Origin of the sequence: Xanthomonas hortorum (genome assembly GCF_040279205.1) — a bacterium.
Taxonomy (GTDB): Bacteria; Pseudomonadota; Gammaproteobacteria; order Xanthomonadales; family Xanthomonadaceae; genus Xanthomonas; species Xanthomonas hortorum_F.
Genome location: NZ_JBEOLS010000028.1, coordinates 1 through 57671, shown reverse-complemented (window position 1 = coordinate 57671; position 57671 = coordinate 1). Strand labels below are relative to the sequence as shown.

The window sequence follows — 57671 nt, the reverse complement described above, 5'->3', positions numbered from 1 at the left end:
GCTGGACGCGCATGGACGACAGCACGCTGCAACGGGCAGGTATCGACCCCAGCTTGCTGCACGATGCTAAAAGCGGTTTCGATGCCGCGTTCTACCGCAACGATCAAGGCAACGTGGTGCTTGGCTTTTGCGGCACCGACGAAGGCAAGGACTGGAAGCACAACATCGGCCAGGGCCTGGGCTTCGACGATGCGCAGTACGCCTCCGCAATTCAACTCGGCAGCCAGGCCCGGCAGGCCTTCGGCGACCAGGTAGTGATCACCGGGCACTCGCTCGGCGGCGGTCTGGCGGCGGCATCGGCGATGGTCAACGACATTCCAGCCGTGACCTACAACGCCGCAGGCGTCAACGACCGCACGCTGGAGCGGCAAGGTCTGGATGCATCGGCGGCCAAGGAGTACGCCAGCAGCGAATTGATCCGCGGCTATCACGTCAAGAACGAGATTCTCACCCATCTGCAGGAAGACAGCATCCCGCTGAAGTGGGCGATGCCCAATGCGGCCGGTCATCAGATCGAGCTGCCGGAGCCGGACCCGTTGTCGTTCGGGCGACGCCTGGTGCCGGGCATGATGTTGATGCACCGCATGGACCTGCACGGCATGGACTCGGTGATCAAGGCGCAGGACATGCAGTCGCCGAGGCAGGCGCAGGGCACGACCCTGCACACGGGTAGCCAGCTGTTCAACGATGCAGTGGTGCAGCTGGACAGCCAGCGCGAGCGACTGGGGCTGCGCGACGACACCGCGTTTCTCAACACGGCCGCCAGCGTGGCCGCGCGCGCAAGCAGCGATGGCCTGCAGCGGATCGATCACTTGGTCCCCAGCCGTGAGGGCGACAGCCTGTTCGCGGTGCAAGGCCGCATGGACGACCCGACCCATCTGCGCAGTCAGGTGCAGACCGCGGCGGCGGCCAACGAACCGGCGCAAGGCAATGTCGGCCAGCTGCAGCAACACAACCAGCAGCAGGCGCAATTTCAATCGCAGCCGGCTTCCCAGCAGCAGGAAGAGCATCGCCGCCTGATCCAGTAGTCGTCGTTGCCCGTCTCCGGGCACTGGCGCGCGCCAGTGCCCGGCTCAGCCCGCGCCCGCCATCGCGCGCAAGGTGATGCCGACCAGATAGGCCAGATAGGTGCCGGTGGCATAGCCCATCGTGCCGAGCAGCACACCGACCGGCGCCAGTGCCGGATGGAAGGCCGCAGCGACCACCGGCGCCGAGGCCGGGCCGCCGATGTTGGATTGCGAGCCGATCGCGAAATAGAAGAACGGCACCCGCAAAAGACGGCCCAGACCCCACAGCAGCGCGATGTGCACGGCGATCCAGATCAGCCCGAGCAGGAACAGCCATGGCCGGTCCAGCAGCGCCAGCAGATCCATCTGCATGCCGATGCAGGCGATCAGAAAGTACAGCAGCAGCGTGCCGATTTTGGAGGCGCCAGCCCCTTCCAGCGTACGGGCGCGGGTGAAGCTCAGCAGCAAGCCCAGACTGGTCGCCAGCACCACCACCCAGACGAACGGGGTGTCCAGACTGAACTGGCTGGCCCAGCTCAGGTTGGCCTTGCACCATGCCGCGAGCGGATTGGCCAGCGCATGCGCCAGGCCGACGCCACCGAACGCCACCGCCACGATCACCATCAAATCGGCCAACGTGGGAATGCGCGCGTGTTCGGCCTGGAAGCGCGCCATGCGCTCCTGCAAGGCATCCAGCGCCCGGGTATCGGCGCCGCTACGTGCATCGATGTTGCGCGCCCGCCCGGCCAGGAAGATCAGCACCGCCATCCACACATACCCGACACCGACATCGACCACCGCAAACTGGCCGAAGGTGGTGGCATCCACATCGAAGACTTCGCGCATTGCCAGCATGTTGGCGCCGCCACCGATCCAGCTGCCGGCCAGCGCCGCCATGCCGGCCCAGGTATCGCCCGCCACGGTGGCCGGATGCAGCCAGCGCATCACCCAGAACGCGACAACCGCACCCAGCATGATGCTCAGCGAAGCGCCCAGGTACATGGCGACCAACTTGGGCCCCAGCCCCAGGATCGCGCGCAGGTCGATACTCAGCGTCAGTAAGATCAGCGCCGCCGGCAGCAGCACGTCGCGGGCGATCGGGTTGTACAGACGGGTGTTGGCACCGTCGATCAGGCCGACGGTGTTGTAGATGCCCGGCAGCAGGTAGCACAGCAACAAGGCCGGCACCACGGCATAGAAACTCCGCCACGGGCCGCGCTCGCGCGAGGAGGTCCAGAACACCGCCCCCAAGGTGGCGGCGATCAAGCCGAAGACGACGATATCGTTTTGGATCAGCGCAGAACCGGCGACATTCACTACGGGCGGACATCCAGAAAGTGGCCGCCAATGCGCGGATCGACCAACAGCGGCCGATGGCATGAATCTAGCCGACCCGAGCCTCTACGCACACCCTGGTATCGATGTTGACATCAGCATCGTCACTACGAGCTTGCCGCCGAGATGATTCGTGGGCTGTGCGGGAAAGCCAATCGCCGATGTCGCAGATATAAAGCGAACAGAGGTAGTTCTAGATGTTTGTCAGACGCTCTCAGCCGTAACGCCGCACTACGCGTTCGCCCTCGGCGGTCTTCAACACCACGCCGCTGGGCTGGCCAGTGGTCAGGCAATGCAGCCTGGCCATCACTTCGGCGTTTTCCAACGCGCCCTGCTCGCGCAGATAACGCAGCGGCGACCACTGCGGCCGGGTGACCCACCAGCCGCCCTGTTCGGGATGGATGCGTACAACGTAGCGGGACTCGTCCATCAGGCCTCCGGCCAGTGCGTGCAGCGATCGAACGATGGTGCGTGATGCGTGCGGGCTATCGCAGCGCACTGCGCGTGGGGACGCGTTCCCTCCAGCATGCCGACGTGCCCTTACTCAAGGGGCCGCGGGAGAGTGGCCAAGGGCCCCGCGTCCGGCATAGCCAGAATGTTCTTTCGATTATGGGAATACCGTCGGGTGGACACTGGCAGTGCGGTAGGAAAATTCTTACATGACACCGGTCAGGCGCAGCGCTACAGTCGATCCCGAGCGGCGAACAGACGTCGCGAGCGGCCGTCAGGTAGCGCGGACGGTGGCAGCGGGGAGGTCAATCGCGCTTGGGAAGTGCCTCGGGGGAGGAGTTGCATGCATCTGCTCAGGAAGTTCCAGTTTCCGGTCAAGTCCGCGATGGTGGTGGGTTATGTCCTGGTGATCCGGGAAGCGATCGTCTTGTGGTCGTGAGTACGTCAGGCCTCTGACGCTCAGGCTGCCGCATCGCGCGGACCAAGACCCGTCATGGCGTCTCAGTCCGCGTCCACCCAGCCACGCTGTTGTGCGGCTGCCAGGTCGGCGGGCGTGTCCACGTCCAGGGCGAGTGCCGGTGCGCTCACGCAGCCCAGCGTCTGCACGTCCAGGCTGGCGAACAGGCCGCGCAGGCCGCTATCGGCCTGCAACGGCACATCTGCCCACGCGGCATGCGTCACTACTGCGGGGATGCCGCGTACCCCGGCGTAGCCGCTGGTGGCGCACCCCGAGGCTGCATGACCGGCCTCTTCGAGTAGCGCACGCAGATGCGGTGCGTCCAGCGCGGGTTGGTCGCAGCCCAGGATCAGACTGCGCCGCAGCGTTGTGTCGTCCTGCACGTAGTGCCGTAGCGCGGCCAGGCTGGAGCCCATGCCTGCAGACCAGTCGCCGTGCCGCAGCACTTCCACCTCCAGACCTTGCAGGACATCGGTCAGTGCATCGGCCTCTGCGCCCAGCACCACCACGCAGCGGCGCGGCGAGGTCTGCAGCGCGAGACGCGCGAAGCGACGCAACAGCGGCTCGCCATCGCGCATCAGCAATTGTTTTGCCCGGCCCAGACGACGGCCGGCGCCTGCGGCGAGTATCAGTGCAGCATGATCGCTGCTCATGCGCTCGATGCCGTGTGGCGTGGCGACGAATTTCGCGGTGTCGGCTGTGACTCGCGCTGTGGACTGCTGACCTGCACAGTGCAGGCGGGAACTGTGCTTGCAAGCGACGGACCTTGGTCAGCGTCGCGAGATGCGTCGTCATAGTGATCAGAAAATACGGTCATGGCGACGTCGCGCATAGTGGAGATCCGCTCAGCGTAGAGATCCGACTGTGCGTGCGGGGTGACTACGTGTTGCGTGTCAGCGAAACTTGTTCGCGAGGAATACGCACGTCCGCAGCTACGCCGCCAACCAATGCATACTCAATAATGCATATTAGAAATAATTAAAATTAAAGCAGCCTTGCCCAGCAGAAACTCGGTGTTTCTGCTTTTTTCAAGCAACCGTCAATGTTGAGCATCCGTGCATTGAACTAGCGCAGCGGCCTATCGCCTTATGCGCTTCGCGCTGCAATACCACTAGCCAACCCACCACTTCCCACCGCAGCAGCTTGCAGATCGGCGACCGCCTGCGTGGCCTCGGCGACGATGCCGAGCGCGATAGTGTGCGGCGACGAGCGCCCCATGCGCCAACCAGCGGGCAGTCGTAACCGGGCCAACGCTGCATCCTCGTGGCCGAGCGCACGCAGTGCCTGCAGACGCGCTTCGCGTTTGTGCCGGTTACCCAGAATGCCGATACAGGCGACGTTGGATGCGAGCCCACGATGCGCGACCTGCAGATCGATATCGCTGTCGTGGGCCAGGCTGTACAACGCGCTGTCTGCATCCAGCACCAGGTCCTGCAACGCCTCGCTCAACGCGCGGCGATCGTAGTGTTCCGGGGCCAGGCCAGGCGGTGGTTCGCTGGGGCCATGCGGTCGCAGCACGCGCAGCTCGATGCCCATCTGGCTGGCCAGGGTCACCAGCACCAGCAGCGCAGGATCGGCGCCGACCAATATCAATCGCAATGGCGGCCGATGCGTGCGCAGGAATTCGCTGGCGCGTACATCCTGCGTATTCGCCGGGTAGCGCACTGCGCCGGACTCTCGATCCAGCGCGACGTGGAACGCGCGGCGATGCTGACGCGCATTGCGCCAGCGTGCCAGATGCTCGGCCAGATCCGGCACCGGCCAGACCAGCACGCCGATGCGTCCGCCACAGCTGAGCTGGATGTCGAGCACCTCGCTGCCCTCGCCGTAATCGAGCAAACGCGGCTGGCCGTCGCGCAGTGCCGCGATGGCTTCGTGCGCCACCGCCGCTTCCACGCACCCGCCGGAGACGTAACCGGCCACCCGGCCGTCTGCGCTGATCGCCATCTCGCTGCCCAATGGGCGCGGCGACGAGCCTTGCACATTGATCAGCGTGGCGATCGCCACCCGCTGCCCTGCCCGATGCCAGGCGGTGAGCGTGGGCAGCAAATCGTCGTGCAACGCATAGCTCGGCCATGCCGGCCATGCCGGCTCGGCCGGCGGCGCATGCGCGACCGGGGCCACCAACGCACTCACGCGCGCAGCAACTCGGGCATGTGCGGCAGCAGCTTGTCGAGCGTGACCGGATAATCGCGCACGCGCACGCCAGTGGCGTTGTAGACCGCATTGGCGATGGCCGCAGCGACGCCACAAATGCCCAACTCGCCCACGCCCTTGGCCTTCATCGGCGAGGACATCGGGTCGCTTTCTTCGAGAAAAATCACTTCCTGATGCGGGATGTCCGCATGCACCGGCACTTCGTAACCGGCCAGGTCGTGATTGACGAAAAAGCCCAGCCGCTTGTCGACCGCCAGCTCTTCCATCAAGGCGGCGCCTGCGCCCATGGTCATGCCGCCGATCACCTGGCTCCGCGCCGATTTGGGGTTGAGGATGCGTCCGGCCGCGCACACCGCGAGCATGCGCCGGATGCGTACCTCTGCGGTGGCGATATCCACGCCGACTTCGACAAAGTGCGCGCCGAACGTGGAGAGCTGATGCGTCTTGGACAGATCACCGAACTCGATCTTGTCTTCCACCACCAACGCACCGTTGGCCGCCGCATCACCCAGCGCGATGCGCTTGCCGCCTGCGCGTACATGGCCGTCGGCGAATTCGGCCTTGGCCGGGTCCAGACCGAGTTGCTTGGCAACGGCTTCGCGCAGCTTCACCGACGCTGCATACACGCCGGCCGTCGAGCTATTGGCGCCCCACTGACCGCCGGAACCGGCCGATGCCGGGAAGCTGGAATCGCCCAGGCGCACATCCACCCAATCCAGCGGAACGCCCATCATTTCCGCAGCGGTCTGCGCAATGATGGTGTAGGAGCCGGTGCCGATATCGGTCATGTCGGTTTCCACCACCACGCGCCCACCCTGCTCCAGGCGCATGCGCGCGCCGGAGGTCATCGCCGGTGAATTACGGAATGCGGCTGCCACACCCATGCCAACCAACCAGCGACCATCACGGGTGCTGGCCGGCTTGGACTTGCGCTTGGACCACTCGAACCGCTTGGCGCCGTCTTCCAGACACTTGACCAACTGCCGCTGCGAGAACGGACGCTGCGGATTTTCCGGATCCACCTGGGTGTCGTTGACGACGCGGAACGTGACCGGATCCATGTCAAGCTTTTCCGCCATTTCGTCCATCGCCACTTCCAGCGCCATCAAGCCCGGTGCTTCGCCGGGCGCACGCATCGCATTACCTTCCGGCAGATCCAGTACCGCCAAACGCGTGGCGATCAACCGATTGGCACCGGCATAGAGCAGCTGGGTCTGCGCGGCCGCGATCTCGGGGCCGCCCTCGGGCAAGTCGCCGGACCAGCTTTCATGTGCAATCGCGGTGATCTTGCCATCGCGCTGCGCACCGATGCGGATGTGCTGCAGGGTGGCCGGGCGATGCGTGGTGTTGTTGAAGATCAGCGGCCGCGGCAACATCACCTTGACCGGGCGCCCCACCTGGCGTGCAGCCAACGAGGCCAGCACTGCATCGGCGCGCAGGAACAATTTTCCACCGAAGCCACCACCGATATACGGCGACATCAGGCGGACGTTTTCGCGCGGAATATTCAGCGTTTTCGCCAGATCGCCGGCGCTCCAGTTGATCATCTGATTGGAGGTCCAGACGCTGAGCTTGTCGCCTTCCCACTGTGCGATCGAAGCATGCGGCTCCATCATCGCGTGCGAATGGTCGGGCGTGGTGTATTCGGCATCCAGCTGCACCGGTGCGGCTGCGAAGGCGCCGGCGAAGTTACCGACTGCACTATTCGGCGCGCCGCCTTCCTTGGTGACCTTGGCGCCATCGCGTGCTTTTTCCAGATCGTAGGCGCCAACATGGCGACCGTAGTCGACCTTGATCAGCTGGCCTGCGGCACGCGCCTGTTCGAAAGTCTCGGCAACCACCACGGCAATGGCCTGGTGATAGTGCTGAATCTCGGGCCCGCCCAGCAATTTGGCCGTGTTGTATTTGCCTTTGTCCAGCTTGCCGGCGTTCTGCGCAGTGACAATCCCGAGCACGCCAGGCGCATTGCGTGCAGCGCTCAGATCGATACTGCGGATGGTGCCTTTGGAGATGCCTGCACCGATGACATGGCCGTAGGCCGCGCGAGCAGGCAGGTCGTGGTGTTCGTACGCATACGGCGCCTGGCCGGCGGTTTTGAGCGGACCATCGATGCGATCGACAGGCTTGCCGACAACCTTGAGTTGATCGATGGGATTGGTACCGGCGGGAGTGTCGAATTTCATATCAGGCCCTCGTGTCGGCCAGGATCGCGGTCAAGGTGCGCTCCACCAGCGGCAGCTTGAATGCATTGTGTTCGGTCGGCTGTGCGCCATCGAGCAGCACAGAGGCGATGGCACGCGCACCTTGGCGCGACTGCGCTTCGGCGGCTTCGCTGCGCCAGGGTTTGTGCGCAACGCCACCCACACCCACACGTGCGCTGCCATCGCGCTGCACGACTGCTGCAACCGACACCAACGCAAACGCATATGACGCGCGGTCGCGCACCTTGCGATAGACATGCGTCCCGCCAATCGGCTTGGGCAAGCTCACCGCAGTGATCAGCTCACCGCGTTCCAGGACGGTTTCCAGATGCGGTGTCTTGCCAGGCGCGCGATAGAACTCGGACAACGGCACGGCACGCGTCTGCCCATCGGGGCGTACTGTCTCCACCACCGCATCCAGCACGCGCATCGCAATCGCCATGTCGCTTGGATGGGTGGCGATGCAGTCTTCGCTGACACCGATCACTGCAAGCTGCCGGTTGAAACCGCCGATCGCCGCGCAGCCGCTGCCAGGCAGGCGCTTGTTGCAGGGCTGATTGGTATCGTAAAAATAGGGGCAACGCGTACGCTGCAGCAGATTGCCGGCGGTGGTCGCACGATTGCGCAACTGCCCCGAGGCACCTGCCAACAATGCGCGCGACAACAGTGCGTAATCGCGGCGCACGCGCGCATCTGCGGCCAGATCGGTGTTGCGCACCAGCGCACCGATCCGCAGGCCACCCTCCGGCGTTGCCTCGATGGTGTCCAGGCTCAGGCCATTGACATCGATCAGGTGCGAAGGCGTTTCGATCTGCAGCTTCATCAGATCCAGCAGGTTCGTACCGCCTGCGATGAACTTGGCACCCGGCTGACGCGCAGCCTTGGCTGCTGCATCGGCCGGCGAAGTGGCGCGCTCGTAGCTAAAGGCCTTCATGCGCGGTCTCCGGCGACATCGTTGATCGCGTCGACAATGTTGGAATACGCACCACAGCGGCAGATATTGCCGCTCATGCGTTCCTGCAGTTCGGGAGTGGTGAGCCTGGTCTTGCCGGTGAGATCTTCAGTGACGTGGCTGGGAATGCCGCGCTTGACTTCGTCCAGCACCGCCACCGCCGAACAGATCTGGCCCGGCGTGCAATAGCCGCACTGATAGCCATCGTGTTTGACGAACGCGGCCTGCATCGGATGCAGCTTGTCGGGCGTTCCCAGTCCTTCGATGGTGGTGATCTTGCCGCCCTGATGCATGACGGCCAGCGACAAGCAGGAGTTCATGCGCTGCCCATCGACGATGACCGTACACGCACCGCATTGGCCGTGATCGCAGCCCTTCTTGGTGCCGGTCAGGTGCAAGTGCTCGCGCAAGGCGTCCAGCAACGTGGTGCGATTATCCAACGTCAATGTCACCGGCTTGCCGTTGACCTCGAATGCAACCTGGCTCGACGCATTGGCCGGTTCGACCGCTTGACGCTGCGACATCGCAGTGGCGGCAGTCGCCGCCATCGACTGGGTTGCGGCAACGCTGGCTGCCGACGCCGTGCCAGCGATCAGTACCTCGCGACGGGTCATCTTGATGTCTCTCATGGCTGGCATCTCCAACAATGCTGGCTTATTCAGTTCTTAAATAATGTGAAGCGTGGCCGGTCACAAGCGCGTGAGTAAGTGCCATCGGCGCGGACTGGAACACGGAGGTGAAACACAGGGATGGACCGAGTTTAGTGCCGGTCTATGCGCGCATTGGCGGCATGGGGTGCATGCACCTATGAACCCCGCTCATCATTGCGGCCAGGGATTTCACGACGTGTTCGCATACGCGCGCGAGGCGTGTTTCTCGTCATCCAGCCACACGCATGGTCGCTCGCAAGCAAGCCGGACAATGCAACCGTCGGCAATCAAATGACGGCTGCCGAGCACATGCGGAGACAATCACAGATTGGTGCAGTGCTCTTGAATGCCGTACAGCTGCGGTCCAGGGCAACGCGTACGCTGGCACACCCATTGCAGGGTCTTGGTGTCCAGACAGGTAGCCACCGTGACATCAGTCAGCAAGCAACGGCGACAACGTGCACAGCGCATTGCGCTGCACTTCGTGCTGATCGCCTCGTGGCTGCTACTGCTGGGTTCGGAGTACTGGTCGATCCACGAGGAACGCGCCACCGCGTTGCGCACCGCCGAAGCGCAGTCCTTGAATCTGGCCAACTCGCTTGCGCAGCATGCCGGCGACACCATGGCGATCGCCGATGCGGTGTTGTCGGGTCTGGTTGCGCGGGTAGAACACGATCAGGCCTCGGCAGCCGCGCGATCAGCGATGCATGGATTTCTGGTGCGCGAGGCACGCCGCTCGGATCGGCTGCATGGCATTTTCATCTACGCCGCAGACGGCAGTTGGGTGAGTTCGTCGTTGAACAGCGCACCTAGAAAGCAGAACAATGCCGACCGCGCCTACTTCAAATATCACCGCGATCATCGCGATGCCTTGTCGCTGGTCGGCCCGCCCGTGCAAAGCCGTTCCGATGGCAGCTGGGTGCTTACCCTGAGCCGGCGACTCAACACGCCCGGTGGCGAGTTTGCAGGGGTGGTATTGGTCACACTGCAACTGAAGTATTTCCAGAACTACTACAGCACTTTCGAAGTGGGCCCCAATGGCACGATCGGCATTATCAACGACGATGGCATCGTGCTGGTACGCCGCCCCGACAAACAGGGCGTGATCGGCACATCGATCGCCGGCACCGCGATCTACGTCAACATCCGCGCGCACAAACATGGCACTGCGACCTATCGCTCACCGATCGACGGTGTGAAGCGCATTTCCAGCTTCGCTCCCGCACGCCCGTATCCGTTGACCGTGCTGACCGGTGTGTCGGTGGACGATGCATTGGCAACCTGGCGGCAATCCGCACGCCAGCGGATCGTGATCGCCACGCTGGGGTTTGCACTGTTGCTGGCGGTCGGCCTCTGGCTGGATCTGCAATTGCGCCGCATGCATCGCAACGAAGCCAAACTCAGCTCCGAAGCCTGGGTGGACGCGCTGACCGGCATCGCAAACCGGCGCGCATTCGACTACCGGCTGTCGCGCGCGCTGCAGGACGCGGTGCGTCTGCAGGCACCGTTGTCGGTGCTGATGATCGATGTGGACCATTTCAAGCTCTACAACGACACCTATGGTCATGTGAACGGCGATGCCTGCCTGCGTTTGATCGCGCGTGCGATCGCCGAGTGTTCGCGGCGCAGCGACGACATTGCCGCGCGCTATGGCGGCGAAGAGTTCGGCATGATCCTGCCGCATACCGACGCTGCTGGCGCGCTGCGCTTGGCCGATGCCGTGCGCAGCGCGGTCGCCGGGCTCGGCCTGATGCACCTGTCCAGCCCCACCAGCGCGCACGTCACCGTGAGCGTGGGCGCGGCGACGTTCGAACCGGGCGAAGCGCCACTGACACCCGACGCGTTCGTGCACGACGCCGATTCGGCACTGTATCGCGCCAAACAGAACGGGCGGGATCGGACGTCGGCATGAGCGAGCAATCGCACGTGTCAGATGCCAACAGGTGCGGCAATTGGTGCACAGTTTTTTCATCCCTTTTCGACGCGGTGATCCGCGAAGCAGGCACCAACAAGGCCACGTCTAAAGCAGCGTCCGGCCGACTCTCACCGCAGAGATTGGCAACGCCATCGTGGGATTCGTCCCGGCCAGAAATAGTTGGCCTGCCAAGCTAAACCTAGTGCAATGCGTCGCCGTGATGCCAGAGCGCGGGAATTCTATTTTCTCGAGGCCAGAGTTCATCCAGTGTCGGCACCTCGCGCAAACGGCCGCCCAGCATCACTGCGTCGATCTTTTGCGCGTTGCGGATATCCAGGCGCGGGTCGGCCTGCAGGATCACCAGATCGGCCAGCTTGCCCGCCTCCAGGCTGCCCAGTTCCGCAACGCGGCCGATGCTGCGCGCACCACCTAGCGTGGCGGCCTGCAATACCTCGACCGGGGTCATGCCACCCTCCACATGCGCCTGCATTTCCCAGTGCAGCCCGGGCCCGGCGATCTCGCCATGCGAGCCCATCGCCACCAGCCCGCCCGCACGCTGGATACGCGCCACATCGCCAGCAATGCGCGGATAAAGCATCAGCGATGGATCGATCCAGCGCTGCGACTGCACCTGCTGCATGGCCACCTCGTACGGCCGCGTAGCGCGGAACGTGGCATCGCCCAGCGGCCGATCGCGGATGACGTAGTTGTTCTGCGCCGCAGGGCCACCGTTGGCGATCATCAGCGTTGCGTCATAACTTGTGCCACTGCGTGCCATCAGCTCGATCACGTCGCGGTACAGCGGTGTTGGCAGTGCGTGTTCGTGCCCGGCATAGCCGTCCATGACCTGATTGAGGTCGAGTTTCAGCGCCAGCGAGCCCTCGCTGGTGGGGCGCATGCCCAGCTCGTGCGCGGCCTGCACCAGCCACTGGCGCTGGCGGCGATTACCGACCAGATACTGTTTGACGGTGCGTGTGCGGTAGTGGTCGCGATAACGACGAAGCAAGGCGCGCGCCTCATCCAGTGAGGCGATGCGGTTGAACGAGAACATCGCCATGCCGGTGGTCGGCGCGCGTGCGCCCACTACCCTCCCGGCATCGACCAGATCCTGGTAGGCCAGCATGTCGATGCTCAGCGACGACGGATCGAAGGCGGTGGTGATCCCGTAGGCCAGTCGCGCGCGCAGGCCCCAAGGCCGCATGTCGAGCAGGTCGCGGCGAAAATCGGCGACGTGGTCATGCACATCGATCAGACCCGGAATGATGAAGCGCCCGCTGACATCGCGCAGTTGCGCGCCGGCCGGCACTTCCACGCTGCCGCGCCGACCGATCGCGGCAATGCGTCCATCGCGCACCAGCAGGTCGGCATCGGCAATGACCTCATCGCCACGCTGCGTGAGCGCAGTGGCGCCACGCAGCAGCAGCGTGCCGTGGGCCACATCGCGCGGCACTTCCACCCTGGCTTGCACCATTTGCGTGTTGCGCCCTGGCGTTGGCACGTCTGCATCCCAGCCCGGCGCATCGGCAGCATGCAGGGCGATGTCGGCGCGTGCACGGCGGTAGACGCTCGAACCGATCGACCAGGTCATCGTGCGGCCGTCCGCACTCCACCCGAAATAATCGGCGCCGACATCGGTGATGCGCCGATGGCGCATGCCCGGCGCCAGCAGATCGACCGTTGTTCCCTTCGCCGGCACCGGCAGCAGGTGCAACTGCTGGGCGACCTGGGCCAGCAGCCACTGGCCGTCGGGACTGATCCGCAGGTCGTCCACCGGGACGCTGCCGTCCTGGAAGTACCAACCCGGCCCCTTCACCACGATGGGTGCATCGGCAAGGCCGCTGCGCAGATCAATGCCGAGCAGGCCGCCGCTGCCCATCGCGTAGACGCGGTCAGCATCCGCACCGAAGTGCAGCGTGCCGCCCAACGTCCCGCGATAGAGGACCCTGGCCTGGCCGCCCTGCGCCGACAACTGTTGCAGCTGCGCCTCACGCACGCTGCCAAACACCATTGAGGCCTGCATGCGTGCCACGTTGTCGGAGGCCACCACCAGCACGTCGTGACCATCACGGGTGAACAACGGATGGGTGTAATACGCGCCGGGCCCGTGGCTGAGCTGGCGCGGCGCGGCGGCACCGGGCGCCAAGGACCAGACCTGACCACCCTCGCCGCCTTCCCAGGTGACGTACGTCACCGCTTTACCATCCGGCGCCCAGCTGGGATGGAAGGCCGGCACATCGCCGGTGGGCAGCCGCTTCGGCAGCGCGCCATCTTCCATGTCCATCAGATAGAGCGCGCCCAACGCGGAGAACGCCACCCGCGTGCCGTCCGGCGACACTGCAGGATCCTGGATCAGCCGCGCCTGGACCGGGCCTGTTTCCTGACGGATGTCGGCGCCGGTCAGTGGCCCCAGCTCCAGGTCGACCGACGCGATAAACGGAATCGCGCGGGGGGCCTCACGATCCAGCGCGATGCGCTCGAAGCGGCCGTTGCGGCTCAGCAGCAGCGCACGCCCGTCGCGCGTGAAGGCATAGCGCGGCACCAGATCCTGCCAGCTTTGCGCCTGGCTCTGGTCGTGCGCGATCGGGAAGGCAATCCAGCGGTCCTCGCCGGTGGCGAGCGTGCGCAGGCGCAGACCGGTCTGGCCCTGCTGGCGGGTGGCGTAGGCCAGCTGCTTGCCGTCCGGCGAGAGCCGCGGGCTGAAATAGGTACCGGGAAACGGCCGGCGCCCCGGGACGCCGGGCACCGGCAAGATCGTCTCTTCCTTGCCGGTCGCCAGGTCGCGTCGCACGATCGACCACAGATCCAGCTCGGCGCTGTCCTTGTCGCCGCTGCGGCGCGCAGCGTAAAGCTGCCTGCCATCCGGCGACACCACCGCGCCCAGCGTGCTCTGCTTGCTGCCGGCGCCCTCCGCGCGGACCGGTGCGACCAGGCGTTCGCTGCCATCCAGTCCGTAGCGCCACAGCTCGTAATCGTTGACCGACCAGCGGAAGCGGCTGGCGTACAGGGCGCTGCCGTCGGGCGCCCAGGCCGGCGACACCAACACGGTATCGTCGTCGCCGAAAGTGAGCTGCTGCGCATCGCGCCCATCGGGCCGCATGCGCCACAGGTTTTCCGCACCGCTGCGGTCGCTGACAAAGGCGATCCAGTGTCCGTCCGGCGAAAACGTCGGCTGGCTGTCGAAGCCCAGGCCGCGGCTGATCGCCTTGGCCCGGCCGCCGTCGGCGTCCAGCGTGTACAGATCCCCGAGCAGGTCGAACACCAGCCGGCCATCGCGCGGCGACACGTCCAGCCCCATCCAGGTGCCTTCATCGGTCTCGAAGGCGATGCGGCGCGTGGCCTGCAGTGGCAGCGTCTGTCCCGGCGCCTGCTGCGGGCGCGGCACGCTGGGCGTGGCCGCTGCACCGGCCGCATCGGCCAGCCACGGCAGCGGCAGGTGCTCGGCGGGATCGTGGGCCAGCGCGACAGCCGCGGCGATCGACAGACAGCCCATCAGGCCAAGACCGAACCACTGACGCACGCCACGCTCCTTCATCAAGGCGCCACCCTACTCAGGCGGCGCCGGATCATGCCAGAGGCCTGCGCCGTTGCATTGCGCAGGCCGGTTTCAAGCACGGCTCACAGGTCGATCGAGAACGAAACGGTGAACGTGCGCGGCGCGGCCAGGACCAGATAATTCGCACCCGAAGCGCCACCGACCGATGACCAGAAGCTGCGGTCGAACAGGTTGTCCACGCGCGCGCGCACGCTCCAGGCCTTGCCGGCGGCCTGGAACGCATAGCGCGCTCCCAGGTCGAAACGCGTCCAGGACGGAATTTCCAGCACGTTCACCGCATCGGCGTATTGACGATCGGTATAGACCGCGCGCCCGTCGACCGTCAGGCCCGGCAGCGCAGCGATATCCCATTCCAGGCCCAGATTGGCCTGTTTTTCCGGCACACCGAGCACGTCGTTGCCTTCGTTCACGCCGTCCTGGGTCCTGTTGTAGCCGGCATCCAGCAACGTGACGCCGCCTAGTGCGCGCAGGCCGTCGATCGGCTGGCCGTAGAAGCTCAGCTCCAGGCCCTGGTTGCGCTGCTCGCCGTCGGTGGTCAGGCGTGCGTTGCTGACGATGGTATTTGGCTGGTTGATGCGGAACAGCGCCGCGGTTGCGCCGTAGCTGCCGGCGTCGTACTTGGCGCCTACTTCGAACTGCTTGGACTTGAACGGCGCCAGCAGTTCGCCGGCGTTTTCCAGCGGCGTGCTGCCGGACACGGCGGGCACTTCCTGGCCAGGCAACAGCGCTTCGGCGTAATTGGCATACAGCGATACCGCACGGCCGAACTTGAAGACGACCGCGCCGACCGGGGTCACCACACTGTCGTTGTAGCTGCTGAGTCGCGCGCCGGTGTTGTAGTCGTAGCCGTACTGCTCAAGCTTCTGGTGGCGTGCGCCCAGGGTCAGGAGGATGCGGTCGTCAGCGAAGGCCAGCGTGTCGGCGATGGCGACGCTGCGGGTCTCGTTCTTACTGGTGGTCAGCGGCTCGAACAGCACGCCACCGGGAAACAGGCCACCCAGCGGTGCCACCGCCAGCGGGTCGTACAACGTACCGACCGCCGTGCCGTAGCTGCCGAATGCAAAGGCATTCTTCGAGTCCAGCTTGAAGGCCGACGCCGAGGCACTCAAACGATGCCCGACGCGGCCGGTGTCGAACGTCGCGCGGATGCCGACATCGCCGGTGGTGACCTTGTCTTCCCGGTAGTTGTCGAAGCGGCCGGTGTTCAAATTGCCGGCGGCATCGGCGTTTGGATTCGCCAGCACATTGTGCTCGTCGCTGTCGCGCATGCCGATCGCCGCCCAGGCCATGACGCTGTCGGTCAGGTCGTATTCGGCACGGATCACGCCGAAGGTGTCGCGCTCTTGGGCGAAGGTCCAAGGCTGAGCGAAGTTGATATCGGCATCGGGTGCGATCGGAATTCCACCCACCGGAGTGATGCTGGGACGCGGACGGTCGGTACGCTGGTCCTGCCAGCCGATGTCAGCCGACAGGCGCAGCCGCTCGCCACGGTAATCCACGCCCAGCGAACCCATGCCCAGCTCGCGATCCTCATTGGTGGCGTTCTCGCCATCGCGGCGCGCGAAGTTGGCGCGCAGCCCCCAGGCACGGTCCGGGCCGAAGCGGTAGGACGCATCCGCCGCGCCATACACCTGGCCGCCGGTTTCGGTGCCCAGCGTCAGCCGGGTGACGTCGTTCTCGCCAGCGCGCTTGGGCACCAGGTTGAACGCGCCGCCGATCCCGCTGCCGCCGGGTGCGGCGCCGTTGATGAAACTGTTGGCGCCGCGAAACACTTCCACCCGCTCCAGGAACTCGGCCGCCACGTATTGACGCGGCAGCAGGCCGTACAGGCCGTTGTAGCTCATGTCGTCGGAGAACACGGGAAAGCCGCGCACCACGTACAACTCCTGGAAGTTGCCGAACCCCCGCGCCACCCGCACCGCCGGATCGTTCTGCACCACGTCGGCCACGCTGCGCGCCTGCTGGTTGCGCATCAACTCGGCGGTAAAATTCATGCTGTTGAACGGCGTGTCCATTACGTCGAGGTTGCCGAACAGACCGACGCGGCCGCCGGTGGCGACCTGGCCGCCCGCATAGTCGGGCGGCAGTTCGACCTGCGAACCGTCGGCAGTGACGGTCAACGTGTCGAGCGTCTTGGCAGTGTCGAGGGGCGTTGCAGCTTGCTGCGACCACGCGATCGGCGCGGCGCAGCAACAGGCGATGGCAACGGCAAGTCGCGCGCGCGGACGCAGCGACAGGAAATGCGGGACATAGGCGCGCATGCAGGGGACCTGGTCAGCTTGAAGTGAGACGCTGGCTGGGGACGCGGGTTCCCTGGCTGAGTAGCCGTCCAGAAGCACGCAGACGACGGGCAATTATTGCACCTTTCGCTTGCCGCCCCGAGTTGATGACATCGGTGTGGGCAAGACGTTGGGCATCGGCGTTGGGGTTCGGCCTGCCTTGGCTGGGCCGCCGCGGCTGCACGCCACGGGCATGTACCCAGCGCGCGCGACAGTCCCGCGTCGACAGCAAAAATCCCGGCAGGCGCAAGACCTTACCGGGATTCTGGTGACACAAAGTGCTATCGAGATTAGAACGGAATATCGTCATCCGCAAAGTCGTCCATCGGCGGCGCGGACTGCTGCTGGGCCGGCTGCTGGCGACGCGGGGCGTAATCCTGACCGCCGCCCTGACCGCCACCACCCTGCTGCTGGCGCGGAGCCTGCGCGCGCTGCGGGCGATCGCCGCCCATGCCGCCGCCACCGCCACCTTCACCACGGCCGCCGAGCATCTGCATCTCGTTGGCGACGATGTCGGTGCTGTACTTTTCCACGCCGTCCTGGCCGGTGTACTTGTCGTAGCGCAACTCGCCTTCGACGTACACCTGCGAGCCCTTGCGCAGGTACTCACCGGCGATTTCGCCCAGCTTTCCGAAGAACACCACGCGGTGCCACTCGGTGCGCTCCTGGTTGTTGCCTTCGCGGTCCTTGCGCATGCTGGTCGTGGCCAGGCTCACGCGGGTGATCGCCATGCCGGCCTGGGTGTACTTGGTGTCGGGATCGTTGCCGAGGTTGCCGACGAGGATGACTTTGTTGATGCCGCGGGCCATAAATGCTTCCGATGGTGCGCCGGCGCCAATGGGGCGCGGCGGTGAATGTCTTGGTGCCAATGTTACCGCACTCCCCGCGCCCGACACCGGCGCGTTGGCGCACCTGCGGGCCGGGGAATACCGCGCGTGCAGGTCGGGATCCGGCATCTCCGCGCCATGCCGGCATCAAGCGCCACAAGGGTTTGCGACCGATGTGAAGGCCGGCGACAGCGCCGGCGGGACGGATCTGGCCCAGGCACCTATAATCCACGTACATCACGAACGCCTGCGCATGACCATCGCCGAAGACCTCCCCACCGTCCTGGGCCTGCCCCAGATCCAGTCCCTCGCCGCGCCCGACATGGCTGCGGTGGATGCGTTGATCCGCCGTCGTCTGGCGTCGGACGTCGTGCTGATCAACCAGATTGCCGATCACATCATCTCCGCCGGCGGCAAACGCCTGCGTCCGATGCTGGTGATGCTGGCCGGCCACGCCGCTGGCGGCTCCGGCCCGGAGCACCATCAGCTGGCGGCGATCGTCGAGTTCATCCACACCTCCACGCTGCTGCACGACGATGTGGTGGACGAATCGGATCTGCGCCGTGGCCGCAGCACCGCCAACGCGCTGTGGGGCAATGCGCCCAGCGTATTGGTGGGCGACTTTTTGTATTCGCGCAGCTTCCAGTTGATGGTCGAGCTGGACCGCATGGAAGTCATGCAGATCCTGGCCGACACCACCAACCGCATCGCCGAGGGCGAGGTGTTGCAGCTGCTGCACGTGCATAACCCCGACACCGACGAAGCCGCCTACCTGCGCGTGATCGAGCGCAAGACCGCCGTGCTGTTCGCGGCCGGCACGCGCCTGGGCGCGTTGGCCTCGGGCGCGGATGCCGACGTGCAGCAACGCCTGTACGACTACGGCATGCAGTTGGGCTTCGCCTTCCAGATTGCCGACGACGTGCTCGACTATGCCGCCGACGCCAGCGACCTGGGCAAGAACCTGGGCGACGACCTGGCTGAAGGCAAGGCCACGCTGCCGCTGATCCACGCCATGGCGCACTCGGATGCGACCACCAGGGAGCGCCTGCGCCAGATCGTCGAACAAGGTGATGCCGGCGCAATGCCCGAAGTGCTGGCGGCAATCCACGCCACCGGTGGTTTGGACTACAGCCGCCAGCGTGCCGCCGAATATGCTGCCGCCGCCGAACAGGCGTTGGATGGCTTGCCAGCCAGCCCTGCGGTTGCCGCACTCCGCGGCCTGGCGCGTTACGCCGTGGAACGCACGCATTGATCGAACGGCGTTGGCGCCGCACCGGTCGCCAACGCCTTCGTTGAAGAAATCTTCTAGCGCGGGGAATGCGTAGTTGGCTGCGCGCAGGCCCTACAGGCACACGGCGCCAACGCACTCGCCAGAGTGAAGCGGGATGGACGAAACCGCGCCTGGTGCGAATGTTGTGATGCGCTGCTCGGCACCTGATCGGTGCCGATTGAACCTACTGCACGCCCAATCCAGAAATCGCACTGATCGCGGCCGGGTCGAACCCCGCCAGCTGCGCGAAGTGCCGGCCGCGCGCGACGTAATCGCGATACGCGCCGAAGCTGGGCGCCCCTGGCGACAGCAACACCACACCGCCCTGCTCGCCCAGTGCATCGCGCGCCAGCTGCATGGCGTGCTCCAGATCGTTGGCAGCATGCAAACCGAAGCGACCGGCTTCCGCCAACGGAGCCAGCAGCGCATGGATACGCGGCCCATTGGCACCCATGGTGACGATTTCCACCGGGGCGTGATGCGCCATCTGTTCGGCAAACTCATGCCAATCAAGCCCGCGATCGTGTCCACCGACCAACAAAGCCACGCGACGCTGCGCAAAACACGCCAACGCCGCCAACGAGGCATGCGGGGTGGTGCTGATCGAGTCGTTGACGTAGCTGATGCCATCTACGCTGCCAAGCAGCTGCAGGCGGTTCGGCAACGGACGAAACGTCAGTGCGGCCGGCGCCAGTGCTGCAGCGTCCAGACCCAGCGCTTCCATGGCAGCCAACACTGCACACAGATTGCGCCGATTGTGTTCCCCCGGCAGCGGTACGTCAGCGGTATCGAAGATGGCCTGTTCGCCGCGATAGACCACATCGCCACGCAAATGCCAGCCATCGGGATGGTTGAACCAGCGCACGTCGCTGTCGGGCAGTTGCAGACCGACAAGATGCGGATCGGCGGCGTTGAGCAAGGCGATGCGCGGGCGGCCTTCGGTGACCAACGACAGCTTGTCGCGCACATAGCGCGCCTCGTCGCCATGCCAGTCCAGATGCTCGGGAAACAGGTTCAACACCAGCGCCAGTTCCGGACGCGCGCCGCTGCGCCCGACTTCGCCGGTCTGGTAACTGGACAACTCGATCGCCCAGTACACAGGCGGCGGTTGTGGTGCCAACACTTCCAGCAGCGGCTGACCGATGTTGCCGACCAAAGCGGTGCGATGCCCAGCCGCGCGCAGCAGATGCGCCAGCAACGCGGTGGTGGTGCTCTTGCCTTTGGTGCCGGTGACGCAAATGGCGCCGGGCACATAGCCGTCAGGCTGCGCATGCTCTGCAAACCACAACGCGGTGCCGCCGATGAACTGCGTGCCGTACTCGGCTGCCGCAGTTTGCGCTTGCGCGCCATACGGGCTGATACCGGGCGACTTCACCACGATGTTGAACCGGCCCAGCGCCTGCGCGCTGGCCTCGGTTTCTACATGCAACGCGGGGTCGGCCAGCGCATCGAGCTCGCGCGCTTCTTCAGCGTTGCAGAACACCGTCAGCGATTGCGTGGGTAGCACGGCGCGCAACGCGTGATACGCCGCGCGTCCTTCGCGCCCCCAGCCCCATAACGCAACCGCCCTGCCGTCAAGCTGCGAAATTCGCACGCACGCGCTCCCACAGCGCCGACGGAATCCGGTGCTCGCCGTCGATGGCCATCAACGGCTCCACTTGCAGGTCCTGCTGGTCCAGCTGCGGCTGGATCTCACGGCTGAAGCGCATCACCAACGCGTCTTCCTTCCACTCGGCACGGCTGGCCAGCACCGCCATCGCCGCGCGCGATTCGCGGCCTTCGCCCACGCATTCGAACGGCTTGTGATCCTGAAATTCCAGCAGCGCATCGTAGCCGCCGGCCTGCGCGGGGTCGTCGAGCAGATTGCGACCGAAGATATTGACCAGGCGCGTCTTCGGCATGAACGGTGCCAACGCCAGAAACACGAAATGGCACTTCGGGCAGACCCCGCACCAGCGATGCACCGGGCGCTCGCCCATGATGTGGAAGTTGCGATTGCAGCTGGAAAAATGCGCGTCGTAGTGGTCGGTCTTGGCGAACTGACGCGCCACAGCCAACTCCGACAACGGCCGCAGCAACGAGTAATAACGCAGATCCGCGGCTACATGCCGCTGCACGTAATCGCCGAACGCCTGCTCGAACGCCCAGCCCTTGGACCACTGGTGATTGACCTCGCCAGTGCCGGGAATCTGGCTGCCGTAACTGGCCGAACGTTCGTTGGAAAACACCACCTGATCCACGCCGTTGAGCAACGCCGCCAGCACAAGAATCGCCGAGTTCACCGCAGTGACCGGAATATGCCCGTTCCACGCGCCCTGGCGATTGAGTTCGAACAGCTCCGATGCAAGCACGCGGCCGATATTGAGCACCGGCAAACCGGTGCGCTCGGCGCAGGCGCGGATCAGCTGCGAGCCGCCGATCCAGCTCACGGTCTGCTCGATGCCGGCATGCCGCAGCGCTTCGATGCTGACCAGCGAATCCTTGCCGCCACCGATCGCAACCAAAGCATGCTCACGCAGACCGATCGCAGGCGCATCGCCAGTCGCTTGTGCACCGACCGGGAAGTTGATCTTGCCGTGCAGGTTCAAGCCATTGCGATACGCAAACTCGCCCAGGCCATGCAGATAGACGCTCTCCACCAGCGCAGCGGTGTCGGCATCGATCGCATACTCATCGATCTGGATGGTCGGCGGCACGGCAGCCTTGAAGTAACTCACCCCCGCGATGAGATGCAGGATGCGCAGCGCCTGCTGCACGGCAGTGGCATGCGCACCGTCCAGCGCGAACGGTGCGCCCGGCACCGCGACGGTCTCGACCAGCTCCGGGCCTTGATCGAAGGCGTACACCAGCGTCGCTACGCCGGTCTGCGCATCCAGTGCGCAACGCACGAAACGAAAGGTGGAAATCTGGTGTTTGTCGAAAGCGCTCATGGACTACCTGCAGGAACACGTACGCGACGCAGATAACGTCGGCACAGGACATATTCAATCATGGAAAACGGCACCGCTGCCCACAGCAGGGGCAGGCAACCGAACAGCACCGCCAGCAACAGCACATCCAGACGTCCGGCCGTTGCACCGCCAGACACCGCGTAGGCAACTGCAAGATACAGCGCCACCGCCGGCACATAGCTCAGCGCACTCAACAGCACCGTGCGCACCGCCATCCCGCCACTGCGACGCGTGGGAACCGGCGCATCGCCTCGACGTTGCCAACGCAAGGCCAACCACGCACCGAGACCGGCGGCGACCAGCGCGGGCAGCGCCCATTTGAGCGTATCGGACCACAGCATGCCAAAGCTCAGTTGTTGGAGCGCGGTGGCGAACATCATCGCAACACCACCGGCCAGCGTGCTGAGCGCGATGAACTCAGCCTGCGGGCGCATCGATCACCTCTTCGCGCGGCAATTCGCGCTGGTTGTAGGTGCTGGCCATCGAATACCCGTAGGCACCGGCATCGGCCACCAGCATCACATCGCCCGGCGCGGTGGCGGCAGGCAGACGACGGCGCTTGCCGAATACATCGGAGGATTCGCAGATCGGCCCGACGATATCGAATGCGCCATCGGCAGGCGCGTCGAGCTGGCTGAGGTTTTCGATGTCGTGCCAGGCGTCGTACAGCGCCGGGCGGATCAACGTGTTCATGCCCGCATCCAGACCCACGCGCTGCACGCCGTCCTTTTCGATCACCTGGGTCACCTGCGCCAGCAACACGCCGGCTTCGGCCACTAGATAACGGCCCGGCTCGATCGCCAAGCGATAGCCCGGATGCACGGCCTTGACCTCGGCCAATCCCTTGGCCCAGACCTCGAGATCGAACGGCTCGTCTTCGGCGCTGTATGGAATCGGCAGGCCGCCGCCGATGTCGATGGTTTCCACCGTGCCGATGCGGCGCGCAAAGCCGGCCAGTTCGTCGTACATCATCCGCCAGTGCTCGCCGGTTTCCACACCGCTGCCCAGGTGCGCATGCACACCGGTGATGGTGACCTCGAGCGTGCGCGCCACTTCCACAAACTCGTCCACCCGCGTGGACGACAGGCCGAACTTGGACGCCTTGCCGCCGGTGTTGACCTTCTCGTGATGGCCGTCGCCGTGGCCCAGGTCGATGCGCAGCCACACGTTGCGGCCGCGGAACACCTCCGGCCAGCGCCGCAATGCTTCGACGTTGTCCACGGTCACAGTCACGCCCAGCGCAAAGCCGGCTTCGTACTCGGCCTTCGGCGCAAAGCTCGGCGTGAACAACACGCGCCGCGGCGACAGCTCAGGCAAGGTGTCGAACACGCGGCGCAGCTCGCCGTGCGAGACGCATTCCAGCCCGAAACCGGCCTGCTCCAGCGCCATCAGGATCGCCGGATGCGCATTGGCCTTGATCGCGTAATAGCGCTGGTCCACTGCAGCAATCTGCGCCAGTGCATGCGCCCGCGCACGCACGGTGGGCAGGTGATACACATAACGCGGCGTACCGGCCTTGGACAGCGACAACAGATGCGCGCGCTCGGCATGCCACCACGGTGTTGGCCGCGGGCGCACCGAGCCGATGATCTCGCGCCAGCGCGGGCCGAACACCTCGCCTTCGCTCACCGGCATCGCACCGCTGTCGATCAGTTCCGCATGCAGGATCGGCAGCAGGCCATCGGCATCGGCTTCGTCGATGACGAAGGTCAGATTCAAGTCATTGGACGACTGCGAGATCATGTGCACACGCTCCTGCCCGAACGTGGCCCACACGTCGGAGAGCTTGTGCAGCAGCGAACGCATACCGCGCCCGACCAGGGTGATCGCCGCACACGGCACGATGATCTTGACCTTGCAGATCTGCGACAGATCGGCCGACAACGCCGCCAGCACATCGGTGTTGACCAGGTTCTCGGACGGGTCCAGCGACACGGTGACATTGGTCTCGGCCGAACCGATCAGGTCCACCGACAAACCATGCTTCTTGAACAGCGTAAACACATCGGCCAGGAAGCCGACCTGCTGCCACATGCCGATGCCTTCCATCGACACCAGCACGATGCCGTTGCGCCGGCTGATTGCCTTGACGCCCAACACCGGCTCGGCATTGCCGTCGATGCTGGTGCCCGGCAGATCGGGGCGCTCGGTGTCCAGGATCGCCATCGGCACGCCGGAATCGCGGCATGGCTTGATCGACCGCGGATGCAGCACCTTGGCACCGGTGGTGGCGATTTCCTGCGCCTCGTAATAGTCCAGGCGGGTCAGCAGCCGCGCGTCCGGCACGTCCTTGGGATTGGCGCTGAACATGCCGGGCACATCGGTCCAGATTTCCACCCGGCTGGCGCCGAGCAGCGCACCGAAATACGCCGCCGAGGTATCCGAACCGCCACGCCCCAGAATCGCGGTGCCGCCATCGGCATGCCGCGAAATGAAGCCCTGGGTGATCAACAAACGCGTGGGCTGCGCATCGAAACGCACGCGCCACTGCGCATCGGACTGCCACTGGCAGGACACCGACAAACGCTTGGACCATTCGCTCTGATTGGGCTGCGGCGGCAATGCCGACAGCCACTGGCGCGCGTCCAGCCAGCCCATGTCCAGGCCATTGGCATGCAGATAGGCCGCGCCGATGGTGGAGGACAGCAACTCGCCCTGCCCCAGCACCTCGGCCTGCCAGTCCAGCGTGCGCGATGCGGCGCGCGCATCGCCGATCAATGCATGCAGGGCGGCAAGGCGCTCGCCCAGCACTGCATCGGCATCCAGTTCCAGCTCGGCCAGGAACTCGCGATGACGCTGCTCCAGCGCTGCCACGCGCTGTGCGCTGTCGGCGGCACCATCGGCAATCGCGGTGAGTTCGTTGGTCACGCCCGACAGCGCGGACACCACCACCAGCACGCGGCCGCCGGTCTCGTTGGCCCGTTTGCTCGCCAGTTTTCCAATCGTGTCCCAGCGATGACGACGCGACACCGAGGTGCCGCCGAACTTGAGGACGATCCAACGATCGGTAGAGTGGGGAGCTGACATGGAGATAGGCGTTTAGGATGAGGGGGAAGACGCCCGGTACGCCGGGCGGAACCTCCGATTCTACTGCCAATGTCGCCCGCATGACCCCGTGTACGGTCACAGCGTGCCGGCGGCCACGGCCATCACCGCAACGGTTTGCGCTGCAACCATCGACGCGCCTTCCATCGACCGAGATCCATGCCCCATGAGCAAGTACCGCTACCTGCAACTGGATGTCTTCGGCGGCCAACACGGCAACGGCAATCCCTTGGGCGTGGTCCTCAACCCGCAGACGTTGTCGTCCGCGCAGATGCAGCAGATGGCCGCCTGGCTGAACCTGTCGGAGACGATCTTTTTCCTGCCGGTCAGCGCGCCCGATGCGGACTACCACATCCGCATCTTCACGCCGCGCGCCGAGCTGCCATTCGCCGGCCACCCCAGCGTGGGTGCGGCATGGGCGGCAGCAACGCACGGGCTAGTCGCGTTCAAGCCGGATGGCCTTATGCGCCAGCAATGCGCTGCGGGCGTGTTGCCGGTGCAGGTGATCGACCGGCATGGCGCGCTGCTGGTGCGGCTGCGGGCACTGCGCGCGCGCGCGATCGCGACCGGCGAGGTGCACGCCGCAGCGCTGCGCGCAGCCTGCACAGGATTGCGTGTGGCCGAACACCTGCCAGCGCTGTGGAACAACGGCCCGAACTGGTGGCTGCTGGAACTGGCCGATGCGCAAGCGGTGCGCCAGGCGCAACCCGATCTGGCCGCCATCACCCGCCTCACCCAGGCCAGCGCAGCCACCGGACTGGCCATTTACGCGCCGGATCCCCATGGCGACGCCGACCTGGTGGTGCGCGCATTCTGCCCGGGCGACGGCATTCCGGAAGATCCGGTCACCGGCAGCGCCAACGCCTGCATCGCCGCGCGCCTGCACGGCGAAGGTCGCTTGCCGGGCACCGGGTCGCGCTATGTCGCCAGCCAGGGCCGCAAGGTCGGCCGCGATGGGCGCGTCCACATCGACGTCGATGACGAAGGCGAAGTGTGGATTGGCGGAACGACGCGACAAGTGATCGACGGTCGTATCGATTGGTAAGCTGCCGCGCCCTGTCCGCAGATCAGCCACCATGACCACCCGCCGTTTTTTGCAACTGGATGTGTTCTCCGCCCGCCCCGGCAGCGGCAATCCGCTGGCCGTGGTGCTGGATGCCGACGGCCTGGACGATGCGGCGATGCAGGCCATCGCACGCTGGACCAAGCTGCCGGAAACCACCTTCGTGTTTGCGGCACCGGATGCGCACAGCAGTTATCGGCTGCGGATGTTTTCGCCGCAAAAAGAGGTGCCGTTTGCCGGCCACCCCAGCGTCGGCACCGCGCATGCGGTGCTGGAGGCCGGCCTGGCAGCGCCGCACGATGGCGTGCTGATCCAGGACGGCATCGCCGGCCAGCTACCACTACGCGTGGAGCAGATCGACGATCACCGCAGCATCGCCATCCGTACCCCGCGCGCGCGCGTGGCCGAGCAGGTGCAGGCCGACGACCCGCGCCTGCGCGATGCCTTGCGCGGCTGGCCGCTCGGCAGCCTGCCGCCTGCACTGATGGACGGCGGCCGCACCTGGTGGGTGGTGGAGCTGGCCAGCGAGGCCGCGCTGCGTGGCCTGCAACCGGAGTGGGAGGCAATCGCTGCGCTGGCCGAATCCACCGGCAGCATGGGCGTGTTCGCCTACGCGCGCGCCGCCGCGCCGGGCGCCTACGACCTCGCCGTCCGCGCCTTCGTCGGCAACGGCCGCCGCTTCGAAGATGCCGCTTCCGGCGCGGCCAATGCGGTGCTCGCCGCATGGCTGGACGGCCGCCAGGCATTGCCGGGCAAGGCGCGCCGCTATGTGGTCAGCCAGGGCCGCGAAATCGGCTTCGATGCCTTGCTGGAATTGCGCATCGATGCCGATGGCGATGTGTGGTCAGGCGGCCAGGTGCAGACGGTGATTCGCGGGACGCTGGATTGGGCTTGATTGTTTGATCGAGCCATCGCAAACGGCACTGCATGTGCACTGTGTGTTGCGCAATAAAAAACGCTGCGAACGATCGCAGCGTTTTTGTTTTCGACAACACAGCGTCGTTCAATCGACACACGCTACGCCTTCTCGCACCGATCAGTCAGGACGCACGTCCACGCGCACGCGGATGCGATCGCCAGGGTTGTAGTCGCTACGCGTGTGATAGGTACGGCCGGCGTATTCGTATGTCACATCGTAACCCTCCACACGATCGCTCTCGCGACGGTAGGACACCGGTTCGCACACGCTGACGTTGCCTTGGTAATTGCGATTGTTGGCCTCGTAGATCGAGCGGCCTGCCGCAACACCGGCCATGGTGCCGACCGCAGTACCGACCAAGCGGCCATTGCCGCCGCCAACCTGGCTGCCAAGCACCGCACCGGCGATACCGCCGATCACGCTGGCCACACCGCGATTGGACACGCCCGATTGGCCATAACCGCCACCATCGCGATAGTAGCCATCGTTGCTGGTGTAGTAGCCGTTGGACGGGCGGTTGTAGCAGCGTTCGCTGCTACGTTCGTTATACGAATCGGTCACGATGATCGGATCGACACGAACCACGCGTGCGTATTCGTAACGACCGTCCTCATACCCACTGCGACCGCCATCGCGGTAGCCGCTGTCATAGCGCTGCGCCGTTGCGTTGCCCGCAACCGCCAGACCCATCACCAGAGCACCAAGCACAAGAGTTTTCATCGCGGCACTTCTACAGGGAGGACACGCTGCCGATGCTCGGCCTGCGCCAGTGAAACCGCCCTGAACCAGACCGGCCCTGCAAAGCCCTATTCAGGTTGCCGCCAGCTGCGTGCGCCGGCATGCAACACCGGCGCAGCGCAGCCTTGTGTGCATCAGCTGGAAAATTCGGTTTCCAGGCTGATCGGTACTGCGCTCAGTGCCTTGGACACCGGGCAATTCTTCTTGGCGATATCGGCCAGTTCGCGGAACTTGGCTTCATCGATCCCCGGCACCACGGCCTTGAGCTTGAGGCGGATCTGCGACAGCTGCGGGCCGCCTTCCATCGACAGATCCACGTCGGCGCGCGTATCCAGCGAGGTCGGCGGAAAGCCGGCTTCGGCCAGCTGTGCCGACAACGCCATGGTGAAGCAGCCGGCATGTGCGGCCGCGATGAGTTCTTCCGGATTGGTGCCCTTCTCGTCGCCGAAGCGGCTGCTGAAGGCATAACGCGTATTTTCCAGCAAACCACTTTGTGGCGTGCTGAGCTGGCCCTTGCCGGTCTTGAGGTCGCCTTCCCAGTGAGCGGTGGCGTGACGTGAAATACCCATTGCGATCTCCTGCGATGAAAGGAGCTGCCACGATAGGCCAGTGGGTGTTACGGCTTGGTGCCGGGATTGGGGATTGGGGATTCGCAAAGGCGAAGCGCGCTGCGCGATCTTGGCAGCAAGGTTCTAGGTACTTGCGATGCCTATCCGAGCAACAACCACGCACTACTATGGCTACGCGGTCGCATTGCTGCGTTTGCTTAGCCGAGCAAGGTTTCCAGCACGGCCATGCGCACGGCGACACCGTTGGCGACCTGGCGCAGCACGCACGATTGCGCGCCATCGGCGACCTCGTCGGTGATTTCCACGCCGCGGTTGATCGGGCCCGGATGCAGCACGGCGGCGTCGCGACCGGCACGCGCCAGACGCGCGCGCGTGAGCCCGTAATCGGTGTGGTATTGCTCCAGCGACGGCACCAGGCCTTCTTCCATACGCTCGCGTTGCAGGCGCAGCATCATCAGCGCATCGACGCCTTCGAGCATCGCGTCGAAATCTTCGCCCACCACGCAGCCGTCCAGCATGTCGTCGTCCGGCAGCAGGCTGGCCGGACCACACACGCGGATCTCGCCCACGCCCAGGGTGCGCAACGCGTGCAAGTCCGAGCGCGCCACACGCGAGTGCTTCACGTCGCCGACAATCACCACCTTGAGCCTGGAAAAATCGGTGCCCTTGGCCTGACGCAGGGTGAGCATGTCGAGCAGGCCCTGGGTGGGATGCGCGCTGCGTCCGTCGCCGGCATTGATCAAGGCGGTGCCCTCGCCTGCAGCCTCGGCCAGCGCTTCCACTGCACCGTCGTCGGGATGGCGCACCACAAAGCCACGCACGCCCATCGCCTCGAGATTCTTCAAGGTGTCGCGCGCGGTCTCGCCCTTGCGGGTGGACGAAGTGGAGGCATCGAAATTGAGCACGTCTGCACCCAACCGCTGCGCAGCGAGGTGAAACGAGCTGCGAGTGCGCGTTGAGGGTTCAAAAAACAATGTGCACACCGCAGTCCCGGCCAGCACGCTGCGCTTGCCGACGCGCCCTACCGCCGCGTCGCGGATCTGGCCGGCACGATCGAGCAGTTGCAGCAGCGTGGTGCGCGGCAGTCCTTCCAGGGTGAGCAGGTGGCGCAGGCGTCCGTCCGAATCGAGTTGCATGGTGGTCATCGCAGGTCGGGAGTGTCAGGGAAGAAGAGTGGCTTGGTCGGGCGCGGCCAACCAGCGTTCGACAATGACCGCGGCCGCCATCGCGTCCAGCGCTTCGGCATCGCGGCGGCGCTTGCGCCCATCGGCGCGCTCGCGCGCGAAACGCTGCGCGGCCTCGACCGAACTGGAGCGCTCGTCGATCAACACTACCGGCAGCGCATAGCGCTCGCGCAGTTGGCGGGCGAAGGCGTGCGCACGCTTGCGCGCGGGTTGGTCTTTATCGTCAAGGGTGAGCGGGTCGCCGATCACCAGGCCGTCGGGCCGCCATTCCTTGTGCACACGATCCAGCGCGGCCCAGTCGGGACCGGTGGCATGCACATTGATGACGGCGACCGCGCGCGCGCCGGCACCGAGCGCTGTGCCGACGGCCACACCAATCCGGCGCGACCCTACGTCGAAGCCCAGCACCGTGCCATCCGGGCGGATCGCGCCCGCCTCAGGCATGCCCGGAATAATCCGTCAGCCGGAACAGATCCACGCCGATGCGCCCGGCAGCGGTCTGCCAGCGATCTTCAAGCGCGGTAGCGAACAGCACATTGGCATCCGACGGCGCGGTGAGCCAGCTGTTCTCGCCCAGTTCGAACTCGAGTTGCCCCGCGCCCCAGCCGGCACAGCCCAACGCCACCAGCGCATTGCGCGGGCCGTCGCCGGCCGCCATGGCTTCGAGAATATCGCGCGAGGTGGTCAGGAACACGCCCTGCCCCACTTCCAGGCAGGAATCCCATTCGCGCGCATCGTCGTGGATGACGAAGCCGCGCTCCGGATGCACCGGCCCGCCGCTGAGCACGATCTGCTCGCGCAGGTGCTCGTCCACGGTATCGATGCCCATTTGCGACAGGACTTCGCCCAGCGTGTATTCGGAGGGCCGATTGACCAGCACGCCCATCGCGCCGTTCTCGTCGTGCTGACAGATCAGCGCGACGCTGCGCGAAAAGGTGGGGTCGGACAGCGCCGGGAGCGCAATCAGCAGTTGGTTGGCCAGAGGCGTGGGCAAAACGGACATGGCCGCATTCTAGCCGTTCGCTCCGCCGCGCGCAGAGCCGCTGCCATACTTGGCGCCTGCCTGGCGCTGTGGGCGGCCGACGCTGACGATGGACCGAACTGCGAACGCGGTGCCGGTGCCGTTTCTGACCTGCGCGTTCAGGTTGTCGCTGGCGATGCAACCCGGGCTCGTGCGGTGCATTCTGCGCTGCTAGCTTGTTCATCCAGACTTGGCGCTGGACGGCGCTGTATTCGCCCGGTTTGATCCATCTTTCCATCGCGCCGGCCCACCACCACGGCGCACATCACAGGCAACCCCATGAGCGGCTATTGCAGCATCGCCCCAGGCCACCCGGTCCACGGCCACTATCACGCGTACGAATACGGCTTCCCGCAGCGCGACGAACGCGAGCTGTTCGAGCGGCTGGTGCTGGAAATCAATCAGGCCGGATTGAGCTGGGAAACCATCCTGCGCAAGCGCAGCAATTTCCAGCGCGCCTACGACAGTTTCGACGTGGACACGGTGGCGGCCTATGGCGAGGCCGAGATCGTTCGGCTGATGGGCGATGCCGGCATCATCCGTAACCGGCTCAAGGTGCTGGCGGCGATTCATAACGCGCAGGTCATCCAGACGCTGCGCGCCTCGCACGGCAGCTTCGCGCACTGGCTGGATGCACAGCATCCGCTCGCCAAGCCAGACTGGATCAAGCTGTTCAAGAAGACCTTTCGCTTCACCGGCGGCGAAATCACCGGCGAATTCCTGATGAGCCTGGGCTACCTACCTGGCGCGCATCATGCCGATTGCCCGGTGTTTGCGCATATCCAGGCATTGTCGCCGCCGTGGATGCTGACCGAAAAAGCGTAGCGGCGATACGATCGAGCGCATGCCGGCAGCTAGAGGCACTGTGCACACGTTGCAGTGCCGATGCGTTAGATACCGCCCCGGGCACAACCCACGCAGTTACCGATCACTGATCCGCCGGCCACGCGCAAACGACCGCCGGATCACACGCCCATATAGCGGTGCGGGCGATGGTTGAACATCAGCACCAGACTCAGCATCAACGCGCCCAGCGCCGAATACAGCACCTTGTCCGGGGTGAGGATGGTGAAGGCCACCAGCATCAGCATCGCATCGAAACTCATCTGCACCTTGCCCGCACTCCAGCCGCGCTCGCGCTGCAGGTACACCGCCAGGATGCCGATGCCGCCCAGGCTGCCGCGATGGCGGATGAAAAACAGGATGCCCAGTCCCGCCAGCGCGCCGCCGACGATGGCCGAGAACAGCGTGCTGATATGCGCGTACTCGGCCCAGCGCGGTATCAGGTCGGTGAGCGCACCGCAGGCACCGACTGCGGCGAAGGTCTTCAAGGTGAATTCCCAGCCCATACGGCGCACGCTCAGCCAATAGAACGGCAGATTGACCAGCACGAACACCAGACCGAAATTCCAGTGCAACGCGTAATGCAGCAAGAATGCGACACCGGCCATGCCACCGATCATCAGGCCGCCCTTGGCGAAGATCGCCAGGCCCAACGAGGCCACCAGTGTCGCCAGCACCATGCCTTGCGCGTCTTCGGCCACCGAGTGGTGATAGGCATGGTCGTCGGCCGCGGTGCCGGCCGAATCCGGCGGCGGCGTCAACGGGCCGGAGGTGACCACAGCGCCATCATCGGGCAGCGGTTCTTGCTCCGGACGCAGATCGGAATCGGGAAGGCTCACAGGTTCGGGCACTGCAATGGGGTGCGATATTAGACACTATCGGCCCGCCTGGTTACATCTGAAACGTCACCGCATGCGCGCACTGCTGCGCTGCATGTTCATCGACCACAGCGCGGTCTTTACCCTGTCTTTTTGCAGCAAACGCCTGCGCGCAGAGATGAGGCGCCAAGTTCCGGCAACCTTGTGCAGGTGAATTTCTTCAGCGTGCTACGCCACGACCATCCACCGGAATGCACCAGGGCGCAGCGGTCCTGGGCGACTCACCGAACCTCGGCAATCTCCACACCATCCATCCCCTGCGCCAGGGTCTTGGCGTCGCCGCCCTGCGAGAGTTTGATGCGCAGACGCACTTCGTTCTGCGAATCGGCATAGCGCAGCGCGTCTTCGTAGCTGATTTCGCCGGCCTGATACAGCTCGAACAGGCTCTGATCGAAGGTACGCATGCCCAGGTTGGTGGACTCCTTCATGATCTCCTTGAGCTTGTGGATCTCGCCGTCGCGGATGTAATCCTGCACCAGCGGGGTGCCCAGCATGATCTCCATCGCCACGCGGCGGCTGCGTCCGTCCGGAGTCGGAATCAATTGCTGCGCGACCACGCCCTTGAGATTGAGCGACAAATCCATCAGCAGCTGATTGCGGCGATCTTCCGGGAAGAAGTTGATGATGCGGTCCATCGCCTGGTTGGCGTTGTTGGCGTGCAGGGTGCACAGCACCAGATGGCCGGTTTCGGCGAATGCCACCGCGTGGTCCATGCCTTCGCGGGTACGCACCTCGCCGATCATGATCACGTCCGGCGCCTGGCGCAGGGTGTTTTTCAGCGCGTTCTCCCAGCTGTCGGTATCGATGCCGACTTCGCGCTGGGTGATGATGCAGCCCTCGTGCTTGTGCACGAATTCGATCGGATCTTCGATGGTGATGATGTGCCCGGTGGAATTCTGGTTGCGGTAACCGATCATCGCCGCCAGCGAGGTCGACTTACCGGTACCGGTGGCGCCCACAAAGATGATGATGCCGCGCTTGGTCATCGCCAGCGTCTTGATCACCGGCGGCAGGCTCAACTCTTCCACGGTGGGGATGCGCGTTTCGATCCGGCGCAGCACCATGCCGACCTGGTTGCGCTGATAGAAGCAGCTCACACGAAAACGCCCGACCCCTGACACGCCGATGGCGAAGTTGCACTCGTGCGTCTTTTCGAATTCTTCGCGCTGCGACGGCGTCATCACGTTCAACACCAGATCGCGACTTTGTTGCGCCGTCAGCGGTGTCTGGGTGATCGGGCTGATCTTGCCATTGACCTTGATCGCCGGCGGCATGCCAGAGGTGATGAACAGATCCGACGCCTTCTGGTGCGCCATCAGCTTGAGAAACGAGGTGAAGTCGATAGTGCTCATGGCGTGCTCCTCTGGAGCAGGGATTCGGGATGGGAGATTCGGGATTCGCAAGAGCGGGGTCCGGTCCGGGAGCCGCCGTTGCGAATCCCCAATCCCGAATCCCCAATCTCGGTTACTCGAATATCCGCTTGTCCTTGGCGTATTCGCGCGCCTGGTTGCGCGTGATCAGGCTGCGCTTGACCAGGTCCTGCAGATGCTGGTCCAGCGTCTGCATGCCGTATTGCTGGCCGGTCTGGATCGACGAATACATCTGCGCCACCTTGTCCTCGCGGATCAGGTTACGGATCGCCGGGGTGCCGACCATGATTTCCCAGGCGGCGGTGCGTCCGCCGCCGACTTTTTTCAGCAGCGCCTGCGAAATCACCGCGCGCAGGGATTCGGACAGCATCGAGCGCACCATCGGCTTTTCGCCGGCCGGGAACACATCGACGATACGGTCGATGGTCTTGGCCGCCGAGCTGGTGTGCAAGGTGCCGAACACCAGATGGCCGGTTTCCGCAGCGGTCAGCGCCAGGCGGATGGTTTCCAGGTCGCGCAACTCGCCGACCAGAATGATGTCCGGGTCTTCGCGCAATGCCGAGCGCAGCGCCTCGTTGAAGCCGTGCGTGTCGCGGTGCACTTCGCGCTGGTTGATCAGGCACTTCTGCGAGGTGTGCACGAACTCGATCGGATCCTCGACCGTGAGGATGTGGCCGTACTCGTTCTTGTTGATGTAATCGATCATGCCGGCCAGCGTGGTCGACTTGCCCGAACCGGTCGGGCCGGTGACCAGGATCAGGCCCTGCGGCTGGTCGATCAGCTGGCGAAAGATCGGCGGGCAGCCCAGGTCTTCCAGCGTCAGCACTTCGGAGGGAATGGTACGGAACACCGCACCGGCGCCACGGTTCTGGTTGAACGCGTTGACGCGGAAGCGCGCCAGCGAGGGAATCTCGAACGAGAAGTCGACCTCGAGGAATTCCTCGTAATCGCGGCGCTGCTTGTCCGACATGATGTCGTAGACCAGCGCATGCACCTGCTTGTGGTCCAACGCCGGAATATTGATGCGACGGACATCGCCATCGACACGGATCATCGGCGGCAAGCCGGCCGACAGATGCAGGTCCGATGCCTTATTTTTGACAGAAAACGCCAATAGTTCAGCGATATCCATGCGCTGCTTTTCCCCTAGGCTGCGATTGGAAGGTACTCCCCGAGCGGCAGTATAGCGTTCTGGCTGCTGGCGGGAAGCGGCCCGACACCGGTTCAGGCTGGCACTGTCAGGCGAGGCTGAAGGGGTTGGTTTCGGCCTTGGCCGCACGGAGCTTGCTGCGTGTCGCCGACACTGCGGCGTGCCGCTCGATCAGTGCCAGCGGGCACACTTCCGGCCTGGCGGCAGCTTTCGCAGCGTCACCGATCCCCAACTTCCTGCGGCCGGTTGGAACCAAACACCGCAGGGCGGCACTATAGCGCTCCACCTCTTTCCTGGAATGCCACGTGCCGGCTTCGTCGCTGCAGCAGATTCTCGATGCCATCCACACCGCCGCGACCCAGCACGCGCGCACCGATGTGCGCCTGCTTGCGGTGTCCAAGACCAGGCCTGCGGATGCCGTGGCCGCCTTGGCCGCGCAAGGCCAGCGCGCGTTCGGCGAAAACTACGTGCAGGAGGCGCAGGCCAAGATCGCCGAACTGCATGCGCTGGGATTGGAATGGCATCTGATTGGCCACCTGCAATCCAACAAGGCGGAACTGGCCAGCCAATGCTTCGACTGGATACAGACCGTGGACCGCGCAAAACTGATCCCGCTGCTGGCGCACTACCGCCCGGACGATCGGGCGCCGTTGAACGTGCTGATCCAGGTCAATATCGACGACGAGGACAGCAAGCACGGTTGCGCGCCGGAGGCGATCGATGCGCTGGCCCGTGACATCGCGCTGCAACCGCGTCTGCAGTTGCGCGGGCTGATGGCGATTCCCGCGCCGTTTCCCGAGCAGGCACGGCGCGCGGCTGCGTTTACTCGCATGCAGGCGCTATTCGAAGACCTCAAGGGTCGCTACTCGCAGGTGGATACCTTGTCGATGGGCATGAGTTCGGATTTCGCCGAAGCGATCGCGGCCGGTGCCACCATGGTGCGCGTCGGTACCGCGTTGTTCGGCGAACGCGCCTCGTCGCCTTCCGCCGCTTCCTGATCGGCCTCGCGTGCCGACCACCAATCTTTCTGAACTAAGGTGCTGCAATGACTCTGCCCTCTTCGCCCGCGTCTTCGCATCCCGGCGCTGCAATCATCGCGTTCGTCGGTGGCGGCAACATGGCGCGCAGCCTGATTGCCGGGCTGATCCGGCAAGGCGTGCCCGCAACCAGCATTCGCGTGGCCGAGCCGATTGCCGAAGTACGCGAGGCTTTGTCGCGCGACTTCGGCGTGCACGCCGTGGAAGACGCCCGCACCGCCGTGGACGGCGCGGCCATCTGGGTATTGGCAGTCAAACCGCAGGTACTGCCTTCGGTGTGCGCACAGCTGGCCGACCTTGCGCAGGCGCAGCAGCCGCTGCTGCTGTCCATCGCTGCCGGCATCACTGCAACGCAACTGCAGCGCTGGTCGGGCGGTGACGTGGCAGTGGTGCGCGCAATGCCCAACACGCCTGCCCTGCTCGGCGCCGGCGTCACCGGGCTGTACGCCACTGCGCGCGTTTCCGACGCGCAACGCGTGCAGGCGACCCGCTTGCTGGATAGCGCAGGCGTCACCGTGTGGATCGACGACGAAGCGCAGATGGACGCGGTAACCGCCGTCTCCGGCAGCGGCCCGGCCTATGTCTTTCTGCTGGCCGAAGCGATGGAGGCTGCTGCGCAGGCGCAGGGTCTACCCGCCGACACCGCACGCACGCTGGTGCTGCAAACCCTGCTTGGCGCCGCGCGCATGCTGACAGAATCCGGCGAAGCACCGGAGCAGCTCCGCCACCGCGTGACCTCGCCCAACGGCACCACGCAGGCGGCGATCGAGGCATTCCAGGCCGGCGGCTTCGAAGCGCTCACCGCAAGCGCAATCGCCGCAGCCACCGAGCGCGGCCGTAGCCTGTCGGCCGCCAACGATTAGCGAATCCACTAACGAAGAAGCGCAGGATTTCCTCGCAACCAAAGCTGATTGCAGGTATGCAGTCGATCCGTCGGCACTACAGAGATCCTGCATAACGGCGATCCATCCGCGCTGGCCATGCCGACCAACGCCATCAGCCAGCCGCAGATTCCGGCAACACCCAACACCAGATCGCCTGCTCGATCACGCACGCAAGCTCGCGCTGAAGACCTGCTGCTCTGCGTCAGACGCTTCGTCAACGCGCACATCGCAACCGACTCGACAATGCGTTTCGTACGCGTTTTCTGCCGCTGGTGAACGAATCCCCGTCGAAAGACGCTTTTTTCGCGTTGTTTCATCGTTTGCCTATTGGCGGCGCGCAGCAGTTGCCCTACATTTCGCGTTGCCGACTGGGTCGGCAGACCCAACACCACCTACGAATACGGAATACATAACTCATGGCAAAAACCGCCGCTAAGAAGGCTGCCCCCAAAAAGGCAGTGAAAAAGGTCGCCGCCACCAAGACCGCAAAGCCGGCGAAGGCCGCCGCTGCCAAGTCCGCCGCGCCGAAGCCGATCAAGGAAGCACTGAGCAAGACCGGCCTGGTCGCGCACATCGCCGAATCCACCCAGCTGGCTCCGAAGGACGTCCGCGCCGTTCTGGCTTCGTTGGAAGCCACTGCACACGCCTCGCTGAGCAAGAAGGGTGCTGGCACGTTCACCCTGCCTGGCATGCTGAAACTGACCACCGTGCATGTGCCGGCCAAGCCGAAGCGCAAGGGTATCAACCCCTTCACCAAGGAAGAGCAGACCTTTGCTGCCAAGCCGGCCACCACCAAGCTCAAGGCGCGTCCGTTGAAGAAGTTGAAGGACTCCGCGCTCTAATCGAGCACGCATCCGGTGTAACGAAGGCGGCCTGCGGGCCGTCTTTTTTTTGCGCGCGCGATACCGCATACGTGACTACCCACATGCCGCTCATCGCCGCTTGCCTACCCTGCGTGCTGATTCGCAACCCAGCAGGTACATGTGACCGATCCATCGCCCCACCCTCCATCGACTACACTGCGGTCCACCGCCCGCAGCCCCGCACGCCGCGTGCGCCGCCTGCTGGTGTCGGTCGCCCTGCTGTGCGCCTTGGGTGTCGCCGCACGCTGGGCCTGGCAGTTGCCGATCGCCGAGCAGCTGCGCACCAGCTGGGAGCTGTCACGGATGCCGCCGCCGACGTCTTTGCAGATTCCGGTCGAAGGTGTGCAGGCGCGCCGCATCGCCGACACCTTCGGCGCGCCGCGTGGCCGCGATCGCAGCCATGCCGGCGTGGATATCTTCGCGCCACGCGGCACGCCGGTGCTGTCTGCAACCCGCGGCGTGGTCAGCGCCATTCGCGATCAAGGCCTGGGCGGCAAGCAGGTCTGGGTGCTGGGGCCGGCCATGCAGCGGCATTACTATGCGCATCTGGACGACTGGGCCGCAGGCTTGGAGGTCGGCGATGTGGTCGAGCCCGGCACACCGCTGGGCATGGTCGGCACCACCGGCAACGCACGCGGCACGCCGCCGCATCTTCACTATGGGGTCTATGGGCGCAACGGTGCGTACGATCCGCTGCCGCTGCTGCGCAAACCCGCACCACAGCCGGCACAGTGAACATGTTGGAACACTGCGTCATGGCCTGCCCTATCGAGGCCACCGCACGCTGCGCCTATGGTGGAGACAGCCCAGCAACGACGCCATCTCCATGCCCCGAAAACGCTATCGCATTACGGTCACGCCCATCGAAAGCGATGGCCGCCCCTGCGACGACCGCTGCACCATCGAGTTCGAACAGCGCTCGCGCGCCGACTGGATGCGGCTGCTCGAAGAGTTGCACCTGCGCCGCGACCTGAGCAGCGACGAATGCGCCGCGCTGACAGTCGGCTCGCAGCTGCTGGAAGATCTGGCCGCCCGCCCGCGCGCGCAGCCCAGCGATGCGCTGGATGTATTGCGACCAAAGCTGCAACTGCTGCTGGAGCGCCTGCAGCGCGTGCACCCAACGCCAGGCGCTTGAGGCCTGCATCGCCGCATTGCGCGGACCGTTACACTGCGCGCATCGGGGATGGGGACGCGCCATGCGCTGGGCTGGAATCGTAGTATTTGCCGCTGCAATCGCTGGCTGCAGTTGTCAGCGCACCGAAGACAAACGCACGTCTGTTGCTGCGCCCTCGTCGCCAACCCGGGCTGTGACAGGTAATCCAAGCACAGTCACCGACGCTGAAGCGCCCGCACCACTGGCGCCAACGCCCGACGCCGCAGCGCGCGCCGAATTCGCCAAAGCAAGCGCCACCGTGCATCGGTATCTGGGCGCACTACCCGGTGCGGCACGCGCGGATGCCGATGCGCTGTGGACCGGCGGTCGTCCCTCACCGGTGCCGGACGACGCAGCGCTACGCGGCATCACCAATATCCAATCGATGCGCATCAACAACGATCCACCCATTGCCTTGGACCAGCAGCATCCGCCCAAGCTGATCGAAGTGCCGGTGCAACTGACCGTGCGCACCACCGCCGGCACGCAGCGTCTGGTCGGTGCGTATCGACTCCAACCCCGTGCCGGCAGCGATACATGGGAGATCTATTCGGCAACGCTGCAGCCGGTGCTGCGCTAACCCGTGGTTCACCGGCGCAGACTAAGGTGATGTCATCTGCTACCGGAGTCACCCGATGAAACTGCGTTCGCTTGCCGGATCCATGCTCGCCCTCGCCCTGGCAATGCCCGTCACCGGTGCCTGGGCCACGCCGCAGATCCAGGGACATCAAATCAGTGTGCAGGGCAGCGATCTGCAGCAATTCCTGGGTGGCCGCTTCCCGCAGACGCATGACGCACTGGGTGGCTTGGTCGAAATGACGGTCAGCAATCCGGCGCTGTCGCTGCCGCCGGGCGACCGGCTCAAGATGGCCTTCGATCTGGCCCTGGCCACCGCAGGCGGCGCGCCGGCACCGGTCGGCAACGTGACCTTGACCAGTGCGCTGCGCTACGACGTGGCCAAGCAAGGCTTTTATCTTGATCAACCCACCATCGATGACTTCCGCCCTGCCAATGCCGGCGCCAAGCTCGATCACAGCACCCGCCAGTTGCTCAATGCCTGGCTGGCCGATTACGCGCGCAAGGAGCCGATCTATCGCATCGACCCGGCCATCGCGGCGGTGATGGGCAATGTGCAGGTGGAGTCGGTGGGCATCCAGAACGGACGAGTGGCGGTGAACTTCAATCAGAACATCGAGCAACTGGTGCCGGCGACAGCGCTTTCCGGCAAGTAGACGATCCGCGCTGCGCCAGCGCGGGGCTCGCTGGCCGGCGCCATTGCGCGGCAGGCGTTGCACACACACAAAGGCCCGGCGCATCGATCGCCTGGCCTTTGTTGCGAAAGACGTCTGGGAAGACGGCAATGCTGTTGTTGGAAGCGATCCACTAACAAGTGAATCGACTGCGTCAGCATGCAGATCGAACCCGCGTATTGCGCGTTCCCGGTTGCGCACTCCTGAAAGAGAGTGCGCATCGCATCATCGCGATGCCGGTACGCGCGTGCTCAGCGCTTGGGCTGCAGCATCGTGCCGGTGCAGTTCTTGGAGCCGCAGCGGCATTCCCAGATCTTCTTCAAACGCGGTGTGTGGCGCTCGGCCAGCGTGATGCCGTAGTTATAGGTGAGCTCTTCGCCGGCCTTGATCGCACGCTTGGCCTCGATGAAGATCTTGTCCTTGCTGCGATCGTCGCCTTCGGCCTCTTCGATCACCGCTTCGCAATTGGGCTTGCAGCTGTGGTTGATCCAGCGTGCCACGTTGCCTTCGTAGTTGGCATCCAGCACGTAGTCGTCGCTGAGCGTGAACAGGAAGGTGTGGCCACTTTCCACATCGCCAGTGTCATCGGCATCCACTTCCGCATGCGTGCGCAGGCGCCCCTTGTATTGAATGATGCGCTCGCCCTTGCGGAGCGCGGCGAGGGCGAACATGCCATTGCCGTGGATACGTGACTTGCGGGCGGCAACTTTGCGCGACATGAACGGGGTCCAGTGATGGGGCCGCTCATTGTGACCGCAGCGCGACGATGCGCCAAGCACAAGCGCATTGCCGACGGCAACGCCCGACGCTTGCCGGCGGCTGAACCGCGCGGTTGGCCCTGCCCCACTCGAAAGAGTACAATTTCGGTCCGCTTTAGGATTTACCTGGTCTCCTCATGTTGCGCGTCACCAAACTCACCGATTACGCCACCGTCGTGCTGACCGTATTGGCTGCACGCGGCGATCAGGTGCTCAGCGCGAGCGAGCTGGCCGAGCAGGCCGGCCTGGAAGCGCCGACCGTAAGCAAGATTCTCAAACCGTTGTCGCAAGCGGGCCTGGTCGAAGGTTTGCGCGGCGTGCATGGCGGCTACCGGCTTGCACGCGCGGCCAGCGAGATCACACTCGTTGAAATCGTCGAGGCAATGGAAGGCCCGCTGGCGATAACCGAATGCAGCCAGGACCACAGCCAGTGCGGCATCGCGCAGACATGCGGGGTGCGCTCCAACTGGCGTTTGATCAACGACGTGGTCGGCGATGCATTGCGTCGCGTCACGCTCGCACAGATGTTGCAACCCCTCTCTCTCCCTGGCGACAGCAGTCGGCGTTCCATCGCCGCACGCGTCGCGACCACCTGACCTGTAGGCAGCCCGATGGCCACCGAACTTGCTCCCCCGCAGAACGCCGAGATTATCGAACGGCTGGGCCGACGTTACGACGCCGGCTTCATCACAGACATCGAATCGGACTCGCTCCCGCCCGGCCTGGACGAGGATGTCATCCGTGCCTTGTCGGCCAAGAAAGAAGAGCCGCAATGGATGACCGACTGGCGTCTTGAGGCGTATCGGCATTGGCTGAAGATGCCGATGCCGGAGTGGGCGAAGTTGCAGATCTCCCCGATCGATTTCCAGGCGTTGAGCTATTACTCCGCGCCCAAGGGCCCGAAGTACGCCTCGCTGGACGACGTGCCGAAGGAACTGCTCGATACCTACGACAAGCTTGGCGTGCCGCTGCACGAGCGTGCCCGGCTGGCCGGCGTGGCGGTGGATGCAGTATTCGATTCGGTCTCGGTCGGCACCACCTTCCGCAAGGAACTGGCCGAAAAGGGCGTGATCTTCTGCTCGATGTCCGAAGCCATCAAGGAACATCCGGAGATCGTCAAACAGTATCTGGGTAGCGTGGTGCCGGTTGGCGACAATTACTTCGCCGCGCTCAACTCGGCGGTGTTCTCCGATGGCAGCTTCGTGTTCATCCCGAAAGGCGTGCGTTGCCCGATGGAACTGAGCACCTATTTCCGCATCAATGCCGGCCATACCGGCCAGTTCGAGCGCACCTTGATCGTGTGCGAAGACAAGGCGTATGTGTCGTATCTGGAAGGCTGCACCGCGCCGATGCGCGATGAAAACCAGCTGCATGCAGCGGTGGTCGAGCTGGTGACGCTGGAAGACGCCGAGATCAAGTATTCGACCGTGCAGAACTGGTACCCGGGCGATGAAAACGGCGTTGGCGGCATCTACAACTTCGTCACCAAGCGTGCCGAATGCCGTGGCGACCGCAGCAAGGTCACCTGGACCCAGGTCGAAACCGGCTCGGCAATCACCTGGAAGTATCCGTCCTGCGTGCTGCTCGGCGACGATTCGGTGGGCGAGTTTCACTCGGTGGCACTCACCCATCATCGTCAGCAGGCCGATACCGGCACCAAGATGATCCACATCGGCAAGCGCACCAAGAGCAAGATCGTCAGCAAGGGCATCAGCGCCGGGCGTGGCCAGAACACCTATCGTGGTCTGGTCAAGGTGGACCGTAACGCCGATGGCGCGCGCAACTATACCCAGTGCGATTCGCTGTTGATCGGCAAGCAGTGCGGCGCGCATACCTTCCCCTACATCGAGGTGAAGAATCCCGGCGCCACCGTCGAGCACGAGGCCACCACCTCCAAGATCAGCGACGACCAGTTGTTCTATTGCCGCGCGCGCGGCATCAGCCAGGAAGATGCGGTGTCGCTGATCGTCGACGGTTTCTGCAAGCAGGTGTTCCGCGAACTGCCGATGGAGTTCGCAGTGGAAGCCAAGAAACTGCTGGAAGTTTCCTTAGAAGGCAGCGTCGGCTGACACCTTTCCCCTTCTCCCCTCGGGAGAAGGTGGCGCGCAGCGCCGGATGAGGGTACGGGGCGAAGCCATGTGCACCCAAACAGCACGCTGCTTCGCACGAACCCTCACCCCAACCCCTCTCCCGGCGGGAGAGGGGCTCAATCACTGGATACGAATATGCTCAAGATCAACAATCTCCACGCCAGCATCGCCGGCAAAGAAATCCTCAAAGGCCTGTCGCTGGACATCAAGCCGGGCCAGGTGCACGCCATCATGGGGCCCAACGGTGCGGGCAAATCCACGCTGGGCAATGTGCTGGCCGGGCGCGATGGCTACGAAGTCAGCGCAGGCAGCGTGCAGTTCGAAGGCAAGAACCTGCTCGACCTTCCGCCGGAAGAACGTGCCGCCGCCGGCCTGTTCCTGGCCTTCCAGTACCCGGTGGAAATCGCCGGCGTCAACAACACCTATTTCCTGCGTGCCGCGCTCAACGCGCAGCGCAAGGCGCGTGGCGAAGAAGAGCTGGACTCGATGCAGTTCCTCAAGCTGGTGCGGCAGAAACTGGCCGTGCTGCATCTGAAGGACGAGCTGCTGCATCGCGGCGTCAACGAAGGTTTCTCCGGTGGCGAAAAGAAGCGCAACGAGATCTTCCAGCTGGCCGTGCTCGAGCCCAAGCTCGCCATCCTGGACGAAACCGATTCGGGCCTGGATATCGACGCACTCAAGAGCGTGGCCGACGGCGTCAACGCGCTGCGCTCGCCGGAGCGCTCGTTCCTGGTGATCACCCATTATCAGCGCCTGCTCGATTACATCACCCCAGACGTAGTGCATGTGCTGGCCGAAGGCCGCATCGTGCAGAGCGGTGGCCCGGAACTGGCGCTGGAGCTGGAAAAGCACGGCTACCACTTCCTCAAGGACCGCGTGGTGCCCGAGGCGGCTGCCTGATGAGCGCCTTGCTGGAATCCCTCGCACGCGGTTTCTGCGGCAACGATGTACAACGTGCCGAACTCGATGCCGCGCTGCAGACCGGCCTGCCCGGCCCGCGCGCCGAAGCCTGGAAATACACCTCGCTGCGGCAGCTGGAGCGGCGCAGTTTTCAGACTGCGCCCTTGGTACCAACGCTGGTCGATGCCTCCGTGCTGGACGATATCGCCTCGCCACGGCTGGTGTTCGTCAACGGGCGCCCGTCCGATGCACTGAGTGACTTGTCGACGCTGCCCGACGGCGTGCAGCTGGAGACCTTGTCCGCCTCGCTGGCTGCCAGCGATGACGCGCAGCAGCTGCTCGGTCGCCGTTTCGAAGGCAGCGATGAAATCTTCGCCCGTCTGAATGCCGCGCTTGCCGACGAAGGCGTGCTGGTGCGTGTGCAGGAAGGCGCGCAGATCGATATTCCGCTGCACCTGGTCTTTATCAGCGTGGCCGGCGAGCACGACCTGTCCTGGCATCACCGCCACTTGATCGAACTGCGTGCCGGCGCTGCGCTGAACGTGGTCGAGCATCACCTGCATGTCGGCGATGCCGCGCATCTGGATAACAGCCTGATGCATGTGCATCTGGCCCAGGATGCGGTGTTGTCGCATGCGCGCGTGCAGGCCGACAGTGCGCACGCCACCTCGCTGTTGCGTACCGATGCGGTGCTGGCACGCAATGCGCGCTACCAGCGCGTAGATCTGGAACTGGGCGCCAACCTGTCGCGGCACGAGCTCAACGTGCGCCTGGAAGGCAACAACGCCCAGCTCACCGCCAATGGCGTACTGCTCGGCAACGGCCGCCGCCATGTCGATACGCGTCTGGGCATCCAGCACATTGCACGCGATACCAGCTGCGAGCTGGTCTGGCGCGGCGTGGGCGCCGATCGCAGCCGTGTGGTGTTTCATGGCGGCATCCACATTCGCCCCGGTGCCGACGGCAGCGACGCGCGGCTGTCGAACAAGAATCTGCTGCTGTCGGCCAATGCCGAGATCGACACCCAGCCGGTGCTGGTGATCGATGCCGAAGAAGTGCAGGCCGCGCACGGTGCCACCGTCGGCCAGCTCGACGACAACGCCTTGTTCTATCTGCGCTCGCGCGGTCTGCCGCAGGCCGATGCACAGCGTTTGCTGAGCGCCGCGTTCTGCCACGAGCCGCTGCGTGTGCTGCCCACCGCGCTGACTGCGGTACTGGCGCTGCAGCTGGACCGCGCACTGACCTCGGCAGGCGTGGCATGAACGCGCCCGCCGTCCCGCAACTGGCCGCGCCGGATTGGGAGCGCGTGCGCTCGGATTTCCCGTTGTTGATGCGGCAGGTGCACGGCAAGCCGCTGATCTATTTCGACAACGCCAACACCGGCCAGAAGCCGCTGCAGGTGATTGCCGCGACCGACGAGTTCTATCGTCGTCAAAACGCCAATGTGAGCCGCGCGGTGCATGCGCTGGGCACCGAAGCCACTGATGCGTTCGAAGGCGCGCGCAGCAAGCTCGCCCGCTTTCTCAACGTGCGCGCCGACGAACTGGTGCTGTGCAGCGGCACGACCTTTGCGATCAATCTGGTCGCTTATTCCTGGGCGCTGCCGCGCCTGGGCGCCGGCGATGTGATCCTGATTTCGCGCATGGAGCACCACGCCAACATCGTGCCGTGGCAGCTGGTGGCGCAACGCACCGGCGCGACCATCCGCGTGGCCGAGATCACCCCGGACGGCGCGCTGGATCTGGATGCCTTGCGCAAGGCGATGACGCCGGAAGTCAAGCTGCTGGCGATCACGCACGTGTCCAATGTGCTAGGCACGGTCAACCCGGTGCGCGAGATCTGCCGCGAGGCGCGCAAGCGCGGCATCGTCACCGTGGTGGACGGCTCGCAAGCTGCTCCGCATCGGCGTATCGACGTGGCCGGCATCGGTTGCGATTTCTACGCCATCACCGGCCACAAGATGTGCGGGCCGACCGGCACCGGCGCGCTGTGGGCACGTCGCGAACACTTGCAGGCAATGCCGCCGTTTTTAGGCGGCGGCGAGATGATCAAGGAAGTCAGCTTCGACGGCACGGTGTTCAACGATGCCCCGCACAAGTTCGAAGCCGGCACGCCCAACATCGCCGGTTTCATCGGCCTGGGCTCAGCGGTGGATTACCTGGAGTCGGTCGGGCTGGCGCACGTGGAAGCGCGCGAAACCGAGTTGCTCGCACACTTCACCGAAGAACTGCAGCGTATCGAAGGCCTGCGCATTTTCGGTACCACGCCGGACAAGGCCGCAGTGGTCTCGTTCCTGGTCGAAGGCGCGCATGCGCATGATCTGGCCACCCTGCTCGACCTGGAAGGCATCGCCATCCGCTCGGGCCAGCATTGCGCGCATCCATTGCTGCAGTACTACGGCGTTGCCGCCACTTGCCGCGCCTCGCTGGCGTTCTACAACACGCACGATGAGATCGAGCGTTTTGTTGCTGCGTTGAAGAAGGTGCGGACGTTGCTGGGGTGAATGTGGGGCCGGGAGTGGGGATTGGTAATTCGGGATTGTGATGCGGGATTTTTAGCTGGTGATTCGTGATTCGTAAGTACTGAACCCTTTGAGCTCCAAGACATCGCAATTCCTTCTCCCACCGGGAGAAGGTGCCCTGAAGGGGCGGATGAGGGTACGTGCGAGGCCTCGTGTAATCCTGCTCCACTGCAGCTTCGCTCCGTACCCTCACCCCAACCCCTCTCCCGATGGGAGAGGGGCTCGATCCCGGACCGATCGTTTCTGCGTTGACTGACGGTGTGCAACTCAGTGGATTTCGCGTACCGGAGAAGCATGTAGTGCATCTCTAAGCGAAACGAGCAAGCTCTAGCCAATCCCAAATCACCAATCCCCGATTCTCGCTAAACTGCTGCAATGCAGACCACCACTTTCCGCACCGCCACCGTCGACGATATCGACGCCCTCGTTTCGCTGGTGACTTCCGCCTATCGCGGCGATGTCAGCCGCGTTGGCTGGACCACCGAAGCCGACTTCCTCGACGGCGCGCGGATCGATCCCGCCGTGCTGCGCGAAGACCTGTTGCGTGACCGCAGCCTGGTGCTGCTGGTCGAACAGGACGGGCGACTGCTGGCCTGCGCGCATATCGCCGACGACCACGGCGCCGGGTATTTCGGCATGTTTGCGGTCGACCCGTCGCTGCAAGGCAGCGGGCTCGGCAAGACGCTGTTGGCCGAAGCCGAACGCATCGCTTTCAGCGAGTGGCAGCTCCCGGTGATGCGCATGACGGTGATCGACATCCGCGATGAGCTGATCGCGTTTTACGAGCGACGTGGCTATCGCCGCACCGGCATCACCAAGCCGTTTCCGTATGGCGACGTGCGTTTCGGCGTGCCGCTGCGCCAGGATCTGCGCTTCGAAGTGCTGGAAAAACCGCTCGGCGGCGCAGCGCTGTGAGCGAGACCTGGACCTTCGTCTGCGCCAGCGAGGCGCTGCTGCCCGGCGAGTTGCAGACCGTCTGGGATGAGGTGACCGACGCCCCGATCGTGGTCTTCAACCTCGACGGCGAGCTGTATGCGCTGGAAGACCGCTGCAGCCACGAAGACTACGAGCTGTCCCCCGGGACGTTCGACCCGGCGGCCGGCACCATCGAATGCCTGCTGCACAGCGCCCGCTTCGATATCCGCGACGGTCGCCCGTTGTGCGCCCCGGCCTACACCGCCGTGCCCAAATTCCCGGTCAAGCGCGAACACGGCGGCATCTGGGCACGCGACGACCGCTGAGAGCGGTGAGATCAGTTGAGTGCGGCAGGTCGGATGTGGCTGTGATCGTGGCTTTGCCCGTAGAAGCCAAGGTTAAAAAGCCTAGTGAGTCGAGCGCGCGGTGCCCTCGCCGCTCGCGGGACACGCCGTGAATCCGTCCCTGGAGGCTCAGTGGCCGCATCCATGCCGCCACATGGTCCCGCAAGCGGCGAGGACACCGCACCAGACAGATTGCTGGTTGCTTTGTTGAAAACCATGCACACCGACCACCTCGACTGGTCCTGGCCCGCCCACCGTCGCGGGCCCTTACGCGGCCTGGATGCCGCGTAAGAGCCTACACGGACGTACTTGCGGCGTGTCCCGCGACGGTGGGCGGGCAAGGGCCCTGCAGCCAAGTCGCAGATCAGCTGCTAATGCGGCAGTCATCGCTGCTACACGAACGTACTCACGGCGTGTCCCGCGATGGTGGGCGGGCAAGGGCCCTGCAGCGAAGTGGCAGATTAGCGGCCCGCAGACAGGCGTGAATTAGGTTGGTCCGCCAATTGCAGTTCGTTCCGCCAATTCAAATAGCGCACAAACCTTTCTGCCACAACGCTTCGGGCAGCGGGAACCACCGCGCGACGTCGTCCAACGACAAAGATTGCAAAGAAGAATGATTTGCATTTAAGATCGCAGCCCTTCAGGCCTTCTTAACAACTGGCCTGCCCTGCGATCCCATGCGCCCAGCTCTGCCAGACCGTTTTCTCCTGCGTCCGCCCCGCCTGCGCCTTTCAGCGCGGCGCCTTGACGTGTGCGACATCGGGTCATGCCAGCACATCGCATCGGGCTAGCCGGCGCGCACTGTCGATCCACCTTTTTCAATCATCACCCCATCCCCGCATCCGCCGAGCCGTCGCCAGGCCGGAGCCTCGCTTTCCTCTTCGAGACGCCTCATGACTCCCAGGATTTCCCCGCTAACCTCGGCCGTGCTGCTGACGCTGTCCGCTCCTGCCTTCGCCCAGCCCGGCGATGCGCCGGCACCTCCGGGCGCGGTGGATCTGGATGCCATCCGGGTGCAGCAGGAACGCGCGCAGAAGCCGTCGTCGCCCAAGTACACCGAGGCACTGCGCGACACGCCGCAGACAATCACCGTGGTCACCAAGCAGACCATGGACCAGCAGAACCTGCTCTCGCTGCGCGATGTGCTGAGCACCCTGCCGGGCATCACCTTCGGCGCGGGCGAAGGCGGCGGCGGCTATGGCGACAGCATCAACCTGCGCGGCTTCACCGCCAGCAGCGACATCACCACCGATGGCGTGCGCGACAGTGCCCAATACAACCGCAGCGATATTTTCAACCTCGAAGCGGTGGAGTTGATCAACGGCGCCAACTCGGCCATGTCCGGTGCCGGCTCGGTCGGCGGCAACATCAATCTGGTGACCAAAACCGCCGGCCAGGGTGACTTCACCAATGTCACCTTGGGCGGTGGCAGCGATCGTTACGGCCGGCTGACCGCCGACAGCAACTACGATTTCGAAAACGGCACCGCGGTGCGCTTGAACGCGATGGGGCACACCCAGGACGTGCCCGGCCGCGACGAAGAGTTCCGCCATCGCTGGGGCTTTGCGCCGTCGGTGGCGTTCGGGCTGGGTTCGGACACCCGCTTCACGTTGAGCTACCTGCACCAGCACGACAACAACCTGCCGCAATTCGGTGTGCCGTTCGCACTCGGTCCGTTCAACGATGGTCCGCTGCCGGGCGTGGACCCGCAGACATTCTTCGGCTACCGCAACACTTCGCGTCAGGAAATCGACGTGGACATGCTGACCGGCGTGCTGGAAATGGACTTCGACAACAACGTCAGATTGCGCAGCCTGGCGCGCCTGCAGCGCGTGGACCAGACCACCGACACCACTGCCTTGCAGGGCAGCTGGTGCCTGCCCAACGGCACCGATCCTTACAGCGGGCGCGCCTGCGTCGGCCAGCCGCCCGCCACCTGGAACCCCAACAGCGGCCCGCGCGGGCTGGTGCGCGAGACCGAAAACTTCATCGCGCACAGTCAGACCGACCTGACCGCCACCCTGCACACCGGCGCCATCGAACACCGCGTGGTCGCAGGCGTGACCTTCAGCAAGGAAGACTTCGAACTCGATAGCGGCACCACTTTCCGCAATGCCGACGGCTCCACCACCGGCATCACCTACCCGCTGCAGTCGTTCGACAACCCATACAACATCTGGGCTGGCCCGCAGAACTATTTTCGCACTGGCCGCAGCAAGGGCAATCTGAGCAACCAGGCGGTCTACCTGTTCGACACGCTGCAGTTCAACGAGCAGTGGATGCTCAATCTGGGCGGTCGGTACGAACACAACGAAGGCGACAGCACGACCTATACCGTCAATGCCGCCGGCGATGTCACCGGCGTGGCCGCAGGCTTTCCGGCCGGCAACGAAGAAGACCTGTTTTCCTATCGTGCCGGTCTGGTGTTCAAGCCGGCCGAAAACGCAAGCCTGTATCTGTCCTACGCAAACAGCAAGACGCCCTCCAAGGCCTCGGTCAACGGCTCGTGCACACCGATCGCCACTGCCACCGCGGGCGCCAACTGCAATGTGGAACCGGAAACTGCGGTCAACATCGAATTGGGCGGCAAGTGGGACGTGATGAACGAACGTCTGGCGCTGACCGCTGCGCTGTTCCGCAACGAGCGCGAAAACTACCGCGTCAACAGTGGCGATCCGCTGATCCCCGAACAGGTGCTGGACGGCAAGGCACGCGTGGACGGTATCGCGCTCGGCGCCGCCGGCTATCTGACCGACAACTGGTCGGTCTTCGCCAATTACACTTTCCTGGATAGCGAAGTACTGCAGAGCGTGTCCAACCGGACCGAAAGCCTGAACGGCGACCCGGTGGCCGGCCGCGAACTGGTGCAGACGCCGCGCAATGCCGGCAGCGTCTGGACCACCTACACGCTCGACCAGTGGACCTTCGGCTACGGCGTCACCTACCAGGGCGGCTTCTATGCGAACAACGCCTCGGCGGCGGCCTACATCAAGACCGACGATTACTGGGTACATCGTGCGATGGTCGGCCTACGCGTCAACGATTGGCTCAGCCTGCAGTTGAACGTCAACAACCTGTTCGACGAGGAGTACTACACCAGCATCCGCAACAATCTCACCGTCAATGCAGCTGGCGTCGTCACCGGCGGCAACGGCTGGGCCATTCCCGGCGAAGGCCGCTCGGCGGTGTTGAGCGCCACCTTCAGTTTCTGACCTTCTGACACGCCGCCCGCCTCGCGCGGGCGGCGTGGAGACCACCGTATGCTGCTGTCCATTCCTGACCTGCTTACTCCCGCTCAGCTCAGCGAGTTGCGCGCGCGGCTGGACGCGGCCGACTGGGCAGACGGCCGCATCACCGCCGGCCATCAGTCGGCACAGGCCAAGGACAACGCACAGCTGCCCGAAGACAGTGCCATCGCGCGCGAAGCCAGCGCGCTGGTGCTGGATGCGCTCTCGCGCAGCAGCACGTTTTTTTCGGCGGCATTGCCACGGCGCATCTATCCGCCGCTGTTCAATCGCTACAGCGGCGGGCAGTCGTTCGGGTATCACGTCGACAACGCGATCCGCTACGACCGCAGTCGCGGCGGCGCAGACCCCATCCGCACCGACGTCTCCGCCACGCTGTTTCTCAGCGACCCGGACAGCTACGACGGCGGCGAGCTGGTGATCGAAGACACCTACGGCACGCAATCGGTGAAGCTACCGGCCGGGTACCTGGTGATCTATCCCGGCACCAGCCTGCATCGGGTGATGCCGGTGACCCGCGGCACCCGCGTGGCGTGTTTTTTCTGGACCCAAAGCATGCTGCGCGACGATGCGCAGCGCCGCCTGTTGTTCGAGCTGGATGTCTCCATCCGCCGGCTGACGCAAGATACCCCCGGTCACCCTTCACTGATCCAGCTCACCGGCGTGTATCACAACCTGTTGCGGCAATGGGCCGATGTCTGAGCCCGCACTGGACACCGCGCAGCTGATCGTCCTGCTGCGTACCCAACCCGATCACGCGGTGGCACTGCTGCGCAAGGCCGCTGCACGCCAGAATGTGGAGGCACAGCTGCTGCTCGCGCAGATATACGCCGAAGGTCGCGGCGTCGCGGCCGATCCGGCCATGGCGATGCTGTGGTACGAAGTCGCCGCCAATGCAGGGCATGCGGAAGCGATGAATCAGCTGGGGCGTTGCCACGAACTCGGCTTCGGCACTGCGTGCAATATCGTATTGGCCGCGCTGTGGTATCGCCGCGCCGCCGAGCACGGGCTGGATTGGGGCATGTATAACCTCGCGCATCTGTATGGCTCCGGCCGTGGCGTGGCGCAGGACCACGCGCAGGCGTTGGCGCTGTATCGCACTGCTGCCGAGCGCGGGCATGCCAAATCGATGAACTTTCTGGCGCGTTATCTGGATGAAGGACTGGCCTGCGATGCCGATCCAATCGCTGCGCGCGACTGGTATCGCCGCTCTGCCGAAGCAGGCGATTTCCGCGGCCAGGCCAATTACGCCACCTTGCTCGCAGATGGTGGCGACCTCGATCAGGCCGAGCACTGGATGCGGCGTGCGATCGCAGGCGGACATGCCGGCTTTCTGCAACAACTCACACCGCTGCTGGCAAGTGCGCGCCAGCCACGCTTGCAGGCATTGCTGAGCGAAATCGCTGCACGGCAAGCGCTGCTGCAGGTATCCGCCGCAGCGGATGCGGCCTGAGCCCAGCATGTCGACCTCCAACGACACCATTGCCACCACCCAGCAACGTCGCGGTTTCTGGCTGCGCATGCTGCATCAATGGCACTGGATTAGTTCGGCGCTGTGCCTGATCGGCATGCTGCTGTTTACCCTCACCGGGCTGACCTTGAATCACGCCGCGCGCATCGAAGCCAGCCCTTCGACCGAACAGCGCACGCTCACCCTGCCGCCCGCGCTTCTGAAAACCTTGGGCAACCGGCAGGAAGGCAATGCACCGCTGCCGCCACGCGTGGCGCAATGGCTGGGGCGCGAACTGGATATCAGCGTCGGCACACGCAGCGGCGAATGGTCGGCCGACGAGGTGTATGTCGCGTTGCCACGGCCAGGTGGCGATGCGTGGTTGAGCCTTGACCGCAGCACCGGTGCGATCGAGTACGAACGCACCGGACGTGGCGCAATCGCCTATCTCAACGATCTGCACAAGGGACGCAATGCGGGGCCGGCCTGGGGCTGGTTCATCGACGTGTTCGCCATCGCCTGCCTGGTGTTCTGCATCACCGGGCTGTTCCTGCTGCACCTGCATGCGCGCCAGCGCCGCATGACCTGGCCGCTGGTCGGCCTGGGTCTGCTGATTCCACTGCTGCTCGCCCTGCTGTTGATCCACTGACTTTTTCGCACCGGAGACGACCATGCGCGCCACCCTGACCATCGCCCTGAGCGGCCTGCTCGCCATGCCGGCGTATGCGGCCACGCTCGACATCAATGTCGAAATCCCCAAGCTCAACGTCGCCGAATATCACCGCCCGTATGTGGCGATCTGGCTGGAAGGTGCAGACCAGAAGGTCGCTGCCAATCTGTCGGTCTGGTATCAATCCAAGGACACCGCCGAAGGCCACGGCACCAAGTGGTTGCCGGACCTGCGCCAGTGGTGGCGCAAGAGCGGTCGCACCCTGGATGTGCCGGTCGACGGCGTCACCGGCCCCACTCGCCCGGCCGGCGCACACGCGCTGTCGTTCTCCGATACCAAGGGTACGTTGAAGTCGCTGCCGGCCGGCCAGTACACGCTGGTGGTGGAAGCCGCGCGCGAAGTCGGCGGCCGCGAATTGGTCAAGGTGCCTTTCACCTGGCCGGCAACGACTTCGCAAACCGCAAAGGCCAGCGGCAGCAGCGAGCTCGGTGCCGTCAGCCTGGTCGCAAAGCCCTGAGTGTTGCGCCGGCTGTCGGCCGCTGCACACAACGTGCGCGGCAAGCACCGGCGCAGATGCGCATTGCATTGCATCGCTTCACTAAACACACATCGCTTCCCACGCATCCACGCAGCGCCACACCCTCGCGCTGATCAGACACGTGATTCACCGTCCTCATCGTCCTTCAAGGAGTTGTCATGAAACGTTCTCTCGTCCTGATCGCCATGCTCGCCGCACTGCCGGTCAGTGCACTCGCCCACAAGGCCTGGTTGCTGCCGTCGCAGACCGTCATCGCCGGTGAAGCGCCGTGGATCACAGTGGATGCAGCCGTCTCCAACGACCTGTTCTACTTCAATCACGTGCCGCTGCGCCTGGATAACTTGAGCATCACCGCGCCGGATGGCAGCGCGCTCAAGCCGGAAAATCCGGCCACTGGCAAGTACCGCAGCGTGTTCGACCTGCAACTCACCCAGCCCGGCACCTACAAGCTCAGTATCGTCAACGCCGGCCTGTTCGCCAACTGGAAGGAAGACGGCAAGCCCAAGCGCTGGCGCGGCGACGAAGCCCGCTTCGCCACCGAGGTGCCGAAGAATGCGCAGGATTTGCAGGTCTCGCAGTCCTTCAATCGCGTGGAAACCTTCGTCACCCGCGGTGCGCCCACCACCACGGTCTTCAAGCCCAGCGGCAAGGGCATCGAGTTGATTCCAGTGACCCATCCCAACGATCTGGTCGTCGGCGAGGCGGCGCAGTTCACGCTGCAACTGGATGGCAAGCCGGCAGCCGGGCTGGAGATCGAAATCGTGCGCGGCGGCACCCGCTATCGCGATGCGCAGAACGAGATCAAGCTGAAGACCGATGCCAAGGGCGGCTTCAGCGTGACCTGGCCGGAAGCCGGCATGTACTGGCTGGAAACCACCACCGAAGACAAGAAAACCTCGCTGCCGCAAGCCAAGCAGCGTCGTCTGGGTTACGTCGCAACGCTGGAAGTGCTGCCGCAGTAATCCGCACGCACGCGGCAGGACTGCACGCAGCGTGCATCCTGCCGCACCGCCTTCATAAGATTTCTCCATGCCTGCATCGTCTTCCGCCGACCACGCCATCGCCACCCTTGGCGGCCGCAGCATGGGCACCACCTGGAGCGTCAAACTGATTGCGCCGCGTGGGCGCGATCTGCATCCGTTGCATGCCTGCATCCAGGCCGCGCTCGATCGGGTGGTCGCGCAGATGAGCACCTGGGAAGCGGATTCGGACATCAGCCGCTACAACCGCGCTACCGCTGGTCAGTGGCAGACCCTACCTGATGAATTTCATGCAGTGCTGAGCTCAGCTCTGCAGATCGCACAAGCCAGCGATGGTGCCTTCGACCCCACAGTCGGCCCCATGGTCGAGCTATGGGGCTTCGGTGCCTCGGGCGGGCGACGGCAGGTGCCTGCAGCCGATCAGATCGCCTTGGCCAGCGCGCGCTGCGGCTGGCGACGTCTGCAACTGGACGGCATGCGCGTGCTGCAGCCTGGCGCACTGGCGTTGGATCTATCCGGCATTGCAAAGGGATTCGGTGTGGACTGCGTGCATCGCGCGCTGCTGCGGGCCGACATCGACAGCGCATTGATCGAAGTCGGCGGCGAACTGTTCGGCTACGGCCGCAAGCCCGATGGCAGCGCGTGGCGCGTACTGGTCGAATCCGCACCCGACGAAGACGCCGGTGCTGCGTTGCCGCCACGTGTGCTGTCGCTGGACGGACTGGCGGTCGCCACGTCCGGTGATCGCTGGCACCGCTTCGATGCTGGCGGCATCCGCTATGCGCACACCTTCGACCCACGCAGCGGGACGCCCGTTCCGCATGCGCCCGCAGCAGTCACCGTGCTCGCACGCAATGCGATGCAGGCCGATGCCTGGGCCACTGCGATGACCGTGCTTGGCGCCGATGCCGGGCTTGCCTATGCACGCACTGCAGCGTTGGCCGTGCGTTTTCTTACGCGCAAGGACGGCGTTCTGCTTGAATCCATGAGTCCGGCCTTCGAGCAACAGTTGGCTGCGTCATGACCGCCAATAACCTTCGCGTGTGGCTTGGCAACGGGCTGGTTCTGCTTGCCCTTGCAGCCATCGTCGGATGGCTGAGCGGCTTGCATGCTGGTGCATGGTGGAGCGCACCAACCCCGCGTCGCTGGCAGTTGGCAGGTCTTGGGCTGACGCTCTACCTGGGCCTGTGCGCGGTCGTGCTGTTACGCGCACGCCGGCGCGTGGGCGCACGGCGCGCAGACGCCAGCGGCGTGCTGATCGTCTGGGCAAGCCAGACCGGATTTGCGCGTGAACTGGCCGAACGCAGCGTGGCCGCGCTGCAGTCGGCAGGCATCGGCGCGCACGCACTGCCACTGGACGCCGTCGATGTCGATCAACTCACACGTGTGCCGCGGCTGCTGTGCATCGTCAGCACCACCGGCGAAGGCGATGCACCCGATCATGCGCAAACAGCCGAGCGCGATTGGCTGGCCGGCGATGCGCAGGATCTGACGGCCGTGCAGTACGCCGTGCTGGCGTTGGGCGACCGTGGCTACGCCCAATTCTGCGCATTTGGCCGACGCATCGACGATCGCCTGCAGGCACGCGGCGCCACACGTTTGTTCGAACGCATCGAGGTCGACAATGCTGACCCGCGCGCCTTGCAGCAATGGCAACGGCGTCTGGCAGAGCTGGCGCCAGCACTTGCGGCACAACCCGACTGGAGCCTGCCGGCCTACACCGCCTGGCAGCTACGCGAGCGTGTCCACATCAATCCCGGCAGTGCGGGCGCACCGATTTACCGACTGCGTTTGACGCCTTGCGATGGCACGTTGCCGCAATGGAGCGCAGGCGATATTGCGGAGATCGTTCCGCACAACGCACCGAATGCGGTGGAGTCCTGGCTGCAACGCAACCAGCGCGATGGCGCCCAGCGCATCGACGGACGCACGCTGCGCGAATGGCTAAGCGGCGCGCAACTTCCCGTCGATGCCGATATCGATGTTGGTGTCGATGTGTGTGCCATTGCCGGCCCCGGCCCAAGTGCTGGTGCTGGCACCGATGCCGATGCCAAAGTCAAAATCGGCCCAGGTACTGACACAGTCACAGCCACTGATACAGGTGCAGCTACAGGCACAACTTCATCGCTAGACGCAGATGCATTGGTGCGCCGCCTTGCCGCCCTGCCCCATCGCGACTATTCGCTCGCATCCATTCCAGAAGAAGGCCACGTCGAACTGCTGGTGCGCGAGCACCTGCACACCGACGGCAGCCTGGGCCTGGGGAGTGGTTGGCTCTGCATCCATGCACCGATCGGCGCGCCCATCGCGCTGCGCCTGCGCAGCAACTCCGGCTTTCACCCGCCTGCACCCGAGCACCCAATGCTGCTGATCGGCAACGGCACCGGCATCGCCGGACTGCGCGCGCATCTACGCGCCCGTATCGCAGCCGGCGCACGTCGCAACTGGCTGCTGTTCGGCGAACGCAATGCCGCCCACGATGCGCTATATGCCGACGAACTGCAGCAGTGGCAACGCGATGGCTGGATCGAACGCTTGAATCTGGTGTACTCACGCGATCAACAACAGTCAGTGCGCTACGTACAACACGCACTGGCCGCTTCCGCCGACCACCTACGTCTGTGGGTCGATCAAGGCGCCTGCATCTACGTCTGCGGCAGCCTGCGCGGCATGGCACCCGAAGTCGACCAGACGCTTGAGTCAATTCTCGGCACCGATGTCAGACAAGACCTGCTGCGCAAAGGGTGCTATCGCCGCGACGTGTATTGAAGGTGACTAACGCCACCTGACGAACGGCCATCAACGGAGTATCCGTCGATGTCCTAGATGTCCAGAATGAATGCTGCCCGGAACCGCGACTAGCGTTGGTTGACACTAGAGCGGCAATAAAACGTCGAAAGCCTGGTTGGTCGAGTGCGCGGTGTCCTCACCGCTCGCGGGACACGCCGTGAACCCGTCCCTGGGGGCTCGGTGGCGGCATCCATGCCGCCACACGGTCCCGCAATCGGCGAGGACACCGCACCAGACAGTCTGCTGATTGCTTTGTTGAAAGCCATGAAAACCGACCAGTTCGACTGGTCCTTGCCCGCCCACCGTCGCGGGACCTTACGCGGCATGGATGCCGCGTAAGAGCCTTATCTGTTCGCAATCTGGCAGTTTAGGTGTCGAGAGCCGGCGTGGGCCACCGTGAGAGCCTGGATCTCAGCGATCGCCGTGTAGCTTGGTACCCACGCCGGATTCTCCCTTGATTCGCCCGAACAGTTGCCCGAGGTGACACTCGAAACGATAA

General features: G+C 64.6%; 51 protein-coding genes and 1 pseudogene (1 of these 52 running past the window's edge). 28 read left to right on the top strand and 24 right to left on the bottom strand.

Annotated elements, in window-relative coordinates:
* Positions 1-1028: the 3' portion of an XVIPCD domain-containing protein gene (locus tag ABS769_RS12615; protein ID WP_317061940.1), read on the top strand. Its footprint begins 169 nt before the window's first position; 1028 of the gene's 1197 nt are visible here — the last part of the coding sequence; its start codon lies beyond the left edge, outside the window; its stop codon occupies positions 1026-1028.
* A 45-nt stretch (positions 1029-1073) separates the two neighbouring features.
* Here the strand turns inward: ABS769_RS12615 and ABS769_RS12610 are convergent, their stop codons facing one another.
* From ABS769_RS12610 to paoA, 7 genes are all read right to left on the bottom strand, one after another.
* Positions 1074-2324 carry a DUF819 domain-containing protein gene (locus tag ABS769_RS12610; protein ID WP_268214565.1) on the bottom strand — a complete coding sequence of 417 codons (1251 nt, stop codon included), beginning with the start codon at positions 2322-2324 and terminating at the stop codon, positions 1074-1076.
* 232 nt (positions 2325-2556) lie between these two features.
* Positions 2557-2772 (bottom strand): hypothetical protein, encoded by a 216-nt coding sequence (locus tag ABS769_RS12605; RefSeq protein WP_006448858.1) that lies wholly within the window; start codon positions 2770-2772, stop codon positions 2557-2559.
* Positions 2773-3293: 521 nt separating this feature from the next.
* The gene (locus ABS769_RS12600; RefSeq protein ID WP_043889325.1) at positions 3294-3902 is read right to left on the bottom strand and encodes a nucleotidyltransferase family protein; all 609 of its coding nucleotides are present in this window, start codon (positions 3900-3902) and stop codon (positions 3294-3296) included.
* A 433-nt stretch (positions 3903-4335) separates the two neighbouring features.
* Positions 4336-5385 (bottom strand): XdhC family protein, encoded by a 1050-nt coding sequence (locus ABS769_RS12595; protein WP_317061939.1) that lies wholly within the window; start codon positions 5383-5385, stop codon positions 4336-4338.
* A complete protein-coding gene (gene paoC, locus ABS769_RS12590) occupies positions 5382-7589 on the bottom strand; it encodes an aldehyde oxidoreductase molybdenum-binding subunit PaoC (protein WP_317061938.1) in 2208 nt (735 codons plus the stop codon). The genes ABS769_RS12595 and paoC overlap by 4 nt, the downstream gene beginning before the upstream one ends.
* A gap of 1 nt (position 7590) precedes the next feature.
* Positions 7591-8541, bottom strand: coding sequence for an FAD binding domain-containing protein (locus ABS769_RS12585; protein ID WP_176341473.1), 951 nt, complete (start codon positions 8539-8541; stop codon positions 7591-7593).
* Positions 8538-9197 carry an aldehyde dehydrogenase iron-sulfur subunit PaoA gene (gene paoA, locus ABS769_RS12580; protein WP_258077682.1) on the bottom strand — a complete coding sequence of 220 codons (660 nt, stop codon included), beginning with the start codon at positions 9195-9197 and terminating at the stop codon, positions 8538-8540. Before paoA ends, ABS769_RS12585 begins: the two co-directional genes overlap by 4 nt.
* Before the next feature lie 358 nt (positions 9198-9555).
* On the opposite strand from paoA, the gene ABS769_RS12575 reads away from it, so the two are divergent.
* Entirely contained in the window at positions 9556-11121 is a 1566-nt protein-coding gene (locus tag ABS769_RS12575) for a sensor domain-containing diguanylate cyclase (protein ID WP_374728737.1), read from the top strand.
* Between the two features lie 202 nt (positions 11122-11323).
* On the opposite strand, the gene ABS769_RS12570 is transcribed toward ABS769_RS12575, so the two are convergent.
* From ABS769_RS12570 to ssb, 3 genes are all read right to left on the bottom strand, one after another.
* Complete coding sequence (locus ABS769_RS12570; protein WP_317061937.1) at positions 11324-14641, bottom strand: amidohydrolase family protein; 3318 nt, start codon at positions 14639-14641, stop codon at positions 11324-11326.
* A 98-nt stretch (positions 14642-14739) separates the two neighbouring features.
* On the bottom strand, positions 14740-16938 hold the full coding sequence (locus tag ABS769_RS12565) for a TonB-dependent receptor (protein ID WP_317061936.1): 2199 nt from the start codon (positions 16936-16938) through the stop codon (positions 14740-14742).
* 308 nt (positions 16939-17246) lie between these two features.
* Positions 17247-17765 carry a single-stranded DNA-binding protein gene (gene ssb, locus ABS769_RS12560; protein ID WP_317061935.1) on the bottom strand — a complete coding sequence of 173 codons (519 nt, stop codon included), beginning with the start codon at positions 17763-17765 and terminating at the stop codon, positions 17247-17249.
* Positions 17766-18036: 271 nt separating this feature from the next.
* On the opposite strand from ssb, the gene ABS769_RS12555 reads away from it, so the two are divergent.
* Positions 18037-19035, top strand: a complete 999-nt coding sequence (locus ABS769_RS12555) for a polyprenyl synthetase family protein (RefSeq protein WP_268214556.1) — start codon at positions 18037-18039, stop codon at positions 19033-19035.
* A gap of 202 nt (positions 19036-19237) precedes the next feature.
* Here the strand turns inward: ABS769_RS12555 and murD are convergent, their stop codons facing one another.
* From murD to ABS769_RS12535, 4 genes are read right to left on the bottom strand one after another with little or no spacing between them, the layout of a single operon-like run.
* Complete coding sequence (murD, locus tag ABS769_RS12550; protein WP_317061934.1) at positions 19238-20647, bottom strand: UDP-N-acetylmuramoyl-L-alanine--D-glutamate ligase; 1410 nt, start codon at positions 20645-20647, stop codon at positions 19238-19240.
* Positions 20628-21983: a UDP-N-acetyl-alpha-D-muramoyl-L-alanyl-L-glutamate epimerase gene (murL, locus tag ABS769_RS12545; protein WP_317061933.1), complete on the bottom strand. Its 1356-nt coding sequence runs from the start codon at positions 21981-21983 to the stop codon at positions 20628-20630. Before murL ends, murD begins: the two co-directional genes overlap by 20 nt.
* Positions 21980-22438: a hypothetical protein gene (locus ABS769_RS12540; protein WP_317061932.1), complete on the bottom strand. Its 459-nt coding sequence runs from the start codon at positions 22436-22438 to the stop codon at positions 21980-21982. Before ABS769_RS12540 ends, murL begins: the two co-directional genes overlap by 4 nt.
* Positions 22422-25031, bottom strand: a complete 2610-nt coding sequence (locus ABS769_RS12535; RefSeq protein WP_317061931.1) for a bifunctional aspartate kinase/diaminopimelate decarboxylase — start codon at positions 25029-25031, stop codon at positions 22422-22424. Before ABS769_RS12535 ends, ABS769_RS12540 begins: the two co-directional genes overlap by 17 nt.
* A 184-nt stretch (positions 25032-25215) precedes the next feature.
* On the opposite strand from ABS769_RS12535, the gene ABS769_RS12530 reads away from it, so the two are divergent.
* Together ABS769_RS12530 and ABS769_RS12525 are read left to right on the top strand one after the other, a co-directional pair.
* Positions 25216-26094, top strand: a complete 879-nt coding sequence (locus ABS769_RS12530; protein WP_317061930.1) for a PhzF family phenazine biosynthesis protein — start codon at positions 25216-25218, stop codon at positions 26092-26094.
* Between the two features lie 31 nt (positions 26095-26125).
* Complete coding sequence (locus tag ABS769_RS12525; RefSeq protein ID WP_317061929.1) at positions 26126-27007, top strand: PhzF family phenazine biosynthesis protein; 882 nt, start codon at positions 26126-26128, stop codon at positions 27005-27007.
* Positions 27008-27148: 141 nt separating this feature from the next.
* Here the strand turns inward: ABS769_RS12525 and ABS769_RS12520 are convergent, their stop codons facing one another.
* The 5 genes from ABS769_RS12520 to ABS769_RS12500 form a co-directional block, all read right to left on the bottom strand.
* Positions 27149-27751, bottom strand: coding sequence for a glycine zipper 2TM domain-containing protein (locus ABS769_RS12520; RefSeq protein WP_074057700.1), 603 nt, complete (start codon positions 27749-27751; stop codon positions 27149-27151).
* A gap of 152 nt (positions 27752-27903) precedes the next feature.
* On the bottom strand, positions 27904-28338 hold the full coding sequence (locus ABS769_RS12515) for an OsmC family protein (protein WP_317061928.1): 435 nt from the start codon (positions 28336-28338) through the stop codon (positions 27904-27906).
* Between the two features lie 197 nt (positions 28339-28535).
* A complete protein-coding gene (locus ABS769_RS12510) occupies positions 28536-29483 on the bottom strand; it encodes an aspartate carbamoyltransferase catalytic subunit (RefSeq protein ID WP_317061927.1) in 948 nt (315 codons plus the stop codon).
* A gap of 15 nt (positions 29484-29498) precedes the next feature.
* The gene (gene ruvX / locus ABS769_RS12505) at positions 29499-29966 is read right to left on the bottom strand and encodes a Holliday junction resolvase RuvX (protein WP_006448879.1); all 468 of its coding nucleotides are present in this window, start codon (positions 29964-29966) and stop codon (positions 29499-29501) included.
* Positions 29959-30525 carry a YqgE/AlgH family protein gene (locus tag ABS769_RS12500; RefSeq protein ID WP_006448880.1) on the bottom strand — a complete coding sequence of 189 codons (567 nt, stop codon included), beginning with the start codon at positions 30523-30525 and terminating at the stop codon, positions 29959-29961. The genes ruvX and ABS769_RS12500 overlap by 8 nt, the downstream gene beginning before the upstream one ends.
* 297 nt (positions 30526-30822) lie before the next feature.
* Between ABS769_RS12500 and ABS769_RS12495 the strand changes: the two genes are divergently transcribed.
* Positions 30823-31368 carry a DNA-3-methyladenine glycosylase I gene (locus tag ABS769_RS12495; RefSeq protein WP_317061926.1) on the top strand — a complete coding sequence of 182 codons (546 nt, stop codon included), beginning with the start codon at positions 30823-30825 and terminating at the stop codon, positions 31366-31368.
* Between the two features lie 140 nt (positions 31369-31508).
* Here ABS769_RS12495 and ABS769_RS12490 read toward each other — a convergent pair whose 3' ends face one another.
* From ABS769_RS12490 to ABS769_RS12480, 3 genes are all read right to left on the bottom strand, one after another.
* Positions 31509-32183 (bottom strand): YitT family protein, encoded by a 675-nt coding sequence (locus ABS769_RS12490; protein ID WP_043889842.1) that lies wholly within the window; start codon positions 32181-32183, stop codon positions 31509-31511.
* Between the two features lie 302 nt (positions 32184-32485).
* Positions 32486-33616, bottom strand: a complete 1131-nt coding sequence (locus tag ABS769_RS12485) for a PilT/PilU family type 4a pilus ATPase (RefSeq protein ID WP_006448884.1) — start codon at positions 33614-33616, stop codon at positions 32486-32488.
* A 112-nt stretch (positions 33617-33728) separates the two neighbouring features.
* Positions 33729-34766: a type IV pilus twitching motility protein PilT gene (locus ABS769_RS12480; protein WP_006448885.1), complete on the bottom strand. Its 1038-nt coding sequence runs from the start codon at positions 34764-34766 to the stop codon at positions 33729-33731.
* Between the two features lie 323 nt (positions 34767-35089).
* Between ABS769_RS12480 and ABS769_RS12475 the strand changes: the two genes are divergently transcribed.
* The 7 genes from ABS769_RS12475 to ABS769_RS12445 all read left to right on the top strand — a co-directional run bounded on the left by ABS769_RS12475 (position 35090) and on the right by ABS769_RS12445 (position 39953).
* Positions 35090-35782, top strand: coding sequence for a YggS family pyridoxal phosphate-dependent enzyme (locus ABS769_RS12475; protein ID WP_317061925.1), 693 nt, complete (start codon positions 35090-35092; stop codon positions 35780-35782).
* Between the two features lie 47 nt (positions 35783-35829).
* A complete protein-coding gene (gene proC, locus ABS769_RS12470; protein WP_317061924.1) occupies positions 35830-36684 on the top strand; it encodes a pyrroline-5-carboxylate reductase in 855 nt (284 codons plus the stop codon).
* 437 nt (positions 36685-37121) lie between these two features.
* Entirely contained in the window at positions 37122-37547 is a 426-nt protein-coding gene (locus ABS769_RS12465) for an HU family DNA-binding protein (RefSeq protein ID WP_115040574.1), read from the top strand.
* A gap of 141 nt (positions 37548-37688) precedes the next feature.
* Positions 37689-38303, top strand: a complete 615-nt coding sequence (locus ABS769_RS12460; protein WP_317061923.1) for a M23 family metallopeptidase — start codon at positions 37689-37691, stop codon at positions 38301-38303.
* A gap of 91 nt (positions 38304-38394) precedes the next feature.
* Complete coding sequence (locus ABS769_RS12455) at positions 38395-38703, top strand: DUF3861 family protein (protein WP_006448891.1); 309 nt, start codon at positions 38395-38397, stop codon at positions 38701-38703.
* A gap of 61 nt (positions 38704-38764) precedes the next feature.
* Positions 38765-39301 carry a hypothetical protein gene (locus tag ABS769_RS12450; RefSeq protein ID WP_430544160.1) on the top strand — a complete coding sequence of 179 codons (537 nt, stop codon included), beginning with the start codon at positions 38765-38767 and terminating at the stop codon, positions 39299-39301.
* Between the two features lie 55 nt (positions 39302-39356).
* Positions 39357-39953: a DUF1439 domain-containing protein gene (locus ABS769_RS12445; protein WP_006448893.1), complete on the top strand. Its 597-nt coding sequence runs from the start codon at positions 39357-39359 to the stop codon at positions 39951-39953.
* 269 nt (positions 39954-40222) lie between these two features.
* Here the strand turns inward: ABS769_RS12445 and ABS769_RS12440 are convergent, their stop codons facing one another.
* On the bottom strand, positions 40223-40690 hold the full coding sequence (locus ABS769_RS12440) for an SET domain-containing protein (protein WP_006448894.1): 468 nt from the start codon (positions 40688-40690) through the stop codon (positions 40223-40225).
* 176 nt (positions 40691-40866) lie between these two features.
* Between ABS769_RS12440 and ABS769_RS12435 the strand changes: the two genes are divergently transcribed.
* The 7 genes from ABS769_RS12435 to ABS769_RS12405 all read left to right on the top strand — a co-directional run bounded on the left by ABS769_RS12435 (position 40867) and on the right by ABS769_RS12405 (position 47481).
* Positions 40867-41325 (top strand): SUF system Fe-S cluster assembly regulator, encoded by a 459-nt coding sequence (locus ABS769_RS12435; RefSeq protein ID WP_023904615.1) that lies wholly within the window; start codon positions 40867-40869, stop codon positions 41323-41325.
* A gap of 15 nt (positions 41326-41340) precedes the next feature.
* A complete protein-coding gene (sufB, locus tag ABS769_RS12430) occupies positions 41341-42798 on the top strand; it encodes a Fe-S cluster assembly protein SufB (protein ID WP_006448896.1) in 1458 nt (485 codons plus the stop codon).
* A 156-nt stretch (positions 42799-42954) separates the two neighbouring features.
* Positions 42955-43719: a Fe-S cluster assembly ATPase SufC gene (gene sufC / locus ABS769_RS12425; RefSeq protein WP_317061922.1), complete on the top strand. Its 765-nt coding sequence runs from the start codon at positions 42955-42957 to the stop codon at positions 43717-43719.
* On the top strand, positions 43719-44981 hold the full coding sequence (gene sufD / locus ABS769_RS12420) for a Fe-S cluster assembly protein SufD (protein ID WP_317061921.1): 1263 nt from the start codon (positions 43719-43721) through the stop codon (positions 44979-44981). The genes sufC and sufD overlap by 1 nt, the downstream gene beginning before the upstream one ends.
* Complete coding sequence (locus tag ABS769_RS12415) at positions 44978-46222, top strand: cysteine desulfurase (RefSeq protein ID WP_317061920.1); 1245 nt, start codon at positions 44978-44980, stop codon at positions 46220-46222. The genes sufD and ABS769_RS12415 overlap by 4 nt, the downstream gene beginning before the upstream one ends.
* Positions 46223-46615: 393 nt before the next feature.
* A complete protein-coding gene (locus tag ABS769_RS12410) occupies positions 46616-47155 on the top strand; it encodes a GNAT family N-acetyltransferase (protein WP_205394197.1) in 540 nt (179 codons plus the stop codon).
* Complete coding sequence (locus tag ABS769_RS12405) at positions 47152-47481, top strand: non-heme iron oxygenase ferredoxin subunit (protein WP_006448901.1); 330 nt, start codon at positions 47152-47154, stop codon at positions 47479-47481. The genes ABS769_RS12410 and ABS769_RS12405 overlap by 4 nt, the downstream gene beginning before the upstream one ends.
* 88 nt (positions 47482-47569) lie before the next feature.
* Here ABS769_RS12405 and ABS769_RS12400 read toward each other — a convergent pair.
* A pseudogene (locus ABS769_RS12400) lies at positions 47570-47766 on the bottom strand (hypothetical protein); the annotation flags it as partial.
* 626 nt (positions 47767-48392) lie between these two features.
* Between ABS769_RS12400 and ABS769_RS12395 the strand changes: the two are divergent.
* From ABS769_RS12395 to ABS769_RS12360, 8 genes are all read left to right on the top strand, one after another.
* Positions 48393-50711 (top strand): TonB-dependent receptor, encoded by a 2319-nt coding sequence (locus ABS769_RS12395; protein ID WP_317061919.1) that lies wholly within the window; start codon positions 48393-48395, stop codon positions 50709-50711.
* A gap of 48 nt (positions 50712-50759) precedes the next feature.
* Complete coding sequence (locus tag ABS769_RS12390; RefSeq protein ID WP_317061918.1) at positions 50760-51446, top strand: Fe2+-dependent dioxygenase; 687 nt, start codon at positions 50760-50762, stop codon at positions 51444-51446.
* Positions 51439-52197: a tetratricopeptide repeat protein gene (locus tag ABS769_RS12385; protein WP_317061917.1), complete on the top strand. Its 759-nt coding sequence runs from the start codon at positions 51439-51441 to the stop codon at positions 52195-52197. Before ABS769_RS12390 ends, ABS769_RS12385 begins: the two co-directional genes overlap by 8 nt.
* 7 nt (positions 52198-52204) lie before the next feature.
* Complete coding sequence (locus ABS769_RS12380; protein ID WP_317061916.1) at positions 52205-52843, top strand: PepSY-associated TM helix domain-containing protein; 639 nt, start codon at positions 52205-52207, stop codon at positions 52841-52843.
* A 22-nt stretch (positions 52844-52865) separates the two neighbouring features.
* On the top strand, positions 52866-53381 hold the full coding sequence (locus ABS769_RS12375) for a DUF2271 domain-containing protein (protein ID WP_317061915.1): 516 nt from the start codon (positions 52866-52868) through the stop codon (positions 53379-53381).
* Between the two features lie 179 nt (positions 53382-53560).
* Positions 53561-54364, top strand: a complete 804-nt coding sequence (locus ABS769_RS12370) for a DUF4198 domain-containing protein (protein WP_104551643.1) — start codon at positions 53561-53563, stop codon at positions 54362-54364.
* Positions 54365-54431: 67 nt separating this feature from the next.
* Positions 54432-55406 (top strand): FAD:protein FMN transferase, encoded by a 975-nt coding sequence (locus ABS769_RS12365; RefSeq protein WP_317061914.1) that lies wholly within the window; start codon positions 54432-54434, stop codon positions 55404-55406.
* The gene (locus tag ABS769_RS12360) at positions 55403-57151 is read left to right on the top strand and encodes a flavodoxin domain-containing protein (protein ID WP_317061913.1); all 1749 of its coding nucleotides are present in this window, start codon (positions 55403-55405) and stop codon (positions 57149-57151) included. The genes ABS769_RS12365 and ABS769_RS12360 overlap by 4 nt, the downstream gene beginning before the upstream one ends.
* Positions 57152-57671: the final 520 nt, after the last annotated feature.

Excerpts from the sequence above, each read along its gene's own strand:
- ABS769_RS12520 (WP_074057700.1), bottom strand. The coding sequence starts at position 27,751 with ATGAAAACTCTTGTGCTTGGTGCTCTGGTGATGGGTCTGGCGGTTGCG.
- ABS769_RS12435 (WP_023904615.1), top strand. The coding sequence starts at position 40,867 with ATGTTGCGCGTCACCAAACTCACCGATTACGCCACCGTCGTGCTGACC.
- ABS769_RS12495 (WP_317061926.1), top strand. The coding sequence starts at position 30,823 with ATGAGCGGCTATTGCAGCATCGCCCCAGGCCACCCGGTCCACGGCCAC.
- ABS769_RS12500 (WP_006448880.1), bottom strand. The coding sequence starts at position 30,525 with ATGTCCGTTTTGCCCACGCCTCTGGCCAACCAACTGCTGATTGCGCTC.
- ABS769_RS12365 (WP_317061914.1), top strand. The coding sequence starts at position 54,432 with ATGCCTGCATCGTCTTCCGCCGACCACGCCATCGCCACCCTTGGCGGC.
- ABS769_RS12450 (WP_430544160.1), top strand. The coding sequence starts at position 38,765 with ATGCGCTGGGCTGGAATCGTAGTATTTGCCGCTGCAATCGCTGGCTGC.
- ABS769_RS12530 (WP_317061930.1), top strand. The coding sequence starts at position 25,216 with ATGAGCAAGTACCGCTACCTGCAACTGGATGTCTTCGGCGGCCAACAC.
- ABS769_RS12575 (WP_374728737.1), top strand. The coding sequence starts at position 9,556 with ATGCCGTACAGCTGCGGTCCAGGGCAACGCGTACGCTGGCACACCCAT.
- ABS769_RS12510 (WP_317061927.1), bottom strand. The coding sequence starts at position 29,483 with ATGACCACCATGCAACTCGATTCGGACGGACGCCTGCGCCACCTGCTC.
- ABS769_RS12605 (WP_006448858.1), bottom strand. The coding sequence starts at position 2,772 with ATGGACGAGTCCCGCTACGTTGTACGCATCCATCCCGAACAGGGCGGC.
- ABS769_RS12480 (WP_006448885.1), bottom strand. The coding sequence starts at position 34,766 with ATGGATATCGCTGAACTATTGGCGTTTTCTGTCAAAAATAAGGCATCG.
- ABS769_RS12440 (WP_006448894.1), bottom strand. The coding sequence starts at position 40,690 with ATGTCGCGCAAAGTTGCCGCCCGCAAGTCACGTATCCACGGCAATGGC.
- ABS769_RS12380 (WP_317061916.1), top strand. The coding sequence starts at position 52,205 with ATGTCGACCTCCAACGACACCATTGCCACCACCCAGCAACGTCGCGGT.
- ABS769_RS12585 (WP_176341473.1), bottom strand. The coding sequence starts at position 8,541 with ATGAAGGCCTTTAGCTACGAGCGCGCCACTTCGCCGGCCGATGCAGCA.
- ABS769_RS12375 (WP_317061915.1), top strand. The coding sequence starts at position 52,866 with ATGCGCGCCACCCTGACCATCGCCCTGAGCGGCCTGCTCGCCATGCCG.
- ABS769_RS12555 (WP_268214556.1), top strand. The coding sequence starts at position 18,037 with ATGACCATCGCCGAAGACCTCCCCACCGTCCTGGGCCTGCCCCAGATC.
- ABS769_RS12395 (WP_317061919.1), top strand. The coding sequence starts at position 48,393 with ATGACTCCCAGGATTTCCCCGCTAACCTCGGCCGTGCTGCTGACGCTG.
- ABS769_RS12445 (WP_006448893.1), top strand. The coding sequence starts at position 39,357 with ATGAAACTGCGTTCGCTTGCCGGATCCATGCTCGCCCTCGCCCTGGCA.
- ssb (WP_317061935.1), bottom strand. The coding sequence starts at position 17,765 with ATGGCCCGCGGCATCAACAAAGTCATCCTCGTCGGCAACCTCGGCAAC.
- ABS769_RS12415 (WP_317061920.1), top strand. The coding sequence starts at position 44,978 with ATGAACGCGCCCGCCGTCCCGCAACTGGCCGCGCCGGATTGGGAGCGC.
- ruvX (WP_006448879.1), bottom strand. The coding sequence starts at position 29,966 with ATGCCTGAGGCGGGCGCGATCCGCCCGGATGGCACGGTGCTGGGCTTC.
- ABS769_RS12565 (WP_317061936.1), bottom strand. The coding sequence starts at position 16,938 with ATGCGCGCCTATGTCCCGCATTTCCTGTCGCTGCGTCCGCGCGCGCGA.
- ABS769_RS12525 (WP_317061929.1), top strand. The coding sequence starts at position 26,126 with ATGACCACCCGCCGTTTTTTGCAACTGGATGTGTTCTCCGCCCGCCCC.
- ABS769_RS12370 (WP_104551643.1), top strand. The coding sequence starts at position 53,561 with ATGAAACGTTCTCTCGTCCTGATCGCCATGCTCGCCGCACTGCCGGTC.
- sufD (WP_317061921.1), top strand. The coding sequence starts at position 43,719 with ATGAGCGCCTTGCTGGAATCCCTCGCACGCGGTTTCTGCGGCAACGAT.
- murL (WP_317061933.1), bottom strand. The coding sequence starts at position 21,983 with ATGAGCGCTTTCGACAAACACCAGATTTCCACCTTTCGTTTCGTGCGT.
- ABS769_RS12465 (WP_115040574.1), top strand. The coding sequence starts at position 37,122 with ATGGCAAAAACCGCCGCTAAGAAGGCTGCCCCCAAAAAGGCAGTGAAA.
- paoA (WP_258077682.1), bottom strand. The coding sequence starts at position 9,197 with ATGCCAGCCATGAGAGACATCAAGATGACCCGTCGCGAGGTACTGATC.
- ABS769_RS12600 (WP_043889325.1), bottom strand. The coding sequence starts at position 3,902 with ATGAGCAGCGATCATGCTGCACTGATACTCGCCGCAGGCGCCGGCCGT.
- ABS769_RS12390 (WP_317061918.1), top strand. The coding sequence starts at position 50,760 with ATGCTGCTGTCCATTCCTGACCTGCTTACTCCCGCTCAGCTCAGCGAG.
- sufB (WP_006448896.1), top strand. The coding sequence starts at position 41,341 with ATGGCCACCGAACTTGCTCCCCCGCAGAACGCCGAGATTATCGAACGG.
- ABS769_RS12515 (WP_317061928.1), bottom strand. The coding sequence starts at position 28,338 with ATGGGTATTTCACGTCACGCCACCGCTCACTGGGAAGGCGACCTCAAG.
- sufC (WP_317061922.1), top strand. The coding sequence starts at position 42,955 with ATGCTCAAGATCAACAATCTCCACGCCAGCATCGCCGGCAAAGAAATC.
- ABS769_RS12385 (WP_317061917.1), top strand. The coding sequence starts at position 51,439 with ATGTCTGAGCCCGCACTGGACACCGCGCAGCTGATCGTCCTGCTGCGT.
- ABS769_RS12535 (WP_317061931.1), bottom strand. The coding sequence starts at position 25,031 with ATGTCAGCTCCCCACTCTACCGATCGTTGGATCGTCCTCAAGTTCGGC.
- ABS769_RS12410 (WP_205394197.1), top strand. The coding sequence starts at position 46,616 with ATGCAGACCACCACTTTCCGCACCGCCACCGTCGACGATATCGACGCC.
- ABS769_RS12455 (WP_006448891.1), top strand. The coding sequence starts at position 38,395 with ATGCCCCGAAAACGCTATCGCATTACGGTCACGCCCATCGAAAGCGAT.
- ABS769_RS12540 (WP_317061932.1), bottom strand. The coding sequence starts at position 22,438 with ATGCGCCCGCAGGCTGAGTTCATCGCGCTCAGCACGCTGGCCGGTGGT.
- ABS769_RS12485 (WP_006448884.1), bottom strand. The coding sequence starts at position 33,616 with ATGAGCACTATCGACTTCACCTCGTTTCTCAAGCTGATGGCGCACCAG.
- ABS769_RS12360 (WP_317061913.1), top strand. The coding sequence starts at position 55,403 with ATGACCGCCAATAACCTTCGCGTGTGGCTTGGCAACGGGCTGGTTCTG.
- proC (WP_317061924.1), top strand. The coding sequence starts at position 35,830 with ATGACTCTGCCCTCTTCGCCCGCGTCTTCGCATCCCGGCGCTGCAATC.
- paoC (WP_317061938.1), bottom strand. The coding sequence starts at position 7,589 with ATGAAATTCGACACTCCCGCCGGTACCAATCCCATCGATCAACTCAAG.